Source organism: Halomonas campaniensis (assembly GCF_014193375.1).
GTDB classification, from domain to species: Bacteria; Pseudomonadota; Gammaproteobacteria; order Pseudomonadales; family Halomonadaceae; genus Halomonas; species Halomonas campaniensis.
This window is the reverse complement of record NZ_JACHZF010000017.1, coordinates 1-56,010: the sequence shown is the minus strand read 5'-3', so window position 1 is coordinate 56,010 and position 56,010 is coordinate 1. Positions and strand designations below refer to the sequence as shown.

Below are 56,010 nucleotides of genomic sequence, written 5' to 3'. Positions count from 1 at the left end.
GTCGCCGGTCAGGATCAGGGTCATCGCCGGCAGCGGCTTGCCGAAGCGCTCGAGCAGCGGCTCGGGCACCCGGGAGAGGCCATCGCGCTTGTCCACGTAGAGGTACATCTCCTCCTTGCGCGGGCTCTTGAACACCTGGCAGAGCAGCTTGTCGCCGCGCATCCGGTCGTCACTCATCGGGGCAGTTCCTCCAGGGCCTTCACCAGGCCCGCATTGAGCCGCTCGCCGCGCCAGCCCGAGGGCAGCGGCAGCGGTCGGGATTCCAGGTGGGCGGTGACCAGGGCCTCCAGATCGCGGCGGCGCAGCAGCACCTCGGGCGCCAGCCCCAGGGCCTCGGCCTCGGCGGCAACCACCCGCTTCAGCGCCTTGAAGCGCTGCTTGAACGCCGGCGCCATGGGCGACGGCATCGCCGGCGGCAGCTCGGCCTCGTCCAGGTGGCGCGCCTCGCCCACCAGCCGCAGCAGCTCGTCGCCGTCGCGCTTGATCAGGGTCGGCTTGACCCCCTCGACGCTGGCCAGCTCGAAGCGGTTCTCGGGCATCGTCTCGGCGATGGCGTAGAGCACCCGGTCGTGGACCAGCCAGCCCCGCGGCAGGTCGCGGCGCCGCGCCTCCCCCTCCCGCCAGGTGGTCAGCCGACGGTAGGCCTCGATCTGGCGCGGCGCCAGGCGCCACAGCTGGCGCTGGCGCAGGTACCACTGGCCGTCCGCCGCCTCGCTGCGCGCCGCCTGGGCCACCAGCTCGGCGCCGTCCGCCTCCAGCCAGGCCATGCGGCCCAGGCGCTCCAGCGCCTCGCGCTGGCGCTCCCAGACCTGCACCAGGTAGACCACGTCCAGCGCCGCATACTGCTTCTGGGTCTCGCTGAGCGGCCGCTTCAACCAGTCGGAGCGCGTCTCGTCCTTGGGCAGGGTCTCGCCGATCCAGTGCTCGACGAGCTTCTGGTAGCCCATGGAGGGGGTCTCGCCGATCAGCCCCTGGGCCAGCTGGGTATCCACCAGCGGCGCGGGGGGCACGTCGGCCCAGTGGGCGAAGACCTCGAGGTCCTCGCTGGACGCGTGCAGCAGCTTGAGCGGCCCCTCGCCGAGCAGGCGCCGGAAGGCCTCGGTGCAGGGAACCTCCAGGGGGTCGACCAGCCAGGCCGGCCCGCCGGCGGAGAACTGGATCAGCGCCGGCACCGGATGGAAGGTGTTCTCGCGAAAGAACTCGGTATCCAGCGCGATCACGTCGGCGCCGGCCACCTCGGCACAGGCCTCGTCCAGGGCGGCGGGAGTATCGATCCAGCGAATATCGGGGGTCAGGGGCATGGGGGTTCCGGCAGGTCGGGAATCGTCAGGGGGCTCATTCGCCCAGGAACGGCAGGCGGCCGTTGAAGGCGCGGCTCAGGGTGCCGCCGTCCACGTACTCGAGTTCGCCCCCCATGGGGACGCCATAGGCCAGCCGCGAGAGCCGCACCCTGTGGGGCGCGAGCTGGGCGGCGATGTAGTGGGCGGTGGCCTCGCCCTCCACCGTGGGGTTGGTGGCGAGGATCACCTCCTCCACGCCGCCCTCGGCTGCCTCCCCCCCGGCGACCAGGGCCTCGAGCTGCTCGAGCCCGATGTCCTCGGGGCCGATGCCGTCGAGCGGGGAGAGATGGCCGTGGAGCACGAAGTAGCGGCCGCGATAGCCGCCGGCGTCCTCGATGGCCAGCTGGTCGGCGGGTGACTCCACCACGCAGAGCAGGCGGTCGTCGCGGCGGGCACTGGCGCACAGCGCGCAGACCTCCTCCTCGGTGAGGGTCCGACAGCGCCGGCAGTAGCCGACCCGCTCCAGCGCCTCGTCCAGCACCTTCGCCAGGCGGCGGCCGCCGTCGCGGTCGCGCTCGAGAAGGTGCATGGCCATGCGCTGGGCCGTCTTGGGCCCGACGCCGGGCAGCACCCGCAGCGACTCCATCAGTTTCTCGACGAGGGGGGAAAAGCTCATCGTCAGAAAGGCATCTTGAAGCCCGGCGGCAAGTTCAGCCCGGCGGTCGCCTCTTCCATCTTGGCCCTGGAGCTGGCCTCGACCTTGCGCACGGCGTCGTTCACCGCGGCGGCGAGCAGGTCCTCGAGCAGCTCCTTGTCCTCTTCCATGACGCTGGGGTCGATGTCGACCTTGCTGACGTCATGGCGGCCATTCATGGTGACCTTGATCATGCCGGCACCGGCCTCGCCCTGGACCTCGGCCTTGGCGACCTCCTCCTGGATGCGCTGCATCTTCTCCTGCATCTCCTGGGCCTGCTTCATCAGGTTACCCATTCCACCCTTCATCATGGGAAGTCCTCTCTCTGCTGTGGTCGTGATGGTGTGATGTCTCTGACGTCGTCGGTGACCCGCCGTTCCGTGACGCACGGTCAGTGACGGGCGGCGGCGGGCTTCACCGTGGATTCGATCAGCCGGGCCCCGAAGGCCTGCTGGAGCTTCTGGATATGGGGGTCGCGGTGCAGCGCCGCCACCGCCTCGGCATGGCGCTGGGCGGCGAGGCGCTCAGCCTGCTGGCGGGGCGTCTCGACCGCCTCGGGCAGCGGCCCCTCCTCGACCACCAGCCGGCGGACCACGCCGTGCTCGGCCAGGGCCTGCTGCATGCGCTCGATATGGATATCGGCCTTCATCGCCGAGAGCGAAGGATCGAGGCGCAGCTGCAGGCGCGTGCCGTCGTCGTCCTCGACCACGCAGTTGGCGGCCAGGTTGCGGGTCAGCCCGCCGAGGCCCAGCGCCTCGAAGCCGGCCAGCCAGTCGGCGTGGCCAAAGACGCCCTCCGGGGCCCCAGCTCCCGCCGCCTCGTCGGGGCGCGCCGCGGGCGGGTCGGCCTCGGCCGGTGACGGGCCCGCCATGGCGGGCGCCGGCGCCTGCTCGGGCTGGGGCTCGGGCTCAGCCTCGGCTGTGCCCGCCGGTGACCCCGCCGCGGGGCCGGGCACGGATGCCGGAGCGTCGACGGGCGGTGCCACCGAGGGTTCCGGCTCCGGTTCCGGCGCCGGGGCCTGCTCGACCCAGGGCGGCGGCTCCTCATCGGCGGCGGGCCCCATCGCCGCGGGCGGCTCGGCGGATTCCGGCGCGACCGGCGCCGGCTGCTCGGGTTCCGCCCGGGCCGTCGCGGGGGCGACGGGCGACGCCGCGCCGGGATCTGGCGCAGGGACCTCCGGCGCGGCGTCAGGGCCCCGGGCGGGTGCCGCCGCTGCCGCGCCGGTATCGGCACCTGGGTCGCCCTGGCGCCCGGGGTCGCCACGCAGCGGCAGCGGCGTCTTCGCCGGCCGGGGCACGCCCTGGGGGCGGAAGGCCAGCATGCGCAGCAGGGTCATCTCCAGCGCGCTGCGCAGGTCCGGGGCGTGCTCCATGTCGCCCCGCCCCTGGATGCCGATCTGGTAGTAGAGCTGCACGTCCTCGGCGGTGAAGCGTGCGGCGAGCGCCAGCAGGGCGTCGCGGTCGCCGTGGCCGTTGTCCAGCGCCTCCGGCACCATCTGGGCGATGGCCAGGCGGTGGAGCACGGCAGTGACCTCGTCGAGCACCGAGGCGAAGTCGGGCGCGCGCTCCGCCAGCGCCGCCACCTCGGCCAGCAGGCGGGCGGCGTCCACCTCGGCCAGGGCCTCGACCAGCGCCAGCACGTGCCGCTGGTCCAGGGTGCCCAGCATGGCCGCCACGTCGGCATGCTCGACCCGCCCCTGCCCGAAGGCGATGGCCTGGTCGGTGAGGCTCATGGCATCGCGCATGGAGCCCTCGGCGGCACGCCCCAGCAGCCACAGGGCGCTCTCCTCGAAGGGCACGGCCTCGGCCTCGAGCACCCTGGCCAGGTGGTCGACGATGCGCTCCGGCGGCATGTGCTTGAGGGTGAACTGCAGGCAGCGCGACAGCACCGTGGCGGGCAGCTTCTGCGGGTCGGTGGTGGCCAGCAGGAACTTCACGTGGGGCGGCGGCTCTTCCAGGGTCTTTAGCAGCGCATTGAAGCTGCTGGTGGAGAGCATGTGCACCTCATCGATCAGGTACACCTTGTAGCGCCCCTGGGTCGGCGCGTACTGCACGTTGTCGAGCAGTTCGCGGGTGTCCTCGACCTTGGTGCGCGAGGCGGCGTCGACCTCGATCAGGTCGACGAAGCGCCCCTCGTCGATGGCCCGGCAGCTGTCGCACTCGCCGCAGGGCGTCGAGGTGATGCCCTCGTCGCCAACCCCCTTCGCCGTGCAGTTCAGGCACTTGGCCAATATTCGCGCCAGGGTGGTCTTGCCCACCCCGCGGGTACCGGTGAACAGGTAGGCGTGGTGCAGCCGGCCCTGGTCCAGGGCATTGACCAGCGCGCGCTGGACATGCTCCTGGCCGACCAGTTCATGGAAGGTACGCGGTCGCCACTTGCGGGCCAGAACCTGATAGCTCATGCAGCGCGGAATCCTTGCGGTTAGGCGAACGGCGGGGTGAGACGGTGGCCGGGCGCGATGCCCGACCCCGACGCCCGACGGGGATCGCTCATTCTAGCGACTGGGGCCGGCCGCGGAAAGCAAGGCCGACGCCCGGGTCCATCGCCGCGCGAAGGCCTCGGCCGCCAGCGGCTCGCCCAGCAGCTCGCCCTGGTAGTAGCGACAGCCGAGGCGCTGCAGGAAGGCGAGCTGCTCGGGACGCTCCACCCCCTCGGCAACTACCTCGAGTTCCAGCTTCTCGGCCAGCGAGTGGATCGCCGCCACCAGGGTCTCGCCCGCCGGGTCGCCGGGGACATCGTCGAGGAAGGAGCGGTCGACCTTCAGGGTCTGCACCGGCAGCCGCTTGAGGTAGGCCAGCGAGGAGTAGCCGGTGCCGAAGTCGTCCACCGACAGCGCTACGCCCAACCGGTGGAGGTCATGCAGCCGGGCGAGCCCCTCGTCGGCATGGCCGATCATGAATCCCTCGGTGATCTCCAGCTCCAGCCGCGACGGCGACAGCCCGCTCTCGTGGAGGGCGGCGCGCACGTCGGCGACGATATCCCCCTGCGCCACCTGCAGCCCCGAGAGGTTGACCGCCACCCGCAGCGGCAGGCCCGCAAGCTCCCACTCGCGGGCCTGGCGACACGCCTCGCCGAGCACCCAGCGACCGATGGCGTGGATCAGCCCGGCCTCCTCGGCCAGGGCGATGAAGCGCCCGGGCCCCACCACCTCGCCCTCACGGGTCGTCCAGCGCACCAGCGCCTCGGCGCCGAACAACCGGCCGCTCGCCACCTCCGCCTGGGGCTGGTAGTGGAGCACCAGCTCGTCATGCTCCAGGGCACGGCGCAGCCCCACGTCCATGGCGAAACGCTCGCGGCTCGCCTCGCCCAGCGCCGGGGTGAAGAACTGCCAGGTATTGCGCTTGAGGGCCTTGGCGCCATACATCGCGGTGTCGGCGCGCTGGATCAGGGTCTCGGCGCTGCGGCCGTCCTGGGGGTAGAGGCTGATGCCCACCGAGGCGCCGATGAAGATCTCGTGGCCCTCCAGGTCGAAGGGCTGCAGCAGGGCATCGATCAGCTTGCCGGCCACCCGGCTGGCGTCCGTCGGGTCGTGCAGCTCCTCCAGCACCAGCAGGAACTCGTCGCCGCCCAGGCGCCCGAGGGCATCCTCGTCGCGCAGCACGCCGGCCACGCGGCGCGCCACCGACTGCAGCAGCCGGTCGCCCAGGGCGTGCCCCAGGCTGTCGTTGATGCCCTTGAAGTGGTCCAGGTCGAGGAACAGCACCGCCAGCTGGCCTCGCTCCTCCCGGGCTCGCGCCAGTGCCCGGTCCAGGCGCCGGCTCAGGTGGGAGCGGTTGGGCAGGCCGGTGAGCGCATCGTAGTCGGCCGAGAGGCGCAGGCGGCCGGCCTGCTCGTTGATGTGGGACATCAGCGGGGAGAGGGTGCGCAGCGTGGCCAGCGCCCCGAGCGCCATCAGCAGCAGCACCGTGACCGCCGGCCAGGTCAGCTCGCGCAGCACCGAGCCGTAGAAGCCCGCGGCGGGAATCTCCACCAGCAGCCCCCAGCCGGGGGTCGCCAGGGGGGCATGCACCAGCAGCCGTCCCTCTCGCCAGCCCCCCTCTCGCAGCAGGCCCGCATGCCCCGCCGCCAGGTCATCCCGCTGCGTCGCCCCCGGCGGGGGACGCTCGCCGTCGCGGACCAGCCGCCCGGCGGCCCCGCGGGTCAGCAGCGTCTCGCCGGGCGGCCCCAGCAGCCACTGGCGGGCATCGCCGCCGAAGCGTCCACCCTCGTCGAGCAGCGCCGCGAACCCGTCCAGGCGGAAGAAGACCCGGTCGGTGCCGATGCGCTGGCCGCCGGCGGCGTAGATGGGCGACACCACTTCCAGCAGCGGCTCGTCGTCCCGCATGACCAGCCGCTCGGTGACCGACAGCGCCGACACGTCGCCCGCCACGATCCCGTCCGGCGCCTGGCCGATGGCCAGCAGCGGCTCGTCGCCGGGCCCCAGCCGGAGCAGGCCGACCATCTCCCCGGACTGGTGCATGGCATCCTCCAGCCGGGGGCGGGTGTACTCGGCCAGCGCCTCGCCCTCAAGCTCGCCGCCGGCATAGCGGGCCAGCCGCCGGCGGATCTCGGTGCGGCTGGCCAGCTGGCGGGAGACGTCGCGATAGCGGGCCAGCAGGTGCTCGAGGGACTCGGCTTGGGCCGTGGCACTGACCACCGTCGTGGCCTCCAGGCTCTGCCGATGGGCCTGGAAGAGCGGCCAGGCAGTGGCCAGCGCCACCAGGCTCCCGGTGACCAGGATGCCCAGCATCGCCAGCAGCACGATGCGCCGCTGCGACCGCTTCATGGCCGTCGCCCCGCCCGACCTGCCTGGCACGGGTCGCTACCGGCCATGCTCGAACCCTCGCCTGATTGCCATACCCCTCGCTTCCTCTGGCCGGCCGCTGTCGCTACCAGTGTGGTCCGCTCCCCGCAATCCTCCAAGCCCATTCGTCGCCGACCGCCGACGCTCCCGCTGCCATGCGAACGGCGCAGGGTTCCCCGCCGGCGGGCTGTGCTAGTCTGGGGCCGCAAGGCCCAGAGAACGGCACGCCATCACGCAGGGAAGACATGAGCCGAGAGCATCCCGACACCGGCCCCACGGCCGGCATGACCCAGGAGCAGGTGGCCGCCGCCGCCGAGAACCTGATCAACCGCGGCGCGGAGCCGACCCTGCAGCGGGTCTGCGAGCACCTGGGCGGCGGTTCGCCCCACCGCATCCAGCGCCACCTGACAACCTGGCGCGACACGCGCCCGACCCCGCCGCGGGCGGCACCGGTGCCGCCCGACGACCTGGTCGACGCCCTCACCCGGGAGATCGCGCGCCAGGTGGCGGCCGCCCGGGCCGAGGGGGAGCAGGCGGCGGAGGAAGCGCGCGCCGATGCCGCCACCCTGGCCGAGAGCGGCGAGGCCCTGGAGCGGCGCGTGGCCGAGCTGGAGGGCCACCTGCAGCGCTCGGAGGCGGAGCGGGACGAGGCCCGGGAGCGCCGGGAGGCGCTGAAGGCCGAGGCGGAGCACCTCAGCGGCGAACTGGAGAGCGAGCGTCGCGCGGCGCGGGAGGCACAGGAGGCCCTGATCCAGTCGCGCCAGCAGGTGGCGATGCTCAAGGAGCAGCTCGAGGCCGCCCAGCAGGAGCGGCTGGCCGCCGAGCGCCGCGTGCGCGGCGCCGAGGGGGAGCGCGTCCAGGCCGAGCGCTGCCAGGCGGTGGCCGAGACCCAGCGCGACGCCGCCCTGTCCCAGGCCGGCGAGAAGACCGAACAGCTGGCCGGCGTGCAGAAGGAGCTCCAGGCCGAGCGCACCCGCCACCGCCAGGAGGTGGCCGAGCTGCGCGCCGAGCACAAGGAGCGGCTGGATGCCGTGGAGCGCACCCGCCAGGACGCCCTGAAGCAGGCGCAGGAGGCCGGCCAGCGCGCCACCAAGGCGGAGATCCGCGCCGAGGCGCTGCAGGCCACCCAGGCCGCCCTGAAGAGCCGCATGGATGCGCTGCAGGTGCAGCAGCGCCAGCGCGGCCAGAAGGGCTGAGCCCCTCGCTCACCGCCAGGCCCCGAGGGCCGCGCCTCAGCCGCGGCCCTCGAACCCCGCCAGCACGTTGACCACGTTCACCCCGATCTCCTCCACCGCGTAGCCGCCCTCGAGCAGGAACACCGTCGGCAGCCCGAGCCGCGCCAGGCGCCGCCCCACCTCGAGGAAGTCGTCGCTGGCCAGCCGGAAGGCGCTGATCGGGTCGCCCTCGAAGGTATCCACCCCCAGCGACACCACGAGCAGCTCGCAGCCCGCCTCGCGGATGCGGGCCAGCGCATCCTCCAGGGCCTCGGCCCAGGCCGCGAAGCCGGTGCCCGGCGGCAGCGGGTAGTTGACGTTGAAGCCCTCGCCTGCGCCCTCGCCGGTCTCCTCGGCATGGCCCAGGAAGTGGGGGAAGCAGTGCAGCGGATCGCCGTGCAGCGACAGGAACAGCACGTCGTCGCGGGCGTAGAAGATCTGCTGGGTGCCGTTGCCGTGGTGGAAGTCGATATCCAGCACCGCCACCCGGGCGTGGCCGGCGTCCAGGGCTCGCTGGGCGGCGATGGCCGCATTGTTGAAGAAGCAGTAGCCGCCGAACTGGTCGGTGGCGGCATGGTGTCCCGGCGGACGGCACAGCCCGAAGGCCGGCTCGCCGGTGGCCAGCAGGTGGTCCACCGCGGCCAGCGCCACGTCCTTGCTGGCCATGGCGGCCTCGAAGGTGCCCTCGCAGATGGAGGTATCGGCGCCCAGGGCGTAATGGCCCAGTCGGCCGTCGATGTGCACCGGGATGCGTCGCCCGGGCATGGTCCGGGTCGGCCAGACCCAGGCAATGGCCTCGCCCTGGCGGCCGGCCGCCTGCCAGGCCTCCCAGCAGCCGGCCAGGAAGTCGACGTAGTCGCGGTCGTGGATCGCCAGGACCGGCGCCAGGCCGTAGTCGCCGGGGGCACGCACCTCGCCCAGGCCCGATGCCTGGATCCGCGCCAGCACCAGGTCGACGCGCTCGGGGCACTAGTAGGGCGCCACCAGCCGCCCGCCATCCAGTTCGGTGCGCGCCCGGCGCGCCTTGGTGGTCTCGCTGTGAAAGGTGATCATCCTGCCATCCTGAAGGGTCATGCCGTGACCATGCCATGCGCCGCCTGGGCGCGCCATCCCCGCCGGGTCGCGGCGGTGCCCTGCCGTGCCCGGCGACCTACCCCGGGGTGGCGGTGTAGCGCGCCACCAGCCCCCGGCCCCGCTCGCGCAGGAAGTCCAGGGCCCGGGCACGCTTCCACTCGCCGCGATAGACCAGGCCGAAGCCGAACGCCATGGCCGGGTGGAACGGCCGCACCACCACCGGGTCCCCGGACGAGAGCTGGTCCCGGGCGGTCACCGGGTTCATCACCGTGACCCCCACGCCGTTGGCCACCAGCGCCGTGATGGTGCCGATATTGGCCTCGGTCTTGCCGGCGATGCGGATGCCGTGACGGGCGACCAGCTCGAGCAGCGGGTTGGTGCTGATGCTTGGCTGGTTACTGATCACCAGGTGCTGGTCGCGCAGGTCCTCGATGCCGATCCGCGCCTGGTCCGCCAGGGGGTGGGCCGCCGGCAGCAGGCAGACCGCCTCGGTGGTGAACCAGGGCTCCACCTCCAGCACCCGCGAGGCCACCGGCAGGGTGACGAAGCCGATATCGGCATGGCTCGACTCCACGGCCAGCTGTACCTCGTGGCTGGACATCATGTCGAGGCTGACGCTGAAGCGGCGATTCTCCTCCAGCAGCGCCGCCACCAGGCTCGGCACGAAACCGAAGGAGAGGCCGGGGATCGAGGCGATCCGCAGCCGCGAGGTGCCGAACTCCTTGAGCGCCAGCACGCTGTGGCGCAGCTCCTCGATGTTGCCCATCAGCCGCAGGATCTCGTCGTAGAGCTCGCCGGCCTCGGGGGTGGCCACCAGGCGGTTCTTCTCGCGCAGGAACAGCTGGATCCCGAGGTTCTCCTCGAGCTGGGCCAGCGAGCGGCTGACCCCGGACTGGGTGATGCCCAGGGTCCGCGCCGCCTGGGAGGCGCTGCCCGCCTCGTAGAGCGTCTTGAAGACCGCCAGCGCCTTGAGGGAGTGGATGGTCACGTCCGCCATGACTCAAACTCATCGAATTCGGTAAAAACATCATATATTGAAATATTCTGACGCGGCTACCTAGACTGCATCGAGCCTCCTCACATCACCATAACGACAAACGGAAGCCTCGATGACCGACTCTCCGCTGTTCTACCAGGCCGGCCCCGCCCTGCCGGAAGTCAGCCACGCCGACGGCGTCACCCTCTGGGACACCCAGGGCAAGGAATACCTGGACGGCTGCTCCGGCGCCATCTCCTGCAACCTCGGCCACGGTCGCCAGGACATCCGCGACGCCATGCTGGCCCAGCTCGACCGCGTCGCCTTCACCTACCGCACCCAGTTCGAGAGCGCCCCTGCCCTGGCCCTGGGCCATGCCCTGGTGGAACTCACCGGCGGCGCCCTGGAGAAGGTGTTCTTCGTCTCCAGCGGCTCGGAAGCGGTGGAGTCGGCCCTCAAGCTGGCCCGGCAGTATTTCGTCGCCATCGGCGAACCTCGGCGGCGGCGCTTCGTCTCGCTGCGCCCCTCCTACCACGGCAGCACCCTGGGCGCGCTGGGCGTCACCGGCTACCGGCCCCTGGAGGCCCCCTTCACCGATCTCATCCACGCCTCGCTCAAGGTGCCGGGACCGGACTTCTACCGCCACCGGGACGCCGACGACGACGCCCATGTGGACCGGGTGCTGGCCGAGACCCGCGCGGCCATGGAGGCCGCCGGCCCCGAGTCGATCATCGCCTTCGTGCTGGAGCCGGTGGGCGGCGCCAGCACCGGCGCCCGGCTGCTGGGCGAGCGCTACCTCAAGGGCATCCGCGCGCTGTGCGACGAGGCCGGCTGCCTGCTGATCCTCGACGAGGTGCTCACCGGCGTGGGCCGCACCGGCGCCTGGTTCGCCTGGCAGCACTACGGCGTCGTCCCCGACCTGCTGGCCACCGCCAAGGGACTGGGGGCGGGCTACTACCCGGTGGGGGCACTGCTGACTCGCAGCGACATCGTCGCCGAGGTCATGGCGAGAGGAGGCTTCCAGCACGGCCATACCTACGCCGGTAACCCGCTGGCCTGCGCCACCGGCCTCGCCGTCATCGAGGCGATCCGCCGCGAGGGGCTGCTGGCCAACACTCGGGCGCGCGGCGAGCAGCTCGGGGCCGGTCTGCGGGCGCTGGCCGGGCGCTATCCCTGGGTCGGCCAGGTGCGCGGCCTCGGCCTGCTGTGGGGCGTGGAGCTGGTGGCCGACCCGACGACCCGCGAGCCCTTCCCCGCCGAGCAGAACCGCTTCGCCCAGATCACCGCCCTGGCCCGGGAAGCGGGGCTTCTGATCTACCCCCGCCGCCCCCTGGACGGCGTGGCCGGCGACCACTTCCTGGTCACCCCGCCGCTGACCATCACCGCCGCGGAGGTGGAGACCCTGCTCGAGCGCCTGGCGCGGGCCATGGCGCGCTTCGACCGGGCGCTGGCCGACGAGGCCGCTGCCCCCACCGCCCGGCCGACGGAGGTCCGCCCGTCATGACGCTGCTCACCGAGAAGGTCCGCGACATCCAGGCGGCCGTGGCCGCCATCCCCGAGGGGGCGACGATCATGGTCGGCGGGTTCGGCTCGCCCGGCACCCCCTTCGCACTGCTCGACGCCCTGCTGGAATCCGGCCAGGGCGGGCTCACCCTGATCAAGAACGACGCCAACGAGCCCGGCATCGGCATCGGCAGGCTGATCGAGGCCGGCCGCGTCAGGCGGCTGATCACCTCCCACCTGGGGCTCAACCGCACCGCCATCGAGGCGATGAATGCCGGGCGACTTGAGGTGAGCTTCCACCCCCAGGGCCTGCTCGCCGAGAAGATCCGCTGCGCCGGCGCCGGCCACGGGGGCTTTCTCACCGACATCGGCCTGGGCACCGAGATCGCCGCGGGTCGCCGGGAGATCGAGCTCGACGGCCGCTGCTGGGGCATCGAGCCCGCCCTGCACGCCGATGTCGCCCTGGTGCACGCCGAGCGGGCCGACCGCTACGGCAACCTGATCTACCGCGCCACCGCCAGCAACTTCAACCCGCTGATGGCCATGGCCGCCGAGCAGGTGATCGCCCAGGCCTACCGCCTCGACGCGCCGGGCGAGCTGCCCATCGATGCCATCCACACCCCCTGCGCCTTCGTCAGCCAGGTGGTGCAGGTCGACCGTGCCACCAGCGAACAGGGAGTGCGCCCCCATGGCCTCTGACACCCAGCGCATCCTGGCCCGGGCCGCCCGGGAGGTGATCCCCGGCCAGATCGTCAACCTCGGCATCGGCCTGCCGACCCGCCTCTTCCACTACCTGCCCGACGAGATGGAGGTGCTGGTGCACTCGGAGAACGGCGTGCTGGGCTGCCGGCCGCGCCGCGACGGCGAGGCGCCGGACCACGACATGATCGACTCCGGCGGGGCCTACATCACCACCCGCCCCGGGGCCAGCGTCTTCGACAGCGCCACCTCCTTCGCCATGATCCGGCGCAGCCGGGTCGACCTTACCTTCATGGGCGCCTTCGAGGTCGACGCGGCCGGCAACCTGGCCAACTGGAAGATCCCCGGCAAGTTCTCGCCGGGGATCGGCGGCGCCATGGAGCTGGCCCAGAAGGTCAGGCGGCTGGTGGTGCTCTGCTCCCACAATGACAAGCACGGCAACCCCAAGATACTGGCGCGCTGCCGCCTGCCGCTCACCGCCAGCGGCTGCGTGTCGCGCATCATCACCGACAAGGCGGTGATGGACGTCACCCCGGCGGGGCTTGCCGTGGTGGACATCGCCGAGGGGCTCGACCCTGCCGACCTGCAGGCGGCCACCGAGGCACCGCTGCTCATCGATGAATCACGGCTGGGGAGGTTCTGATGCTGGATGCCACCGAGACGCGCATCGTCGCGGCCTGCGAAGCGCTGATGGACGACACCCTGGCGCTGACCCGCGACCTGGTGCGCGGCTACAGCGTGCTGGGCCGGGAGCAGGGCGCGCTGGAGACCATGGAGGCCTGGCTCGCGCGGCTGGACCTGCCGGTGACCCGGGTGCCCCTGGACGCCCCGGGCCTTGCCGAGCACCCCCACCGGGTGCCCACCGAATGGTCGAGCGAGGGGCGCTACAATCTGGTCAGCCGGCTCAATCCCCAGAGCGACAAGCCCCACCTGGTGTTCAACGGCCACCTGGACGTGGTGCCCGCCGAGCCCACCGACATGTGGACCCGGCCGCCCTGGGAGCCCTGGGAGAAGGACGGCTGGCTCTACGGCCGCGGTGCCGGCGACATGAAGGCCGGCATCGCCGCCATGGTGATGGCGGTGGAAGCGGTACGCCGGGCCGGGGTGGCCATCGACTTCCCGCTGACCCTGCAGACGGTGATCGAGGAGGAGTGCACCGGCAACGGCGCCCTGGCCTGCCTCCACCAGGGCTACGGCGGCGACTTCGTGCTGATCCCCGAGCCCTTCGGCGCCCGGATACTGAGCGGCCAGGTGGGCGTGCTGTGGTTCCGCATGCGCCTCGACGGGGTGCCCGCCCACGTGCTGGACACCGCCGCCGGCCGCAATGCCATCGAGACCCTGCAGCAGTACCTGCCCGCCCTCAAGGCCCTGGAAGCGGAGATCAACGCCCTGCCCCGCCCGGCGCCCTACGAAGGCCACCCCCACCCCTTCAACCTCAGCGTCGGGCGGGTGGAGGGCGGCAACTGGGCCTCCAGCGTGCCGGCCCACGCCATCCTCGAGGGGCGCGTCGGCTTCCCGCCGGGCATGACGCCCGAGGCGGCCATGCGCCGGGTGCGCGAGGCCATCATGGCCCGCCATGCCGAGCTCGACGACGCCACGCCCCCGCCCCGGGTCAGCTTCCACGGCTTCCGCTCCGAGGGCCACCTGGTCGACCTGGACACTCCCGGCATCCGGCTGCTCTCGGCCTGCCACGAAGCGCTGCTGGGGGAACTGCCGGCCCACTACCTCGCCACCTGCACCACCGACCTGCGCGCCTTCCACGTCGCCGGGGGGATCAACGGCACCTGCTACGGCCCGGTGGCCGAGCGCATCCACGGCGTGGACGAGTGCGTGGAGATCGACTCCATCCGCCACGTGCTGACCACCTACGCGCTGTTCCTCCACCGCTGGGGACAGCAGGCCACCCCACAGGAGCCGAGCGCATGAGAGACGCCTATCTCGTCGACTACGCCCGCAGCGCCTTCACCCGCGCCCACCCCCGCAAGCCGGAGGTGGACGCCTGGGCCGATACCCGCAGCGATGCCCTGCTGGCCGCCGTGATCGACGCCCTGCTGGAACGCCGCGACCTCGACGGCGCCGCCGTGGAGGAGCTGAGCGTCGGCTGCGCCCTGCCGGTCAAGGAGCAGTGGAGCTTCGGCGGCCGCTACCCGCTGTGGCTCGCCGGGCGCCTCGGCGAGCGGGGCCGCGCCTGTGCCAGCCGCCAGATCGACCAGCAGTGCGGTTCGGGGCTCGCTGCCCTGCGCAGCACCGCCCGGGAGATCCAGGCCGGCGCCATCGAGGTGGGCATCGCCGGCGGCGTCGAGAACATGACCCGGGTCCCCATGGGCCCGGCGCTCTTCCAGGAGGGGGTGCTGACCCGCCCCGCCGCGCTGCGCCAGGCCCCGTGGCTGGAGCTCGACGTGGCCCTGAACATGGGCCTGACCGCCGAGCGCCTGGCCGAGGCCGCCGGCATCGATCGCGAGGCCATGGACGCCTTCGCCCTGGCCTCACACCAGAGAGCCGCCGCGGCCGAGGCCGCGGGACGCTTCGACGGCGAGCGCCTGGCCCTGGCCAACGCCGGGGGCGACCCGGTCGCCCGGGACGCCAATATCCGTGCCGACACCAGCGCCGAGCGGCTGGCCGGCCTCGACCCGGTGTTCCTGGCGGGCGGCCGGGTGACCGCCGGCAACAGCTCGCCGCTCACCTCCGGGGCCGCCGCCGCCCTGCTGATGTCCGGGGAGGGGCTGGCGCGCCATGGCGCCACGCCGCTGGCCCGGGTGGTGGGCGTCGCCGACTGCGGGGTCGAACCCGAGCGGATGGGCGCCGGGGCGGCGGCCGCCATCCACCGCGTGCTGGCCCGGACGGGCCTCGCCGTGGCCGATATCGACGCCTGGGAGATCAACGAGGCCTTCGCCGCCGTGCCGCTGCACGCCATGGGTGAGCTGGCACTGGACCCCGAGCGGGTCAACGTCTGGGGCGGCGCCCTGGCGCTCGGCCACCCGCTCGGCGCCACCGGCGTCCGCCTGGCCGGCACCCTGGCCCGCATCCTGCAAGCCGAGGGCAAGCGCTACGGCTGTGCGGCCGCCTGCATCGGCGGCGGCCAGGGCATCGCCGTGATCCTCGAGCGTGCATGACGGGTGACGACGGCAACCGACCAGTTTCGAAACTCCCGCCTCACGGGCGGGAAAGGAGGGTCCCACCAACCGTCAGCGATTCGCTTCGGAACGCACCGGCGTCATGGACGCCAGATGGCTCCCCGAGCCGCTTTTCACCAACGACAACACGCAGGTATCGACATGAAAAAGCACAACAAGCCCTTTCTTCGCCCCCTGATGGGCACCCTGGCGCTGCTGGGCGCCACCACCCTGGCCATCCTGCCGGCCCAGGCCCGGGACCTTCCGGAGATCCGGGAGGACGTCTTCCAGGTCGCCAACTCCGGCGCCTACCCGCCCTTCAGCTTCGTGGACACGGCCGGCAACCTCATCGGCTTCGACGTGGACATCGCCGAGGCCCTGGCCGACAGGATGGGCGTCGAGGTGAACATCCAGACCTCACCCTGGAACGGCATCGTCGCGGCCCTGGCCGGCGGACGCTTCGATGCCTGCATCTGCAGCATGAGCGCCACCGAGGAGCGCCAGAAGGCCGTCGACTTCACCGACGCCTACTACAGCTCGGGCCTCTCGATCTGGGTGCGGGAGGAGACCGACGACGTCGCCAGCATCGATGACTTCGCCGGCAAGCGGGTCGGCTCGACCCTCGGCGAGACGGGCAACCAGTGGGCCACCGAGCAGGCCGAGGGGCGGTGGCGCAACCAGACCTTCCAGGGGCTGCCGGACATGCTCAATGCCCTCACCACCGGGCGGATCGACGTGATGGTGGCCGACGACATCCCCGTCTATGTCGCGCTCAACGAGAATGACCTCCCCATCAGGCAGGTCGACGTGGGCGAGCTGCCGCGCTTCCCGGCCGCCATCGCCGTGCAGAAGGGCTCTCCGGAACTCCGCGAGGCGCTCAACACCGCGCTGGCCGAGATCCGGGAGGACGGCACCTACCAGGCGATCGTCGACACCTGGATCGGCGAAGGCGTCGACTTCAACTGACGCCTCGCCTCGGCACGGCAGGGCGAAAGCCCTGCCGGTGCCTGCCCGCCTGACCTCATCATGACAATCACAACGACAGGGTCACGACGACCATGGACATCAACCTGATGATCGACATCACGCCGCTGCTGGTAAAGGCGGCCTGGGTCACCCTGGACATCTCGGCCCGCGCCCTGTTCTTCGGCTTCTTCATCGCCACGGCGCTGGTGGCCCTCAGGACCGCGCGCCTGCCACCGCTGCGCTGGCTGGCCCGCGCCTATATCAGCGTGGTGCGTGGCACCCCCTACTTCGTGCAGCTGCTGCTGGTCTTCTACGGCGGCCCGGCGATCGGCCTGCGCCTCGACCCCTTCACCTGCGGGGTGGTGGTGGGTGCCTTCAACATCGGGGCCTACATGAGCGAGGCCATGCGCGGCGCCATCGAATCGGTGGACAGCGGCCAGAACGAGGCATCGCGCTCGCTGGGCTTCGGCCGCCTGGCCACGCTGCAGCACATCATCCTGCCCCAGGCGGCCGGCCTGATGATCCGCTCGGTCGGGGTGCTGGCGATCATCCTGGTCAAGAACTCCTCGCTGGTCTCGATCATCTCGGTGGTCGAGCTGACCTACCAGGCCCAGCGGCTGATCGGCTCCACCTACAAGCCCCTGGAGGTCTTCACCCTCAGTGCGCTGATGTACATCGTCATCATCTATGCGGTCATGGGCCTCGTGGAGTTCCTCTACCGCCGAGCCACGCGCTACACCTTCCTGTAACGCCTGCCGGGCCACAACCACCAGGACAGCCCCATGGAATTCGACTTCAGTCCCGTCATCACCTACTTCCCCACGCTGCTGAAGGGCGTGGGCGTCACCCTGCTGATCGGCCTGGCCGTGGCCGCGATGTCGATCCTCGGCGGCCAGATCGTGGCGGTCATCTCGCTGTATACCCGCAAGGTGGTCAGCTGGCCGCTGCGCTTCTTCATCTGGCTGTTCATGACCACCCCGCTGCTGCTGCAGCTCTACTTCCTCTACTTCGGCCTCGGCGAGCTGATCCTGATACCGGCCATCGTGGTGGGGATCCTGGGCCTGGGCTTCCACTACATGGCCTACAACGCCGACATCTTCATCGCCACCATCCGCTCGGTGTCGAGCGGCCAGTACGAGGCGTCGCGGTCACTGGGCTTCGGCCACCTGAGGACGCTGCTCTACATCATCCTGCCTCAGGCCTTCTATCGCGCCCTGCCCCAGCTCAGCAACAACATGATCATCATGGTGAAGGATATCTCGGTGCTCTCGGCCATCGGCATCGGCGAGATGGTCTATGTCTCCCAGTACGCCATCAGCGTGACCTTCCGGCCCTTCGAGTTCTACATCACCATCGCGGTCATCTACTACCTGATCAACCTGATGATGGAAGCCGGCCAGACGTGGATCGAGCGCCGTGCCGCCTATCGCCGCTAACCCGCCCCGTTCCAGAGGTTCTCGCATGACACAGACGACAGACACCCCGATGGTCGAGCTCAAGGGGATCAAGAAACGCTTCGGTGACCTTGAGGTGCTGAAGGGCATCGACCTGAGGGTCGACCGCGGCAGGATCATCTCCATCATCGGCCCCTCCGGGTCGGGCAAGAGCACGCTGCTGCGCTCCATCAACAACCTGGAGGTGATCGACGAGGGGCAGATCCTGCTGGACGGCGTGCAGGTGAACCGGCCCGACCTCAAGGGGCTGGCCTTCGAGCGGCACATCAACCATATCCGCCAGAACATGGGCATGGTGTTCCAGCACTTCAACCTGTTTCCCCACCTCTCGACCCTGGAGAACGTGACGCTGGCGCCCAGGAAGCTCAAGGGCATGAATGCCGGGGCCGCCCGGGAGCTGGGCATGGAGCTGCTCGAGCGCGTGGGACTGGCGGACAAGGCACGGGCCTACCCGAGCTCCCTCTCCGGGGGCCAGAAGCAGCGGGTGGCCATCGCCCGCGCCCTGGCCATGCAGCCCAAGGTGATGCTGTTCGACGAGGCCACCTCGGCGCTGGACCCGGAGCTGGTGGAGGAGGTGAACCGGGTGATGAAGGGCCTGGCCGAGGAGCACATGACCATGCTGATCGTCACCCACGAGATGGCCTTCGCCCGCGACGTCTCCGACTGGGCGATGTTCATGGATGGCGGCGTGGTGGTGGAGGCCGACACGCCCGACAAGCTCTTCTCGAATCCGGACCAGGAGCGCACCCGCCACTTCCTGCGCAAGCATCTGGGGCAGGCCTCGCCCGGCGCAGCGGCCGCTGGCTGACCGGGGTGACTGACCTGGTGTAGGCTGCCATCGTGAGCCATCGCAGGAGCGGCCGAACGTGACGGGAGACTGGGTCGATACGGGCCACTGGCTGGTGGCGGGCACCACCTTCGCCGTGGTGGTGGCCTGCGTGCTGCTGCACTACGAGGTCGCCATCGCGCTGAGCCGGCTGATGGAGAAGGCGTCCGGCACCCAGCGGCGGCGCTTCCTGGTGCTGATCTTCGGCCTGCTGGGCGCGCATATCGCCGAGATCTGGCTGTTCGGCCTGGCCGCCTGGCTACTGCTCGACCACCCCCTGGCGGGCAGCCTCGCCGGCTTCGAGTCGCTCACCTTCCTCGACCATGTCTATCTCTCGGCCGTGACCTATACCACCCTCGGCTACGGCGACCTGGTGCCCCAGGGCCATATCCGCTTTCTCATGGGCACCGAGGCGCTCACCGGCTTCATGCTGATCACCTGGTCGGCCTCGCTGACCTTCATCGAGATGCAGAAGCACTGGGAGGGGGGCAGGTAAACGTCGCACCGCAAGAGGCGTCGATCGACGGCTCGGTGGACGAGAGGCAGGCGCGCGGGAGAGGAAAAAATCGAAAAGGCCGGAGCCCGAAAAGGAGGCGGCCCCGACAGCCACATCCCGGCACACGCGTCCACCACTACCGTTGCTCCCTTCCGGGCCTGGCGGGGTTTGCGGTCTAGCGTTGCGGGAGGACCGACGGGGCCACCACGACATGACACGCTGGGTGTCAAACCCGGCGAGCGATCAATGACTTGCCGAGTGCGACGGCACTATACCAGCGCGCCTGCCGGGCGGCAAGGGCAAGGGGAGTCGCGATGGCGCGCTGCGCTGCAAGGGTGTGAGTCGCCTTCCAGTGCTGTATGGTGAAGGGCATCCCCTGCCTCTCGAGCCGACTCCATACCCGGGAGGCTTCACCCATTGCCGACATCTGGAGGCGCCCCATGAAGAAGGATCCGAACAAGGGCTACATCGCCCTGCTGGGCTGGAGCCTGAACGCCATCGAAGCCGCCGAGAACTTCGACCGACGCTACGTGGTGGTCGCCCCGGACTGGGCGGAAGAGTACTGCCAGAAGCACGACATCCCCTACGTGCCCTGGAACTTCGAACGCTTGAACGACCGCTCGATGGAGATCGCCCACACCCTGCAGGAGATGGGCGTCGACGTGGCCATCCCGCTGTTCGAGGAGACCGTGGAGTGGGCCGGCGCCATCAACTCGGTGCTGCTCGACAGCCCACGAATCTACGGCCAGTCGCTGCTGCTGCGCGACAAGGCGCTGATGAAGCGCCGCGCCCAGCTGGGCGGCATCCGCGTGGGCATCTTCGAGGAGGCCCACGACAAGGAGGACGTCGTGCGCTTCCTCAAGCGGGTCAACCAGACGCTGCTCAAGCTCGACGGCGACCCCAACGACCCCATCCACCTCAAGGCCTTCGACAAGGCCGGCTGCCTGGGCCATCGGGTGATCCGCACGCCGGACGAGGTCGATACCATCCCCGACGAGGAGTTCCCGGTGCTGATGGAGTCGCACCTGGACGGCTGGGAGTTTGCCGTGGAGGCCTGGATCCACAACGGCAAGATCGCCTTCCTCAATATCTCCGAGTACGTGACCCTGGGCTACTCGGTATTCGTGCCGGCCTCGCCGGAACTCGAGAGTTACCGCCCGCAGATCACGGCGCAGATCGAGAAGCTGATCAAGGCCTTCGACATCGAGTTCGGCCTGATCCACCCCGAGTACTTCGTCACCAGCGACGGCGAGATGTACTTCGGCGAGGTGGCCTATCGGCCGCCGGGCTTCAAGGTGTTCGAGCTGCTCGAGCGGGTCTATGGCTTCAACGCCTACCAGGCCTCCATGCTGGTCTTCGACCCCAAGAGCACCCCGGAGGAGGTCGCCGCCTTCTTCCCGAAGGAGGTGGTGGATGCCGACGGCTTCGCCGGCTGCTTCGGGGTCTATCCGCGCCGCCGCGTGGTCAGCAAGCTGGAGATTCCCGAGGAGGTCGAGGACGACCCCTACTTCGAGTCCCACGAGCTGACCCCGCCGATGGAGGAGACCGTCACCAAGCGCACCGCCTTCGGTACCCACTGGGGCCTGGTCTACTTCAAGGGCGACGAGGCGGCGCGCATGAAGGAACTGCTCAAGCATATGGAAGAGCTTGATTTCTATGTCTGATACAGGCGTCATGGAAAAAATGACAGCCTGACGACAAGGAGTCGGCGTGACCACGCACCGACAGACGCAAGACACCAGTGCAACGACAGAGGCCAGCGACAGGCTCGCCGGCCTCTGCCAGAAACTGGACGAGGCGATCGCCCTGCTGGCGAGCGCACGGGAGTTCGCCAAGCCCGGCAAGCTCCCCCGCGTCCTGGATACCGCCCGCCGGGTGCTCCTCCAGGAGGGCGGCGCCGCCGCCATCGAGGAACGTGCCAGGGCCTTCGAGGAGGCCGGGGTGTTCCTCGGCTCCGACTGGGAGACGCCCCAGTACCTGGTGCCCTCGCTGACCACCCATGCGCTCAAGAGCCCCGACCCCAACACCGTGGTGATCGAGGCGCTGAGCGAACTGCGGCTGCTGGCCGTGGCCAAGGGGGAGTACCTGCACCCCATGGTCTCGGCCGAGCAGGCGCACCACTACCTGACCCAGGTGATGGCGATCAACCTGTGGCTGCTGTTCGGCGCGCCCAGCGAGGCCGAGCGGGAGACCCAGGGGCGCCTGGCGCAGATCCCCCGTCACCTGTTCCGCCACCTGGCCGAGCGCATCGGCTACGAGCACATCATCGACCGCCTAATCGACGAGATCTGGCGCATCCTCCAGCAGCGCCCCATCCAGGTGGAGCCGGTCAAGGCGATGATCACCCAGATCGCGATCTGCCAGGCCAACCCGGAGATCGACCTGGGGGCCAGCGGCCAGGGGGCCGACCGCCTGGTCAGCTCGCTGTTCGGCCCGACCCGGGCCTGCCGCGAGGACCCCGGCATCGAGCCCTACCGCGAGCGGCTCTCCAGCATGGACGCCGCCGCCCTGCAGGGCGAGGCCACCGGCTTCGCCCGGGCGATGCACGACACCGGCCTGGTCTCGCCCTATCACCCGGTGCTGCTGCGCCACCTGCTCGACCACGGCGACCACCTGCTGGCCGAGGCGCTGGGCCTCTCCTCCACCGGCCGCGACTGCCTGCTCTGCTACCGCGAGCTGGTCTCGGCGCTGATCCGCGGCGGCGTGCATCCGGCCACTCCCCAGGCCGTCTACGGCCTGGCGCTGATGCTGGAGCGCGGCATCCTCTACCAGCCCCCGGTGGCACCGGCCATGTGGCGCCAACTGGGGCTGACGCTCTCCGAGTGGTCCCAGGCGCGGTTGAACCTGGCCTTCGGCGAGGCGATCTCGCCGCGGGCCCGCCTGCTGGAGGGGGTACTGTGCATGCTCGGCCAGCCGCTGGGCGTGGGCCAGGGCAACAACCCCACCTGCCAGTCGGCCCGGGCGCTCTCCATGTGGGCCTACAACGACCCGGACTACCTGCTGCAGATGGTGGCCTGGGCGGCCCGTGACGACGAGATCATCATGCACTTCGAGGGCCAGCCGATCTCCTCCATGGCCAGCCTCTCGGGGGTGGCCCAGAGCCTGCCCATGGACCTCGACCCGGTATCGCTGATCGTGGTGCCCCATCTGGACCGCATCTACGCCGAGATGGGGCGGCGCTGCATCGGCCGCGAGGGGGACCCCCACCGCTGGGTCAACCCGGAGTTCCACGGCTGGTGGTCCGGGCGCGGCTTTCGCATCAACGTCGACGTGGCCAGCGGCCAGCTCCATGAGCTGGATACCTTCCTGCGCCACTTCTATGCCAGCTACCACCCCTACTACAACGGCAACCAGCCGCTGATCCATCCCCAGCCGGCGGGTATCGCCGTCACCGACAGCGCCGCACGCTTCATCGGCTGGCACGCCATCACCGTGCTGCGGGTCTCCCTGGACCCCTCCGACGTGATGCGGGTCTACTTCTTCAACCCCAACAACGACAGCGGCCAGGACTGGGGCGACGGGATCAAGGTGAGCACCGCCGGCCACGGCGAGCGCTTCGGCGAGGCCTCGCTGCCCTTCGAGCAGTTCGCCTCGCGCCTCTACATCTTCCACTACGACCCGCTGGAGCGCGGCGAGCTGGCCGAGATCACCCAGGAGGAGCTCGACCGGGTGATCGGCCATATCCACCGCAGCTGGGGTGCCGACCGCATCCCGCCCACCGACCTGCAGGCCGACGAGGGACCCTAGGGGAAGATGCCGCGTCTCGACCAGCTGCTGGTGACCCTGGGCCTGGCCCGCTCCCGCACCCGCGCCCAGCGGCTGATTCGTCATGGGCGAGTTACCCTGGCCGAGGGCGGCCGGGTACTGACCAAGCCCGGCGAGAAGCTGGCCGACGATACGCGGCTGACGGTGGAAGCGGACCCCGAGGAGCGCTATGTCTCCCGCGCGGGGCTCAAGCTGGAGGCGCTGATTGCGGCCCTGGGGCTCGACCTGGCGGGTCGGCTGGTGCTCGACGTGGGTCAGTCCACCGGCGGCTTCACCGACTGTGCCCTGGCCCACGGGGCGCGCCACGTGATCGGCGTGGAGGTGGGCCACGACCAGCTGGACCCGGGGCTGCGCGAGGATCCCCGGGTGACCTGCCTGGAGGGGCTCAACGCCCGGGCCATGGCCGGCGATCCCCGCCTGGGGGCGGCCTTCGCGGCCCAGGGCGCCACGGGGCCGGAGCTGGTGGTGATGGACGTCTCCTTCATCTCGCAGACGCTGATCCTGCCGGAGATCGCCGCCCTGCTGCCCGCAGGAGGTGAGCTTGCCAGCCTGGTCAAGCCGCAGTTCGAGGTCGGCCCGGGCGGCGTCAACGACCGCGGCCTGGTGACCGATCCCGCCCGCTACCGGGAGGTGGAAGCGAAGATCCGCGACGGCTGCGCCGCAGTAGGCCTCGCCATCCGCCACTGGCAGGAGAGCCCGCTGCTCGGCGGCGACGGCAACCACGAATTCCTGCTCCACGCCGTGCGCGAGCCGTCGCCGGCCTGACGGGACTCAGCGTCCGCCGTCTCCTCCGCCACCGCCGTCTCCCCCGCCGTCAAGATCGACCTCCCCCGGGTCGCCGTGGGCGCCGGGAGGCGGGTGGGCCGGCGCGGGCTCGCCGGCGGGGAGCACCTGCTGGACCCGCTGTGACGCCCCGCCGGCGCGATGCAGCCAGACGTCGAGCTGGTTGAAGGCGATATCGACCCCGTGGTCGGCGAACAGCTCGCCGACCCGGCAGTTGACCTCGTCGGTGGCGAAGAGCCGATCCCCCAGCGAGTTGACGAAGATGCGCAGCTCGAAGTTGAGCGTGCTCTCGCCGTAGTCCATGAAGAACACCTGGGGCTCGGGGTCGGCCAGCACCCGCTCGTTCTCGTCGGCGGCCTGGCGCAGCAGGCGGTGCACCAGGCGGTGGTCCGACCCGTAGGCGACGCCGTAGGTCAGCACCACCCGGGTGACGGTGTCCGACAGCGACCAGTTGATCAGCTGGTCGGTAATGAAGGTCTGGTTGGGGATGATGATCTCCTTGCGATCGAAGTCGGTCACCGTGGTGGCGCGGATGCGGATCTTGCTCACCGTGCCGGTCAGGTTGCCCAGCGTGACCGTATCGCCGATCCGCACCGGCCGCTCGAAGAGGATGATCAGCCCCGAGACGAAGTTGGCGAAGATCGCCTGCAGGCCGAAGCCGAGGCCCACGCCCAGCGCGGCCACCAGCCACTGCAGCTTGTCCCAGGAGACGCCGAGGGTGCCCAGCGAGGCGACCAGGCCGGTACCGATGATGGTGTAGGAGAGCAGCGAGGTGATGGCGTAGGCGCTGCCCTGCTTGAGCTCCAGGCGCGACAGCACCATCACCTCGAGCAGCCCCGGCAGGTTGCGCGCCATCATCAGTGTCAGCCCGACGATCAGCAGCGCGGTGAAGATGTCGGCCACCGACAGGGTGCCGCCGACCAGGTCGGCGCCCTCGGCCTCGTCGGTCTCCCAGATCGCCACCTGCTCCAGGTAGCCCAGCACCGTCAGCAGGTCGGCCCACACCAGGTAGAGCAGGAACACGAAGCCGATCAGCAGGATCAGCTTGGAGAGGCGCAGCGACTGCTGGTTGATCTTCTCCATGTCCAGCGGCGGCTCCTCGACCACTTCCAGCCCCCCGTCGGCCCCCTCCTGGGCATGGGCCCGGCGCCGCGCCAGTGCCCGCTTGAAGGCCAGGCGGCGTGCCGCCACCGCCAGGCCCCGCACCACGGCGGCCTCCACAAGGATCCACAGCCCCAGCAGGTACAGGGTGATCGCAAAGCGCCCCACCAGACTCAGCGCCGTGTACTCGTAGCCGGCGACGATCAGGCCGATCAGCACCAGCGGCACCGCGGCCATGGCCAGCCCCAGCACCAGCCGCAACAGCTTCACCCCGAAGAAGGGGGCATGGGCCAGGATCAGCCGGGCGAGCAGGAAGCTCATGGTCAGCAGCCCCGACACCAGCAGCCCCAGGGCCAACGGACGGTGGTTGAGGCCGAAGTCGGTGTCCCGTGCCAGGGTAGCGATCAGCAGCACCGGCACCAGGGCCATCCCCAGCCAGCCGAGCAGCCAGCGCAGCCGGGCGGCGTAGCCCGCCGGCCAGTAGAAGTGCTTGGTGGCCACGCCGTCCGACACCAGCAGGCGACGCCCCCAGGCGACCACCACCCAGGCCAGCGAGAGCTGCAGGGCGGCCAGCCCCAGGCCATGGGCGATGCCCTCGCCGCCGGCCAGCAGGGCACTACCGATGGCCGCCAGGGCCAGGGGCCCGGGCAGCGCCAGCAGGGCGTTGAACAGCACCGCCCGGGGCGTGTGCAGCTGGGTATCGCTGCGCAGCCGGCCGATCTGCTCGTGCAGCTCCGCCAGGCGCGCCTTGATGCGCCGCCGGCTCCACAGCAGCACGGCCGCCGCCAGCAGCAGCGGCACCCCGACCAGGGCGCCGGCGGTGGGCGGACGCCAGTGCACCGGCAGCACCTGCCGCCACTCGCCCTCCTGCCACTCGAGCACCAGGTTGGCGGGCAGCTGGCGCATCCAGGCCAGGTCCAGCGGGCGGGTGTTAGCGACCCAGAAGAGCTGCTCGTCGATGGTGGCACGCAGCTCCCGGGAGGTCTCGAGCAGCTGCTGCTGGTTGAGCTGCAGCTCGATGGCCGAGCTCAGCAGGCTGCCGTAGGTCTGCTCCAGGCGGTCCACCAGCTCGCGGCGGGACTGGTAGAGGCGCTGCAGGGAGTCGACCAGCGCCTCGCTCACCTCGACCCCGGCCTCCTCCAGGCGCTGGCTGGCCAGGCGTTCGCCCTGGCGCAGCTGATCGCGCTGGCGCACCAGGTCGAACTGGCGCAGGCGCAGGTCGGCAATCTCGTCCTGCAGGTCGCGGCGCGGGGCCACCTGGGGCAGCGAGCGGCGCTGCTCGCGCAGGATCCGCGACAGCAGGATGCTGCCGCGAATCGCCTCGATCTGCTCGTTGAGGCTGCGCTGCAGCTGGCGAACGTGGTCGAGCTGGCTGCGCACCGTGAGGCTCTCGCGCACCAGGGCGTTGCTGCGGTCGTTGGCCCGCAGCAGCTCCAGGCTGAGGTCGCGGTTGATCTGCTGGGCGCGCTCGAGGACCGGGTGCCCCGCCTCGAGCAGCGGGTCGTCCCGGGCGGCATCGGCGATGGCCTGCTCCGAGGCCACGCGGCGCTTGCGCTCGATGACGTTCTGCAGCAGCGAGAGTTCCGACTCCTGGCGGGTGATCTGCTGGGTCATCAGGTCGCGACGCTGCTGGTCCAGCTCGCGCAGGCGCGTGTTGGTGCTCAGTTCCCGCTGGTGAAACAGCAGGGTCACCTCGGCCAGGCGCCGCTCGACGCGACGCTGCCAGAGCCGCGGGGCATCCTCGGCGAGCCCGCTGCCGTCCAGCTCGTCCAGCTGTCGCCGGGAGCGCTCCACGGCCTGCATCGCCTCGGAGATGGCCTGCTGGGCCCGCTCGGGCAGGGTCTGGGCGGAGAGCAGCTGGGCATTGACCTCGGCCAGGCGATCCTGCAGCCGCTGCAGCTCGATCACCGACTCCTGCTGGCGCTGCTCGAGCTCGTCCAGCGGCAGGTCATCCAGGTCGGTGGCCGACAGGTCCATGGCCGCCTCCTCCTCGGCCAGCAGCTCCCGCTCCAGGCGCAGCAGCTCCGCAGGCGCCTGCTCGACGCGTGCCTCCAGCGCCTCCAGGCGCTCCTCGACCCGGTCCAGCTCATCCAGCCCCGCCAGGGTGGCTTCCAGGGCCTCGATGTCACGCTGCCGGTCACGCCCGGGGCTCTCGCCCTCCTCCGGCTGGAGGTCGGCGAGCCGCTCCTCCACCGCCGGACGCTCGGGCAGCTCAGCCTGGGCCCAGGCGGTGCCGGCCAGCGCCACCATCAGCACCAGCATTACCAGCAGCCCCGGGGCCACCCTCCCCCTTGCCGCGCCCGCCGCCCGACGTCCCGGCGCCATCGCCTTCGACATGCTCTTCACTGGCGTCCTCGATCTCCTGGGAACCTTGTCCACCCTGCCGATTCTCGGCGTCCCGCGCCGGCAAGGCAATTGCGGCAAGCCAGTATCGTCAACGGGAGTTGACTTGCCCCACCGGCGTGGTAGAACGGCGGACTCCATCCATGCATTCCCCGGGACACCGCCATGACCTCGTCGATTCGAACCTTCGCCCTCGCCGGGGCCGCCCTGGCCCTGCTGAGCCACGGCGCCTCGGCGCAGGCCGACGAGGCGGCCGCGGCCGAGCGGGCGGCCCTGGAGGCGCGCATGCAGGCCCTCAACGCGGAGCTCGAGGCGCTGCAGCGTCAACTCGACACCCTGCCCGAGGGCGAGGCACCGGCCGGCTCGGGCGAGCTGCCCCCGGACGAGGTCGCCGCCATCGAGGCCGTGGAGCGCCGCCAGCTGGAGCGGGAGTCCGATCGAAATCCCTTCGCCATCACCACCTACCGGCGCAACTACCTCTTCCCGGCCAGCTACACGGCGAGCCCCAACCGGGAGGCCTTCCGGGACATCTCGGCAGAAAAGGGACCCGACGACGTCGAGGTGAAGTTCCAGTTCAGCGCCAAGGTCAACCTGGCCGAGGGGCTGTTCGGCGACACCGGGGACCTCTACTTCGCCTACACCCAGCGCAGCTGGTGGCAGGCCTACAACAGCGACTCCTCGTCGCCCTTCCGCGAGACCAACTACGAGCCGGAGATCTTCCTCAGCTTCGACAACGCCTGGCGCGTGCTGGGCTGGACCAACATCCGCAACCGCCTGGCGGTGAACCATCTCTCCAACGGCCGCTCGGACCCGCTGTCGCGCAGCTGGAACCGCGTCTACCTGGAGAGCATCTTCCAGCGCGGCGACTGGGCCTTCAGCCTGGCCCCCCACTGGCGGATCCCGGAATCGGAGAGCGAGGACGACAACCCCGACATCGAGCGCTACATGGGCTACGGCGACGTCACCCTGGCGCGGCGCTTCGGCGACAACGAGCTGAGCCTGCTGTGGCGCGGCAACCCCAGCGCCGGCAACATGGGCACCCAGGTCGACTACTCCTGGCCGATCTTCGACAGCAATATCCGCGCCCACGTGCAGTACTACTACGGCTATGGCGAGAGCATGATCGACTACGACCACCGCAACCATCGCCTGAGCCTGGGGTTCAGCCTCAACCCGCTGTTCTCGGGCGGCCGCATGACCCGCTGACGCCCTGACCGGGATCAAGCCCCCGGCGGCGGGTCGGTGTCCCCGCTGCCAAGGGTGGCCCCGGCTGCTATGCTGAGGCTGTCATTCACCGTCAGAGGAAGACCCCGATGGCAAACCGTGCCCCGCATACCCACGAATCCACCCAGCAGCTCAAGGAAGACCTGCACCACCTGACCCAGACCATCGAGGAGCTGGTCAACGCCACCGCGGACGACTCCCGCAGCAACATCAAGGAGCTGCGCGACCGCGCCGAGAAGCGCCTCAAGGAGACCCGCGACCGCCTGGAATCCCGCGGTGAGCGCCTCTATGGCGAGGCCCGCGACTCCGTCGAACACCAGGTCGATGCCTGCGACCGCTACGTGCACGACAACCCCTGGACCAGCATCGGCATCGGCGCCGCCGTGGGGGTCGTCGTCGGCATGCTGATCGGGCGTCGCTGATGTCGGAAGGCCAGGGACCGGCACAACGGCTGTTCGAGGCGGCCAAGCGGCTGCTCGCCAGCCTGCTCGCCACCGGCGAGACGCGCCTGCGTCTCGCCGTGCTCGAGCTCGAGGAGGAACGCGCCCGGCTGATCGGGCTGCTGCTGCTGGCCGGGCTCAGCCTGATCCTGCTGCTGCTGGGGATCGGCGTCCTCACCACCCTGATCATCGTCGCCTTCTGGGACAGCTACCGCCTCACCGCCATCGCGGTCAGCGCCGCGCTGCTGCTGGGCGGCGGGGCGGGGCTCGCCCTGCGGGTGATGCAGCTGGCCCGCCGGCGCACCCTGCTCGCCAGTACCCTCAAGCACCTGGCCACCGACCGGGACCTGGTGGAGCGCGACCGCGAGGCGACGCGCCACGGAGAGCGGTCATGAGCGCCCGACTGCCCGCCCGCCGCGACGAGGCTCCACGGCCCCGGGCCGAGCAGAAGGCCCGCCTGGAGGCCCGGATCGAGCAGCAGCGCGTGGATATCCTGGTCGAGGCCAGCCGCTTCCAGGAGGCCGGCCGCCCCCTCGACGACGGCTGGCAGACGCTGAGGCGCTTCAAGGCGCCGCTCTACGCGCTGGGCGGGGTGCTGCTGCTGAGGAGTGCCCGCCACCCGAACTCGGTGCTGCGGGTGGCCAGGCGGCTGGTGGCCGGCGGCCTGCTGCTGCGCCGTGCAAGGCGCCTGCTGCGCTGACGCCCTCCCCTATCGTCGGAAGGAACCTCCCATGTCCCTCGCCATCACCCTGCATGTGCTCGCCGCCGTCCTCTGGGTGGGCGGCATGTTCTTCGCCTGGATGATCCTGCGCCCGGTGGCCGCCGGGCAGCTGGAACCCCCGCAGCGGCTGACGCTGTGGAGCGGTGTCTTCGACCGCTTCTTCCCGTGGGTGTGGGCGTCCGTCGCGGTGCTGCTGGTCACCGGGCTGTGGATGCTCTTCGCGGTCTTCGGCGGCATGGCCGGCGCGCGCTGGCACATCCACCTGATGCTGCTGCTGGGCCTGGCGATGATGGCGATCTACCTGCACGTCTGGTTTGCCCCCTACCGCCGCCTGAGGCGCGCCGTGGGCGAGGCCGACTGGCCCGAGGGCGGCCGCCAGCTCGGCCAGATCCGCCGGCTGATCGGCCTGAACCTGATCCTGGGGCTTTTGACCGTCGCCATCGCCTCGGGCGGCCGCTATCTCTGAGGCGACGCCTGGTGGGCCCGGTCACCGCCCGGCCCGCCGGGCACCCGGTTCATCCAGCGGGCGCCGTGGGCCAGGCGCCGCTCGAGGAAGCGCCGGGTACGCGCCTGGCCCTCGCTGGTGTCTCGGGCCCAGACCGCCAGGGTCGCCAGGAAGAGCCCGGTGAGCGCCAGCTCCTCGACCTGGGCGCGCCGGGTGCCGTAGGGCGCCGGCAGACGCGCCGCCTCGCGCCACCACTGCACGATACGCGACAGGTCGAACACCATCGGCACCCAGGTGTGCAGGTGCGGCAGGTGGGCCTTGGTATGCAGCATCGCCACCGTGACGCGACGATGGACCGCCAGGGCGTCACACCAGGCCAGCAGGCAGTGCTCGAGGCGCTGCGCCTCGGGCCAGTGGGCGAAGCCGTCGGGCGTGTCGGCGAGCATGGCGTCCAGGCCCCGGGCGAACCAGGCGTTGGCCACCGCGTCGAGGTCGCGGAACTCGGCCAGCACCGGCGCCATGGGCAGCGCCAGGCGGGCGGCCACCTCGGTGAGGCGCACCGCTTCCCAGCCGTGGCTCTCGGCCTGGCGCAGGGCCTCGTCGACGACGCGGTCGCGCAGCGCCGTCTCGTCGGCGCCGGGATCGTGGTGAACGGCGATCAGGGTCATGGGCACCTCCGGGGCAGGCTGGGCGATCGGGCACTCCCTGCCAGGAGAATAGACCCCGGAACGGCGACGCCGCGACCGTCATGAAACTGTCATCGGGTGAGCGGGCCGAGCTGGTATGGTACGGCGTCGCCGCAGGGCGACGCATTGACGGCGCGATGCGACACGGCAAGGCGCACACCGGGGAGAAGGGAGGCACGCCATGCGCATGCTGGCGCTCTACAGCATCAAGGGCGGGGTCGGCAAGACCGCCTCGGCGGTGAACCTGGCGGCCGAGGCGGCGGCCGCGGGGTGGCGGGTACTGCTCTGGGACCTCGACCCCCAGGCCGCCACCACCTTCTACCTGCGCGCCAAGCCCAAGGTGCGTGGCGGCGTCGCCCGGCTGGTGAAGGGCAAGGCCGCCTTCGACAAGGTGATCCGGGCCACCGAGATCGAGGGCCTCGACCTGCTCCCCGCCGCGCTGGCCTCCCGGGAGCTCGACCACCTGCTGGCCGACCGGCATGACAACCAGCTGCGCCGCATCCTCAAGCCGGTCCGCGACGACTACGACCTGGTCCTCCTCGACTGTCCGCCCAGCCTCTCGACCCTCTCCGAGAGCGTCTTCGCCAGCGTCGATGCCCTGCTGGTGCCCATCGTCCCAACGGTGCTCTCGGTACGCACCCTGGAGCAGCTGCGCGACTTCCTCGACGAACGCGACATCCCCTGCCAGGTGTGGCCCTTCGTGACCCTGGCGGACCGCCGCCGCACCCTGCACCGCGAGACCATCGCCGCGCTACCGGAGCGCTGGCCGCTGCGCCTCTCCACGACCATCCCCGGCGCCAGCGTGGTGGAGCGCATGGGCCTGGAGCGCGCCCCGCTGCGCCACTTCGCCCCCGCCACCCCCGCGGCCCGAGCCTACCGGGCGCTGTGGGAGGAGATCGCCCAGCGCCTGGCGTAGGAGCCTGACGAGGGCCTCAGAGGGCGTTGCCGCAGGCCACCCCGCTGGCCCAGGCCCACTGGAAGTTATGCCCGCCCAGCTCGCCGGTGACATCGAGCACCTCGCCGATGAAGCGCAGCTGGGGCAGCCCCTCCACCGCGAAGGTCTTCGACGACACCGCCCGGGTATCGACGCCGCCCAGGGTCACCTCGGCGGTGCGCCACCCCTCGGTGCCGGCCGGCTTGATCCGCCAGTCGCCGAGATGGGCCGCCCAGGCGGAAAGCTCGGCGTTGCTGCGCTCGGCCAGCACGCCGTCGCCGCCGTGCCACTCCACCAGCGCCTGGGCCAGGCGCCGGGGCAGCCGCTCGGCCAGCCAGCTGGAGAGCTGGCGCCTGGGCGTCTCCCGGCGCGCGGTGCACAGCGCCTCGAAGGCCGCCACGCCCGGCAGCAGGTCGATGGCCAGCTCGTCGCCGGGCTCCCAGTAGCTGGAGATCTGCAGCATCGCCGGGCCCGAGAGGCCACGGTGGGTGAAGAGCAGCGGCTCGCGGTAGTGGCCCCGGGGCTCACCGGCCCGCAGGGAGCGCACGGCCACCTCGCAGGATACCCCGGCGAGCGACTCGGCCCGCGCCTTCCACTGCGAGGTCAGGGTGAAGGGCACCAGTGCCGGGCGGGTCTCGGTGACGGCGAGCCCGAACTGGCGGGCGATCTCATAGCCGAAGCCGGTGGCGCCCATGGTGGGAATGGAGAGCCCGCCGGTGGCCACCACCACCGCGCCGCAGTCGATGGTGCCCGCCGAGGTCACCAGCCGCATGCCCTCGCCGTGGCGCGTGATGCCCTCCACGGCGGTCCTGAGGCGCACCTCCACCCCGGCCCACTCGCATTCGGTGAGCAGTACCCGGACGATCTCCCTGGCGGAGTCGGCGCAGAACAGCTGGCCCGGCGCCTTCTCCACGTAGTCGACCCCGTGGCGCTCCACCAGCTCGACGAAGTGCTCCGGGCGGTAGCGCTTCAGCGCCGAGATGCAGAAGCGCGGATTGGCGCCGAAGAAGTTGGCCGGCGTGGAGGCCAGGTTGGTGAAGTTGCAGCGTCCGCCACCGGACATCAGGATCTTCTTTCCCGCCTTGTTGGCGTGGTCGATCACCAGCACGCGCCGCCCGGCGTAGCCCGCCGTCAGCGCGCACATCAGGCCGGCGGCGCCCGCGCCGATGATCACCGTATCGAAGGTCATGCCCGCTCTCCTGCCCGCCGTCTCGAAGGACGCGCATTCTAGCAGGCCGGCGATGCCCTGTTGATGGGCCCGCCCTTGAGGCCGCCATTTAGCTGGACGCGCATTGAACCAATGTACAAACCTTGTACACTAAAAAGGGTTGATCCGAGCGTTTGTGAATTGTTGTCACAGTCTGTGCGACGATCATGGCTAGCCTGTTAATGATCCGCTGCCGGCAGGATGCCCTTGCGACTCATGGACCCCGACGCTCGCGACCCGCCTCATGCCATCCAACCAAGAGCCCCCATGACCCCCTCATCGCCCCTCTTCCGCTTCCTGCCGAGCCGGCTGCTGCCGGCGCTGCTTGTACTGGCCCTCCTGCTGCCCCTGCCGCTCGCCGCCCAGGAATCCACCCCGGTGATCGGCGCCCGGGTGCTGCAGGAGGCCTGGTCCGATCCGCTGGAGGCGCTGGGGACCCTGCGCGCCGACGAAAGCGTCACCCTCTCCGCCACCGTCACCGACACCGTCGTCGAGGTGAACTTCCGCGACGGCCAGGTGGTAGAGGCCGGCGAGCTGCTGGTGCGCCTGCAGGATGCCGAGCAGCAGGCCCAGCTGCGCGTGGCCCAGGCCCTGCGCGACGAGCGGCGCGCCGCCGTCGAGCGCCTCGCCCAGCTGCAGAGCCGCAACCTGGCCCCACGCGCCGATGTGGAGGATGCTCGGGCGCGGCTGCGCCAGGTGGAGGCGGAGATCCAGGGGCTCGAAGCTCGGCTTACCAACTACCGGGTACGCGCCCCCTTCGACGGCGTGGTGGGCTTCCGCAACATCAGCGTGGGCAGCCTGGTCACCCCCGGTACCGAGCTGGTGACCCTGGACAAGGTCGACGTGATGAAGCTCGACTTCAGCGTGCCGGAAGTGTTCCTGGCGATCCTCGCTCCCGGCCTGCCGCTCACGGCACACAGCGTGGCCTTCCCCGACGAGCGCTTCGATGGCGTGGTGGAGAGCGTCGGCAGCCGCGTCGACCCGGTCAGCCGCAGCGTGACGGTGCGGGCCGAGCTCGATAACCCCGAGCTGCGCCTGCGCCCCGGCATGCTCATGGAGGTCGTCGTCCAGCGCAGCCCCCGCGAGGCCGTGGTGGTGCCGGAGAGCGTGCTGATCCCCAGCGGCGACCGCCAGTTCGTGCTGGTGATCGACGAGGCCGACGACAACCGCGTGGAGCGCCGGGAGGTCAAGGTCGGCGAGCGCCGCACCGGCCAGGCGGAGATCGTCGAGGGGCTTTCGGGGGGCGAGCTGCTGGTGGCCCACGGCGTGCAGCGCGTTCGCGAGGGTGACCAGGTGCAGCTGCTGGGCATCGCCGACGACACCACCTCGGTGAGCGAGATCCTCGCCGCCGCCCGCGAGGAGCGTGGCTGATGCGCCTCTCCGACCTCTCCGTCCAGCGGCCGGTCCTGGCCACGGTGCTGGCGCTGCTGATCGTCGCCTTCGGCCTGCTGGCCATGCAGCGCCTGCCGCTGCAGGAGTACCCCGCCATCGACCCGCCGGTGGTGAGCATCGACACCCGCTATCCCGGCGCCTCGGCCAGCGTGGTGGAGACCCGCATCACCCAGACCCTGGAGGATCGCATCGCCGGGGTCGAGGGCATCGAGCTGATCACCTCCTCCAGCGAGGACGGCCGCTCGCGGATCAACATCGAGTTCCGCCTGGACATGGACATCGATGCCGCCGCCAACGACATCCGCGACCGCATCTCCGGGGCACTGCGCAACCTGCCCGACGAGGCCGACCCGCCCGAGGTGCAGAAGGCCGACTCCAGCGAGGAAGTGGTGGTGTGGCTTGCGCTGTCCGGCGACGGCTATACCGTTCCCGAATTGACCGACTACGCCGACCGGTTCCTGGTCGACGGCTTCTCGGTGCAGCCCGGGGTGGCCCGGGTGCGCATCGGCGGCGGGCGCGAGTACGCCATGCGGGTGTGGATCGACCGCAACGCCCTGGCCGCCCGCAACCTCACGGTGAGCGACGTGGAGGGCGCCCTGCGCGCCGAGAACGTCGAGCTGCCGGCCGGCTCGCTCCAGTCCCGCGACCGGCAGTTCATCGTGCGCCTGCCGCGCAGCTTCAATGAACCCGACGACTTCGCGCGCCTGGCCCTCACCCAGGGCAGCGACGGCTACCTGGTGCGGCTGGGCGACGTGGCCCGGGTCGAGATCGGCTCGGTGGAGGACCGCTCGGTGTTCCGCGCCAACGGCGTGCCCATGGTCGGCCTGGGGATCCTCAAGCAGTCCACCGCCAACGTGCTGGAGGTCTCCCGGGGTGTCCAGGCGGAGCTCGAGCGTGTCCAGGGCAGCCTGCCGGAGGGCATGACGCTGTCGCTCAACTACGACGCCTCGGTGTTCGTGGCCGGCGCCATCCAGCAGGTGGTGCTGACGCTGTTCATCGCCATGGGCCTGGTGGTGGTGGTGATCTTCATGTTCCTCGGCAACGTGCGCACCACCCTGATCCCGGCGGTCACGGTGCCGGTAGCGATCATCGGTGCCTTCATGGCCCTGGCCCTGATGGGCTTCTCGATCAACCTGCTGACCCTGCTAGCGCTGGTGCTGGCCATCGGCCTGATCGTCGACGACGCCATCGTGGTGCTGGAGAACATCCATCGGCGCATGCACGACTACGGCGAGACGCCGCTGGTGGCGGCCTTCAAGGGTACCCGCCAGATCGCCTTCGCGGTGATCGCCACCACCCTGGTGCTGGTGGCGGTGTTCGTGCCGCTGGCCTTCCTGCAGGGCAACGTCGGCCGGCTGTTCTCGGAGTTCGCCCTGACCATGGCCGCCGCGGTGGCCATCTCCAGCGTGCTGGCCCTGTCGCTGACGCCGATGATGGCTTCCAAGATCCTCAAGCCGGCCCAGGATGACAGCCGTGTCGCCCGCGCCGTGCAGTGGCTGCTGGAGCTCTCCCAGCGCATCTATCGCACGCTGCTGGGCTGGATGCTCAAGGCGAGGCTGGCGGTGCTGGCGGTATTCGTGGCGCTGATCGCCGCCACCGTGTGGCTGGCCAGCCTGCTGCCCAGCGAATACACCCCCCAGGAGGACCGCGGCAGCTTCATCATCCTGGTCAACGGCCCGGAGGGCGCCACCTTCGACTACATCATGGACTACATGAACGAGATCGAGGCGCGCCTGCAGCCCATGGTGGAGAGCGGTGAGATGGAGCGCGTGCTGATCCGCGCGCCCCGCGGCTTCGGCAACATCGAGAACTTCAACGGCGGCTTCGCGATCATCGGCCTGGCCGACTGGGGGCAGCGCCGCGACGCCTGGTCGATCATGGACGACGTGCGTCGCGAACTGGCCGGGCTGCCCGGGGTGCAGGCCTTCCCGGTGATGCGCCAGGGCTTCGGCCAACGCATCGCCAAGCCGGTGGAGTTCGTGCTGGGCGGCGGCACCTACGAGGAGCTCGCCGAATGGCGCGACACCCTGATGGCCCACATCCGCGAGGACAACCCGCGGCTGATCGGCCTGGACAGCAACTACCGCGAGACCCAGCCCCAGCTGCGGGTGGACATCGACTACGAGCGGGCCGCCTCGCTCGGGGTCACCGTCACCGAGATCGGCCGCACCCTGGAGGTGCTGCTCGGCGGGCGCAACGTCACCCGCTACCTGGACAACGGCCAGGAGTATGACGTCATCGTCGAGGGCGACCGCGCCAGCCAGGCCAGCCCGCGCGCGCTGGACAACATCCAGGTGCGCTCCGCGCGCACCGGCGAGCTGATCCCCCTGGCCAGCCTGGTGACCCTCACCGACTTCGCCGGTGCCAGCACCCTCAACCGCTTCAACCGCATCCGCTCGATCACCCTCGAGGCCAACCTGGCCGACGGCTACTCGCTGGGCGAGGCGCTGGAGTACCTGGAGGCCGCCGCCGCCGAGGTGCTGCCCCCCCAGGCCCAGACCGACGTCAGCGGCGCCTCCCGGGACTTCCAGCAGGCCAGCGGCGCCACGACCTTCCTGCTGATCCTCGGCGCCCTGGTGGTGTTCCTGGTGCTGGCCGCCCAGTTCGAGAGCTTCGTGCACCCCTTCGTGATCATGCTCACCGTGCCGCTGGCCATGAGCGGGGCCATGCTGGGGCTCTACGTCACCGGCCAGTCGCTGAACATCTACAGCCAGGTGGGGCTCGTCATGCTGATCGGCCTGGCGGCCAAGAACGGCATCCTGATCGTGGAGTTCGCCAACCAGCTACGTGACCAGGGGCTGGCCTTCCGCGACGCCCTGGTGGATGCGGCAGTGACCCGCCTGCGGCCGATCCTGATGACCGCGGTGACCACCATGGCGGGCTCCATCCCGCTGATCGTCTCCACCGGGGCCGGCGCCGAGTCGCGCATGGTGATCGGCACGGTGATCCTCTCCGGGGTCGCCGCCGCCACCCTGTTCACGCTGTTCGTGGTGCCGGTGGCCTACGACCTGCTGGCGCGCCACACCGGCTCGCCCGGCGAGGTCAAGCGACGCCTGGAGGAGGAGATGGAGGCCAGCACGCCAGGGCGGTGACCACGATGCCCATGCAAACAGGGCCACCCCATGGGGTGGCCCTGTTCGTGTCGCGATGCCGGCGTGGTTCAGCAGTCGCCGATGCGCGCACCCTCGACCACGGTGTTCATCAGCATCTCGCCCATGGGCGACTGGACCGTGACGTCGACGTTGCCCTCGACGCGCTCGCCGAGGAAGTCCATGCGGCCATCGATGTTCGCCTCGCCGCCCTCGGCGTAGCAGACCATGCGGTAGTCGACGCCCTCGGCGGAGACGTTGTGCTCGAGCAGCTCGCAGCCCTCCTCGACCTCGAGGAACTGGAAGTCGGCGTCATCCAGGTCGCCCTGGGCGATGCACTCCTGGTGGGTGTCGGTCTGGTCGGGAATCGGCACCTCGCCGGTCACCGAGGTGGTGCTGGTGAACTCCCACATCCCCGGCACGATGTTGGGCGTATCGGCCACGGCGGCCAGCGGCAGGGCCAGCACGACGGCGGCCAGCAGGGAACGTAACGGCATGGGGTGTCTCCCGGTCGGTAAATGGCATGCCTCTCCTTCGGCATGGAGGCAGCTTACCCCGATCGGCTCGCCGCGCCCAGGCCGGTCGGCGCCGGTGGCGGGATTGACAAACGCCGCGTCGCCCGGCTAGTGTCAATCAAGCGCCGATTTGAATTCCAGCTTGCGGGCGCTCTACAAATGCCGCTAAAGCGACCGTCAGAGGCCCGCTTCAGCGCATGCAAAGCGGGTTTCTTGTTGTTCGGCCCTCGGGCCACCGCCGATTTAAGCACCAACTTGCGGGCGGGATAGAAATGCAGCTAAAGCGGCGTGCGACTCCACTCCCCTGGGTCGGCGCTGGCCGAACCACGCTCGCAAGCCCATCGGCGCGAGCCTCGTCAGGGGAATTGGAGACGACCATGACCTACCCGATCGACACCCCTCGCCCTCCCGCCCGGGCCGCCGACGCCTACCGCCACGCCCCGGCGTCACGATATCCCGGCCTGATCGCCCTGCTCGACCGCGACGACATCGTGCGCCCGGAGCTGCGAAACGACGCCATCCTGGCCGCTCTCCCCGGCCAGGCGGCTCCACAACGACACCGGGCGGCATCCGCCACCCCACCGGCAGGGAGGTGATCGCCATGAACCTGATTCAGGAACTGCACCTGCGCACCCGCCACCTGACCCCGCAGGAGGTGCTGCGCGACCTCGGCTACGGGCAGCCCGACGCCGACACCCTTGCGCACTACCAGGCCGTGATCGGCGGCCGCTACCTGGGCCTGGAGCGCCAGCATTGCGCCCCCCTCCATGGCGAGACGGGCTTTATCGAGGCGCTCTGTCGCTGCGTGGGCATTGCCGAGTCCGACTACCGGCCCGGCATCGCCGCCGTGGCCGAACGCCTCGCCGAGGATCGCGCCGCCTTTCGCCACTGGCTGTTCGCCGATACCGACTATGTGCGCGCCCCCGGCACGCCGATCTTCGCCATGGCCTTCACCGAGCGCTTCCGCCGGCTGCCGTTTCCCATCGACTTCTGGCGCCTGCCCTGGGAGGAGCGCCTGGAAGCCGCCTGCCAGAAGGCCCGCGAGCACAGGCAGGAGAGCAGCGGCACGCTGGTCATCTGGGGCGAGATCCAGCGCTACCACTACTGCTTTGCCGAGAAGCGAAGCATCGTCATCTCGACCACGGGCGAGGTAATCGGCGAGTGCCACGACTTCGACCCGCCCAAGGCCACCATGAGCCTGGCAGGCAGCGACGAGAACCTGCCGGACCAGTTCGCTCCCGACGAGGAGTAGGCCCCCCCCGGGCCGCGATGCAGCGGGTCGAGGCAGTCGGGAGAATCTCGATGCACCGATCGGCGAGGATCAGGGCCGTCATGGCGGCATCCCCGGAAACCGGATATCGGTGACATCCACGAGGAAGAACGGAAAATAATCCTCGCTCCCGAACATGTTGCCCGCCTCGACCCGGAACGGCAGGCGGTAGCCGCCCACCTCGCGAAAATCGGACAGGTATCCGCCGAAGGGCTGCAGCCGATGCACCTTGTCGGGGTTGGCGTTGCTCCAGCGCTGGAAGGAGACCTCGACGGGCCGCCCCGCTGCATCGACGGTGACATCCACCGCCTGTTCCAGCTCACCGTGCCGGACGGTGACGCGGGCCGTATTCTCGGCCACGGGTTGCCAGGTGACGCCCGGCCCCGGCAACAGTGCTGCGGGTGCCCAGAAGAGCGACTCGGCCACGTATCGCCCGAAGGCCGAGCGGGTGTGATCGGGATCGCCGCCGGGCCTTGCGACCGGGATCAGCCCGAAGATCCGGAATCGTGTCCATCCGCCGGAGTCCGATCCCGATAAGGGCATCCCGCCACGCGTGCGCATGGCCCAGACGAAGCCATTCGGAGCGGCCAGGATCTGGCGCGCCTCCATCGGCCGGTAGTTCGGTTGCTGCTTGGTGCCGAGACTGAACTGGCCGCGCATGTCGATCTCGGCTACCGGCAGAATCGGCGTGCCGGGACGCATCGTATAGCCGAAATATCGGCGCGCCGGCTCGGGCAGGTCGGCGATCATCTCGGGCTCGAAGCGCTTCGCCACGCCGGGCTGGAGCGCCGCAAGCCTCCGCCACTCCACGCGGTCCGCATGCCGGTCCAGAAACCGCATCAGGACCAGGGCACCGAGGACAACACCGACCAGAATTGCGACAACAAGCGTCATTGCGGATGCCTTCTCCCCCGATGCCGGGCTCGCCGCGTCACGCCCAACAACGAAGCTCGACAACCTTTGTCAAAACAGTCTGTTAGGAACTTCCTAACAGCATACTACATCGGACGGCGAGCGAGGTGATCGGCGACGGGAGTGGACTTCGCCCCGCGCCGCCTTCGGGCTGGAGGGAAGCGACGGGAACCTGCCGGACCCATTGATCCCGGATGACGAGTTAGCCATTTTGTGATGTGACTACTGAGTTAACGGATTGTCATACTTTCATCCAAGTGCCTTCGGCATGTGAGAGCTCGATGGCATCGATCATGCGATTGACCCGCCAAGCCTCATGGAAGTCCGGATAAAGAGGTTTATTACCCACAATACCCTCCACCAGGTCGCGGATCTCGATGATCTTCTGGTCGTTGTAGCCCAGGCCATGGCCGGGGGCGGGGCTGAAGGCAGCGTAATCGGGATGTTCCGGGCCGACCAACAGCATGCTGAAGCCGCGGCGCCCCTCAGGCCCTTCTTGCTTGTAGAGCTGCAGCTCACTCATGCGCTCCTGGTCGAATATGATCGAGCCCTTGGTGCCGGTAATGGTGTAGGCCAGCCCCATCTTGCGGCCGGTGGCTACCCGTGAGGTCTCGATATTCCCGATCAGACCACCGTCGAAGCGCAGCAACGCCTGGGCCTGGTCATCGTTTTCGACCTCTCCCATGCCACCACTGCCATCGGGTAAAGGTCGCCTGGGTATCACCGTCTGCAGTTGGCCGAATACCTCGCTGATTCTCTGGCCGGTAAGGTATTCCGCCATGTTCAGAATATGCGAGCCCACGTCCCCCAGGGCCCCGGCCCCCGCAGTGACTCGCTGGGTATGCCAGTCCAGAGGTCTGGCGGGGTCGCTCATATAGTCTTCGTTATGGCGACCGCGGAAGTGGATCAGCTCACCAATCTCGCCACTGGCGATAATTTCCCTGGCCAGTTGGGTGGCCGAGTTACGGATATAGTTGAAGCCCACCAGGGTCTTGACCCCGGCCCTTTCCGCGGCCTCCACCATCTCCTGAGCGTCGGCGGAGGAAAGCGCCAAGGGCTTCTCGGCATAGACGTGCTTGTCCGCCGCGATGGCGGCTAGGGCCATCTCCTTATGCAGAAAGTTGGGGGCACAGATATCGACCACGTCCACCTGTGGATCCGTGACCAGCGCCTTCCAGTCGCCGGTGGCGCGGGCAAAGCCAAGCTCCCGCGCCTTGCGCGCGGCCAGGTCGTCATCGACCTCGGCGAGCAAATCGCAGACCGGCATCGCGGGCAGATTGAAAACGGTGGGGGCGGCCTTGAGGGCGATGGCGTGGGCCTTGCCCATGAAGCCGGTGCCGATCAGGCCGATATTGAGCGGCTGCATGCTGTGTATCCTTAGACCTTCAGCTGCGCCGGCCCTGAAGACCGGCGCCCTGGCGTAACTGCCATTGAGGGAAGTTAAAGCGTCGGCATGGTGAAGTGGTTGGTCTCCTCGCGGATGCCGCTGGGCCAGCGCTGGGTGATAGTCTTCATGCGGGTGTAGAAGCGCACGCCGTCAGGACCATGCATGTGCAGCGGACCAAACAGAGAGCGCTTCCAGCCACCGAAGCTGTGGAAAGCCATGGGCACCGGGATCGGCACGTTGACGCCCACCATCCCCACCTGGATCTGTTCGCAGAACTGGCGGGCGGCGTCGCCGTCGCGGGTGAAGATGGCGGTGCCGTTGCCGTACTCGTGGTCGTTGATCATCGCCACGGCCTCGTCGAAGCTGGCCGCCCGGGCGATGGCCAGCACCGGGCCAAAGATCTCCTCGGTGTGAATGCGCATCCCTGGCGTGACGTGGTCGAACAGCGATCCACCCAGGAAGTAGCCATCACCAGCGGCCTCGATGCGTGTCTTGCGGCCGTCCATCACCAGCTCGGCGCCCTCATCCACTCCCGTCTGGATATAGCTACGAACCTTCTCCAGGTGCTCGCGGGTGACCAACGGGCCCATGTCGTTGTCGGGGCCATCCACCAGCCCGGGGCCCACGCGCAGCTTTTCGAGCTCAGCCACCAGCTTCTCGCGCAGACGCTCGGCGGTCTCCTCGCCTACCGGCACGGCCACGGAGATAGCCATGCAGCGCTCGCCGGCCGAGCCATAGGCGGCGCCCATCAGCGCCCCAACGGCCTGGTCGAGGTCGGCATCGGGCATGATCACCATATGGTTCTTGGCGCCGCCCAGGGCCTGGACTCGCTTGCCATGGGCCGAGGCGGTGGCATAGATGTACTCGGCGATCGGCGTGGAGCCAACGAAGCTCACCGCCTGGACCCGCTCGTCGGTGAGCAGCACATCCACGCTCTCCTTGTCACCGTTGACCACGTTGAAGACGCCGCCCGGCAGACCGGCCTCCTGGAGCAGCTCGGCCAGGCGCATCGGCGTGGAGGGGTCCTTCTCGGAGGGCTTCATGACGAAGGTGTTGCCGCAGGCCAGTGCGATGGGGAACATCCACATCGGTACCATGGCCGGGAAGTTGAACGGCGAGATGCCGGCGCAGACGCCCAGTGGCTGCATCATGGAGTAGCTGTCCACCCCGGTGCCGACGTTCATGGAGTGTTCGCCCTTCTGCAGGTGCGGAATGCCACAGGCGAACTCGACCACCTCGAGGCCGCGGGTCACCTCGCCCTTGGCGTCGGAGAACACCTTGCCGTGCTCGCTGGCGATCAGCCGCGCCAGCTCATCGGCGTGTTCCTCCACCAATGCCTTGAACCGGAACAAGATGCGCGCGCGCTTGAGCGGCGAGACCCTGGACCAGGTGGCGAAAGCCTCGTGGGCGACACGCACCGCCTCGCGGGTCTCGTCGGCAGAGGCCAGCGCGACTTGGGCGCTCTGCTCGCCGGTGGCGGGATTGTAGACGGGAGCGAAACGGCCGCTCTCGCCTTGGAAAACGTGGCCATCGAGGTAATGGTGAATCTGGTTCATGGAAAGCTGCTCTCAAAAGTCGGTGATCAGGAAAATCAGTCGGCAACGCTGAAGCCGGCCTGTTCGGCCAGTGCACGCAGATTGCGATAGCCCATTCGGGCATAGGTCAGAGGATGGGCAACCTCGGGATCCTGCTCTGCCTCCACCACCAGCCAGCCTCGGTAGCCGGCCTCACGCAGATGGATCAAGGCCGGCAGGAAGTCCACATCGCCATCGCCCGGCACGGTAAAGAGGCCATCGAGCACCCCATCCAGGAAGCTCTTGTCGCGGTTGCGAAGCTCCTGCAGGACCGGAAAACGCAGGTCCTTGCAATGCACATGCTTGACCCGGGCGGCATAGCGCCGGGCCACTGCCAGGGGATCGCCGCCTGCACCGCGCAGGTGACCAAAGTCGAGCAACAGGCCGACGGAGTCGCGGGTCCCGTCGAGCATCCGCTCCACATCCTCCTGGCTCTCCACCACGGTGCCCAGGTGGTGGTGATAGACCAACTGCACGCCCTGCTCCTTGAGATAGTCCCCAACCACGTTGAGCCCCTCGGTCAGTCGCTTCCAGTCGGCATCGCTGAGGTGAGGGCGACGGGACAGCGGGACCGCCTGGTTGCCGTGGATGCAGCGACTCACTTCGCAGAACACCATCACCTTGGCGCCACAGGCCTTGAGCAGGTGGAGATGGTCCTGAACAGCGGCGATCTCTTCCTCGGGGCTGCGCTCCAGCAGCCGGGCGGAGTACCAGCCGGAAACCAGATCCAGGTCATAGTTGCCCAGCACCCTGGAAAGCGCCTCTGGGGTGCGGGGAAACTTGTTGCCTAGTTCGAAGCCAACGAAGCCAGCCTCGCGCCCCTCTTCCAGGCAGACCTCCAGCGGAGTGTCGACCCCCAGGCTCGGCAAATCGTCGTTGGTCCAGGTCAGAGGATTGATCCCCAAGCGTACGGTAGACATGACGTGCTCCTTTGGAGCGGGTCATCCGGCCCGCTCCATGAGATGAGTGAACGCGAGAGTCGATGAGCGCTGTCGCAGCTCAGCGATGCTGACGCCGTTTAGCCTCGCGATAGGCCTCATAGGCCTCGCGTACTTGGTCGCGCTCAGAGACCTCGGGTACCGCCACCTCCCACCAGGAACCGCCCTCAGCGGTGCTGGGCAGCGGGTCAGTGTCCAGGGCGATGATGTAGGTCGTGCTGGCCTGGCGAGCGCGGACCAGCGCCAGCTCCAGTTCGGTGATGCCACGCACGCTCTCAGCCTGGCAGCCCAGGGAACGGGCGTGAGCAGCGAAATCCATCCTGGGAGCGCCTTCCGGCACCGTGCGACAGTCCTCGAGGAGGTTATTGAAGCCGGCGCCGCCAGTCGCCTGCTGCAGGCGGTTGATGCAGCCGAAGCCGCGGTTGTCGAGCACCACCACGACCAGCTTGTGGCCGAGCATCACCGAGGTGGCGAGCTCCGAGTTGTGCATCAGGTAGGAGCCGTCGCCCACCATCACGAACACCTCGCGCTCGGGGTGGGCCATCTTGACGCCCAGCCCCCCGGCAATTTCATAGCCCATGCAGGAAAAACCGTACTCCACGTGGTAGCTGCCCGGACCGGAGGCCTGCCAGAGCTTGTGCAGCTCACCCGGAAGCCCGCCGGCTGCACAGACCACGGTGCTGTCCTCCCCTGCCTGACGGTTGACCGCACCGATCACCTGGGCGTCGGTGGGCAGCTCACGCCCGTCATCGGCGGTGACACGCGCCACGGCCTCGGCCCATTCGCGCTTGAGGCTACCCACCTGCTCACGCCAGGCATCGGAGGCCCGCCACCCGACCAGGCCGGCATCCAGCGCGGCCAGGCCATCGAGAGCGTCACCTGTCAGCGGCAGGGCGTGGTGCTTCTGACTGTCGAAGCGTCCCACGTTGAGGGCCACCAGGGAGAGATCATCGCGTTCGAAGAGCGCCCGGGAGCCGGTGGTGAAGTCCTGCAGTCGAGTGCCCACCGCGAGAATGACATCCGCCTGCTCGGCGAGCCGGTTGGCAGCAGCGCTGCCAGTGACCCCGATGGCTCCCACCGCACCGGGATGGGCATCCGCGAGTGCCCCCTTGCCGGCCTGGGTCTCGGCGACCGGCACACCGTGCGTCCGGGCAAACTCACCGAGGCGCTCACAGGCATCGGCATAGTGCACACCGCCTCCGGCGATGATCAACGGCCGCTCGGCGCTGGCCAGAGCGGCAATGGCCTCCTCCAGCTCGCGAGGATCCGGCTGGGGACGGCGGATGCGGTGCACACGGGGTGTGAAGAATCCCTCTGGGTAGTCGTAGGCGAAGGTCTGGACGTCCTGGGGCAGCGCCAGTGTCGCGGGGCCACAGTGCTCGGGGTCGAGCAAGGTGGCAATAGCCTGGGGCAGACTGGTCAACAGCTGCTCCGGACGGGTGATGCGATCGAAGAAGCGAGACACCGGCCGGAAGCAGTCATTGACCGTGATGCTGGGATCGCCGAAGTGTTCTACCTGCTGCAGCACCGGGTCGGGCTCGCGGGTAGCGAAGGTATCCCCGGGCAGTAGTAGGATCGGCAGGCGGTTGGCATGGGCCAGGGCCGCAGCAGTGACCATGTTGGTCGCACCCGGCCCGATCGAGCTGGTGGCCGCCATCAGCCGACGCCGGCCATTGGCCTTGGCAAAGGCGATGGCGGCATGGGCCATGGTCTGCTCATTATGCGCACGCAGGGTAGGCAGAACATCCTGTGCGTGATAGAGCGCCTCGCCCAGTCCAGCCACGTTGCCGTGACCGAAGATGGCGAACACCCCCTCGAACAGCGGGAGCTCACGCCCCTGATATTCGATGCGCTGGGCCGCCAGGTACTTGACCAGGGCCTGGGCCATGGTGAGACGGATGGTTCGCATATCAGGCTTCCTCCAGTTGGAGGGCGGTACTGCGCAGACGCCGCCACTCCTGGATCAATTCGGCATAGTTGTCGGCAACGCGGCTCACCAGGGTGGCATCGTCGATGCGCCCCCCCAGCCATTCGCGGCTTGCCGCAGCGAAAAGGGTACGGCCCACGGTGAAGCCCTTGCAGTGCGACTGCCGGGCGGCGGGAGCGAAGCCGCGCTTCATCTCTTCCATGGGCGCGTCGAGGCCCAGCAGCACCACGCCACGACAGTACGGATCCTGGGTATCGATGATCCGCCCCACTGCCTGCCAGGCGGCATCGGACATGGCCGGCAACTTCCACCAGTCGGGGCGAATGCCCAGGTTATAGAGACGCTGCAGGCTGCGCGGCAGAGTGGTGTCATCCTGCGGCATGCCGGCCGGGGGGATGACCTCCACCAGCAGCTCAAGACCGTTATCACAGGCAGAGTGATAGAGCTGGCGCAGGCGCGCTTCTTGTTCCAGGCGCAGCGCCAGCGCGTCATCCGGGTGATAGAACACCAGGCACTTGATGATGTGCTCGGCAGGCCAGTGGCGTAGCCGGCTGCCCAAGTCGTCGCCGTGCTGGAAACGCAACGGGCGCGAACTCGGAAGCTCCACCGGGCGTCCTATCCACCAACCGCGACCGCTGGCCTCGTTCAGGGCATCCTGGCCGAGTACGTCGTCCACCAGGATCGCCGGACTGGCCAGCTCGCAGCGCCGGGCGCCTTCCTCGGCGGCCCGCACTAGCAGCCGTTTCAATGTCGGCAAGCATTCGGGGTCGGCATGCTCCTCGCGAGCCATATCGGTGAGCTGGCGGCGGTGATCGAAGGCCAGACCGCACACCTCGGGCCATTCGACCGGCGTGCGCGTGGTGACCCGATGCAAGTGATTGAGGCGCTCGTCCTTGTCGGGGCGTGGCACCTGATCCCGGCGCGCCAGGTAGTCGAATAGCTCCTCCTCGGAGGGCATGGCCGGCGCGCAACCGTGGCGTGAGACCACCAGGGCGCCACAGGCGTTGGCGTAGGCAGCACTAGTAGCCCACGCCTGGTCGCGCAACCACCCTCGCAAGAGTCCGCTCATGAAGGCATCGCCGGCACCCAGCACATTGAGCACCTCGACCTTGACGCCCCGAACCAGGACGCCGTCCTCGAGCCGTTCGGGAATCTCATCTTCGATCACCACGCAACCCAAGGGCCCGAGCTTGCATACCAGAGTGGCATCACTGACCCGGCGCACCGCACGCAGCGCCTCCAGGGTATCGGTGCTGCCGCCGGCGATATGGAACTCCTCCTCGGTGCCGACAATCAGGTCGAAATCAACAAGCCACTGCTGCAGATCGGTAGTGACCGTTTCATCGGCGATAAAGCGGGTCTCACCGTCGCCCGGCGTGGTCAGGCCCCAGAGCACCGGCCGGTAATCGATGTCGAGCACCCGCTTGACGCCGTACTCTGCGGCCGCGCCCAGCGCCTTGCGGCAGGCACGGCGCGTCGTCTCCGTAGAGAGGTGAGTGCCGGTGATGGCCAACGCACGGGCCCGGCCAATGAAGGCCGGGTCAATGGCATCGGCATCGATGGCCATGTCGGCACAGTCGCGCCGATAGAAGAGCAGCGGGAAGCTGTCGCGATCCTTGAGCGCCAGCAGCACCAGTCCAGTATGACGCTCCGGATCGGTCTGCAGGGCCGAGGTATCAACACCGGCCCGCTGCAGTTCGTCTCGCACAAAGTGACCCATCTGCTCGTTGCCGACCCGCGACAGCATGGCGGACTTGAGCCCCAGGCGCGCGGTGCCGTAGGCCATGTTGCCGGAGCTGCCGCCCAGATATTTGGCGAAACTGGCCACATCTTCCAGGTGGCTGCCGATCTGCTCCGCATAGAGGTCGACGGCGACGCGACCCAGGCAGATCAGGTCCAGGGGTCGGTCGTCGGTGTTTATATCTTGCATAGTCTCTCTCCGCGTCGCATGTCGTATTGCACCTGATCGGTGGCCAGCAGCCTGGCTGACCTCCATGTGGGAACCACGACGCAAGTCATTCAAAGGGTAAAGGCGTCTCTGAAGCGCTGCAGGGCCAGCTCGCCATCACCTGAAGCCCAGGCCTCCAGGCCAACGGTGCCGCTATAGCCGATCTCGACAAGCGCTCGAGCGATGGCCGGGTAATGAATCTCGCCAGTGCCGGGTTCGCAACGGCCGGGAACATCAGCCACCTGGACCTCGCCGATATACGGCGCGCAGCGTCGTACCAGCTCGACCAGGTTTCCCTCGCCGATCTGGGCGTGGTAGAGGTCGAGCATGATGCGCACCTCCGGACGATCCACACTGGCCACCAGCGCCAGCACGTCCTCGGCACGTGCGAAGGGCACCCTAGGGTGGTCGACGGCGGCATTCAGATTCTCGAGCACGAAGGTGACCCCATGCTGCTGCCCTAGATCGGCCAGACGCCTCAGGGTGTCCGCCGCCTGAATCCACATGGGCCCGGTCATCTCGGCTCCCGGCTTCACCGGAAGTCCCTGCCCATCCAGACCCGTGCCATGCAGGTTGAGCCGCGGAATCCCGAGCGACGTGGCCACGGCAATCGATTCCCGCGCCGTCTCAACCAGCCGTTCGGCGCCCTCCGGGTCGGCCAGGGTGCCGTCGATGTACCCGGTCATGGAGGAAAAGGTCGCACCGGTGTCTGCCAGGGCCCGGATGTCATGCTTCGTCCAGTCCCAGATCTCCACCTGGAAGCCCAGGGCATCGATCCGCCTGACCCGCTCGATGATCGGCAGGTCGCGGAAAACCATCTCGGCGCAGACCGCCAGGGTGAAGGGGGAAGACCCTGATCGTTGATTCATTGCCAGAACTCCGTGAAAGGGTTTCGTCATCCGCCTGCGCAAACCGGGCTCGGTCTTTCTCGCCCGCTGGTATGAGGCGCCACGTTTGCTTAAATCATTTGCCCGAGGCGCTCGATGTTTCCTTCCGAGACACGGCGCTTTCACGGCTGGCCTTCCTCTCCGTGTCGCTGCGCTGGAACTCGGCCAGCTCGGCGTCGAGACTCTCCAGCTCAGCGCCACCGGCCATCATGTTCAGCACCTCTTCACGGGTGATGTCTGCCTTGCGGAAGGTACCGAGACTCCCGCCACGCGACAGCAGGGTGAAGGCATCGGCCACTGGGTAGGCGTGATGGACGTTGTGAGTAATGAAGATAACTGCCAGGCCGTCGGCCTTCGCCTTGGCGATATAGCGCAGCACCACCGAAGCCTGCTTGACGCCTAGCGCCGAGGTGGGCTCATCCAGAATCAACACCTTGGCACCGAAATAGACCGCACGGGCGATGGCCACGCACTGGCGCTCGCCACCCGAAAGGGTGCCCACCGCCTGGCTGGGGTCGCGCACATCGATACCGATCTTGGCCATCTCTTCCTTGGCAACCCGATCGGCATACTTCCAGTCGATACGCTTGAAGGGGCCCCAGCCCACGGTGGGCTCACGACCCATGAAGAAGTTACGGGTAATGGACATCAGCGGTATCATCGCCAGATCCTGAAACACAGTGGCGATACCGGCGTCCAGTGCATAGGCAGGGGACTTGAAGTGGACGGGCTTGCCATCAAGGTACATCTCGCCTTGGGACGGACTATGCACACCCGACAGGGTCTTGATCAGGGTCGACTTGCCGGCACCGTTGTCACCCAGCAGGCACATGACCTCGCCGGAACACACTTTCATCGAGATGTCGCTAAGGGCGATGACGCTGCCGAAGTGCTTGCTGACGCTACGCATCTCGATCATGGGAGTACGTTCGCTCATATCACTTGGCCTCCATCGCCTTCTTGCGCATGAAATTGTTGAAGAGCACGGCAACCAGAAGCATTACGCCGAGGAAGACCTGGAACCAGTCAGTGTTGACGCCGGTATAGAAGATGCCCATCTGTACCATGCCGAAGATCAGGGCACCGAGCGCTGCACCGATAGCGGAGCCATAGCCCCCGGTGAGCAGTGCCCCCCCGATGACCACCGCAATAATCGCTTCCAGCTCCTTGAGCAGGCCGCGGATGGTGTCCGCCGAGCCGGTATCCATCACCTGGATGCAGGCAAAGATGGTTGCGGAGAAGGCAGTGAAGATGAACAGCGAGATCTTGACCCGGTGGACCGGGACGCCGGAGTTGCGGGCAGCATTCTTGTCGCCACCACTGGCGAAAATCCAGTTGCCGTAGGGGGTGCAGAGCAGAACCCAGGTCGCCACAGCCGTGAGGCCGAGCCACCAGACAATAGAGACCGGGATGCCAGTCACCACCGGATTACCGGCAAAGTTGGTGGCAATCCAACCCTGCGACGCCATCCAGGCGAACAGCCCCGTGGCCACCTCGCCGGAGAACAGGGCCGCGAACCAGTCACCAGGGACATGCTCATGTACGCCGCCAACCTGTGTACGCCCGGTCAGCAGGCGGCTGATTCCAATGGCCAGGCCGCGCAGGATGAACAGGAATCCCAGGGTGACGATAAAGGAGGGCAAGCCCGTCTTGTTAACCAGATTGCCATTGATCCAACCCACCAAGGCTGCACAGGAGAAGGCCAACAGGATGGCGGCCCACAGCGGCCAGCCGTACTCCACCGCCGGGATGGCGATCAGGATGCCGGCCAGGCCGATCATGGAACCAATGGAGAGGTCGAACTCGCCGCCGATCATCAGCAATGCCGCAGCGGTAGCAATGATGCCCAGCTGGGCGGCCACCTGGAGGACGTTGATGATACCCGCCGGCGAGAACATACCGGTGCCACTGGCGGCGACGATAAAGAAGGAGAGGACCAGCACAGCGCCGGCCAAGGCCCCAAGCTCTGGCCGGCTGAGGGCCTTCTTCCAAAGTGGTATCGCCTGCAAGCGCTCGTCCTGAGCCTCCGGTGCAGCAGCTGGGGTGGGTTCTTGATTAGGCTTCATAATGCGGCTCCAGGGCCCGGCGATGCCGGGCCATTGTTATAGGCAGACGATCAGCGGATGCCTTGTTTGCTCAACTCGATGACCTGGGCGGCATTGTCTTGGGTCACGAACCCAGGGCCCGTCGCCACATCTCCCGCCGGGAGCAGGCCATGGCGAGCGTACTGATCGAGGAACATCACCGGCAGATAGCCCTGCAGGTACTGTTGCTGGTCGATGGCGAAGTCCAACTCCCCCGCCTCGACGGCCTGCAAAATGCTCGGGGAGAGGTCGAAGGTGCCGATAGTGAACATGTCGAGAGCACCCTGATCGCGAATGGCCCGCACCACCGGATCGGCAGACAACGCGCCCAGGGCAAGGACGCCTCGAACATCGCTGTTCTGGTTCAGATAAGCGATGAGGGCGCTACGGATGCCCGTCGGATCATATGTCGTTGCCAGCTGACTGGCGTTGCCGTCGAAGCCATCGACGAAGCCATCACAGCGCTGGTCGAGCCCCTGGTTGCCCTGCTCGTGGTTAATGCATACCCCCTTCTCGACACCCATCTCCTGCATACGCTCAGCGGCGAGCCTCCCTGCTTCGTATTCACTTTGGCCGATATGCAGGCGGGCCCCGTAATTACCGGAAACATCCCCACCGGAGTTGATGGTGATGACCGGGATGCCATTGTCGGTCGCACGTTGCACAACGCTGCCCAGGGCATCTTCATCGGTAAAAGAGAGGATCAGCCCATCGGGGCTGGACGCGATGGCCGCATCCACCAACTGCTGCATGCGAGCCATGTCGAAGGTGGAGGGAGCACGATACTCCAGGCGCGCCCCCACCTGCTCTGCGGCCTCATCGGCGCCATTCTTGACCACTGACCAGAAAGGGTCGGAGGGAACGCCGTGGGTCACCATAATGAAGCGGTTGGGCTCTTGAGCCTGGGCGGATCCGGCCATCATGGCGGCGGCGGCCGTGGAAGCGAGTAGCCATTGAGATAGACGAGCCATGGCGATGTCCTCTTTGGTTGTCATTGTGTGGTGCTGATTGCATGAAGCGCAGCGACGAATGAAATATAGATTCCATACACCCTAAAAATCAAACCGTATGTTCTATACTTTGGTATTGATGGAATTTTTATTCCAAACGGACTAGACTGCCTCCACGTACTCGATCCAGAGTCAACGCCAAGCATGGCGATGACAGGGAAGAACGACAGATGAACACGACGCCCCAGGACTTCAACGAGCTTGAAAGGCTCATCGCGGCGGAGTACCCGTCACTGAGTCGACGTCTGCAGCAGACCGCCAGGTTCATGCTCGATCACCCTCAGGAGGTCGCCTTCGCCACCGTGGCCAAGCTGGCCGAGCAGGCCGGGGTGACACCCTCTACCCTGATCCGCTTTGCCAACAGCTTCGGCTTCAAGGGCTTCTCGGAGATGCAGCAGCTGTTCCGCTCTCGGCTGGTGGACGAGCTGCCCAACTACACCGAACGGATTCGCGCCGTGCGTAGCGCCACCGGCGAAACCCCCGACAGCACTCAGCTGCTGTGGGAGTTCGCCGATGCCAATCGTGAGGTACTCGAGCAGCTGCCGGGCCGCATCGACCCGCGCCATCTGGAGCAGGCACTGGATATCTTCGAGCGGTCCCAGGCAGTGCACGTGATGGGCGCCCGGCGCAGTTTCGTGGTGGCAAGCTACATGACCTATGCGCTGCACCACATCGACAAACGCGCCTTCCTGGTCAACGGCCTGGGGGGGATGTATGGCGAGCAAGTGCGGGCTATCAGCGACGACGATGCGCTGTTGGTTGTCAGTTTCTCCCCCTATGCCGAGGAGAGTCGCCAGGTGGCTGAGGCCGCCAGGCAGCGCGAGCTACCCCTGGTGGTGATCACTGACTCCAGCCTGAGCCCGCTCGCCCGGCTGGCCGATGTGGTGCTCGTCGTTCATGAAGCCGAAGTCAAAAGCTTCCGAGGGCTTACCGCCTCGCTGTGCCTTGCCCAGACCCTGGCCATTGCACTGGGCGTGCGCCAGGACAAGGCAAAAGACCGCAAGGCGCAAGATCCGGATACGGAGCACGGCTGACGCCTTCACCAACAACAAACAAGAGGAGTTCACATGAAAATCGCCCTAATCGGCGCCGGACGCATCGGCCAGGTGCATGCCCAGGCCATCGCCAGCCACCCTGAAGCGAGCTTGGCCGCCATCACCGACTACCACGCTTCGGCCGCCGAAGCACTGGCCACCCAATATGGCAGCCAGGCCCTGAGTGCCGAGGCCATCTTCGCGGATGACACCATAGACGCCGTACTGATCGCCTCCAGCACCCCGACGCACGCCGACTACCTGGAACAAGCCGCTCGAGCAGGCAAAGCGATCCTTTGCGAGAAGCCCATCGCCCTGGACCTGGCGCGCACCCGCGACGCCCTCCAGGTGCTGGCTGCCCACCCGGTGACCTGTGCACTGGGTTTCAACCGCCGCCACGACCCCCAGTTCGCCGCCCTAAAACAGGCTCTGGTGGAAGGCCGCATCGGCGATCTCGAGACGTTGACCATCATCAGCCGTGACCCGACACCGCCCCCGGCGGAGTATGTCGGCGCATCCGGAGGCCTGTTCCGCGACATGACGATCCACGACTTCGATATGGCCCGCTGGCTGCTTGACGAGCCGATCACCCATGTCCAGGCCGCAGGCAGCTGCCTGATCGATCCCGCCATCGGCAAGGCCGGCGACGTGGACACCGCTATGGTGATCCTCACTACCGCCAGCGGCCGGCTTTGCCATATCGGCAACTCCCGCCGGGCCTGCTACGGCTACGATCAGCGCATCGAGGCCTTCGGCAGCAAGGGCATGCTGCAGGCCCAGAACGAGAGCGAGACTCGCCTGCGCTTCACCGGCGAGCCGGGCCAGGTGGAGGAAAAGCCCAAGTGGTTCTTCCTGGAACGCTACGCTGAGGCCTATAGCCGAGAGATAGGTGACTTCGTCGAGGCCTGGCAGGCACAGCGAGCTCCGTTGGCGGGCGCCAGTGACGGCCTGGAGGCTCTTCGCCTGGCCGAGGCCGCCGAGCGCTCGCTTAAGGAAGGCCGCCGCATCTCCCTTGACCACATTCACTGAACGCCACAGGAGACCCCATGACCTCACTACTGGTTCGACCCCACGAACCCGATGCCCAAGGCAAGGTACTGGAAGTCACCCCCGAGTCCGCAGGCTGGGAGCATGTCGGCTTCCGCGTCCATAAGCTGGCGAAGGGACAGCGCCTCGAGGACAACACCGAGGGTCGCGAGCACTGCCTGGTACTGCTCACCGGTCGCGCCACCGTGACCAGCGGCGCTCACCGCTGGGAAGACATCGGTGAGCGCCAGGACATCTTCGAGAAGATCCCGCCCTATGCCGTCTATCTGCCGAATGGCGTGACCTACAGCGTCGAGGCCACTACCGACATGGAACTGGCGGTGTGCAGCGCTCCCGGCCACGGCAATCATGCGCCACGCCTGATCACCCCGGACCAGGTCAAGCGCAGCACCCGCGGCAGTGGCACCAATACCCGCCACATCCAGGACATCCTCCCGGAGACCGAGCCGGCGGACAGCCTCTTGGTGGTGGAGGTCTACACTCCGGCCGGCAACTGGTCCAGCTACCCGCCTCACAAGCACGACGTGGACAACCTGCCCGAGGAGTCGATCCTCGAGGAGACCTACTACCACCGCATGAACCCTTCCCAGGGTTTCGCCTTCCAGCGGGTCTACACCGATGACCGTTCCCTGGACGAGACCATGGCGGTGGAGAACGGCTGCTGCGTGATGGTACCCCGCGGCTACCATCCAGTGGGTGCCGCCCACGGCTACGACCTCTACTACCTCAATGTGATGGCCGGCCCCAAGCGTGCCTGGAAGTTTCAGAACGACCCGGCCCACGAATGGATCGCCAAGCAGTGAGCGGGTGACACCCGCAACGTCAGCCTCAGTCTCTCCGACCTGACGTCTCTTCGCCCCGCTTCGGCGGGGTTTTTTCCGTCAACCCACCGCGTTTACTGATCTTGCCCGGCAGCAGTGGACACCCCGTTCAGGTATTGCACTTAACGAGGTGACCCTCAGCAAAGCCAGGCGGGGGATGCTGGCCAGGCTTCTATCCGGGTTGGCTTGGAGAGCGGGCGTGTTCGGGCTGCATAGACAGCCGTTGGCGCCGTGCACGCCAGTTCCTGCAGATCGATAAGGAGGCCAGAAGGAGGCCAGATAGTAGCTCGACTGAACAACAGGCGCGCCCCACCCTGGCCGAGCGGATTGCCGTCTGCGACGTGAGGACGTGGGACGTGGGACGTGGGACGTGGGACGTGGGACGTGGGACGTGGGACGTGAGGATAATCAGTGGCTATGGGGGGACTGGATGAAACGCTCCCCAGTGCAAAATCATTTGGGGGACCAGTTGGGGGACTGCCATTTTCCAGGCAAAGAAAAAGCCGCTGAAATCAGCGGCTTCTTCGATATTCGTGGCGGAGGGGGAGTCCCCGGTGTTAGCGTCTTATTCCATCGCGGAACGTAGCGGAAAGCCAAGTAACATCAATACCTTGCTGGCATCTACCGTCTAGCGTCGTCTTACGAGATCGTCTAAGATAGTAAAATTTTAGGCGGGTAAGAAGGCGGGTATATCATGCCACGAGTAGCGAAGGAACTCACAGACCTTGCGGTGAAGCGACTGGGGCCGAAGCCCGGCCAGCGCCTCCCCGTGAGCTATCCGGTCGGGGGCGTCTCCGGCCTCAGTCTCCAAGTCACCCCGGCGGGCGGCAAGTCATGGCTGCTGCGATACACCGTCCCAGGGCCACCTGGAAGCAAGCAGAAGCGCCGTGAGGTCGGCTTGGGCGGGTATCCGACGGTGACGCTGAAGCTGGCCCGAGAGAAGGCCCGAGAGATACGCGACCAACTTACCCAAGGCATCGATCCGGTTGAACACCGCAAGGCCCAGCGAAGCGCCCTGGCCGCTGAGCAGGCCCGATCAATCACCTTCGAGGAAGCCGCCACCCAGTACATCGCGGCGAAAGAAAGCGAGTGGAAGAACGCAAAGCATCGCCAGCAGTGGGAGAACACGCTCAAGACATACGCTTCCCCCAAGCTGGGAGAAGTCCGCCTCAGCGACATCGACACGCCGCACATTTTGGCCGTCCTCGAACCGATCTGGACCACCAAGACCGAAACCGCGACCCGGGTGCGTCAGCGGATGGAGGTCATTCTGGATTGGGCGACCGCAAGGAAGTACCGCGAGGGAGAGAACCCGGCCCGCTGGAAAGGCCACCTTGATACGATGTTGGCGAAGCTGTCAATGGCCATCAGAACTGACCCACCAGCGGTCAACAAAATTGACCCACCCGTGATCGTCAGCTGAGCGTCTTCTGCTTCAGCCGGTAGCT

The 56,010-nt window shown here is 68.5% G+C and carries 49 protein-coding genes, 1 other RNA gene and 1 pseudogene (1 of these 51 only partly in view); 28 read left to right on the top strand and 23 right to left on the bottom strand.

The features are described 5' to 3' along the window. The 6 genes from BDK63_RS12420 to BDK63_RS12395 all read right to left on the bottom strand — a co-directional run. A protein-coding gene (locus tag BDK63_RS12420; protein ID WP_183332416.1) for a YcgL domain-containing protein crosses the window boundary here: on the bottom strand, positions 1–177 show its 5' portion. Its footprint begins 135 nt before the window's first position; 177 of the gene's 312 nt are visible here — the first part of the coding sequence; the start codon lies at positions 175–177; the stop codon falls past the left edge of the window. Then, positions 174–1,301 carry a ribonuclease D gene (rnd, locus tag BDK63_RS12415; protein ID WP_183332414.1) on the bottom strand — a complete coding sequence of 376 codons (1,128 nt, stop codon included), beginning with the start codon at positions 1,299–1,301 and terminating at the stop codon, positions 174–176. The genes BDK63_RS12420 and rnd overlap by 4 nt, the downstream gene beginning before the upstream one ends. Before the next feature lie 34 nt (positions 1,302–1,335). Continuing rightward, the gene (gene recR / locus BDK63_RS12410; RefSeq protein ID WP_183332412.1) at positions 1,336–1,956 is read right to left on the bottom strand and encodes a recombination mediator RecR; all 621 of its coding nucleotides are present in this window, start codon (positions 1,954–1,956) and stop codon (positions 1,336–1,338) included. Positions 1,957–1,958: 2 nt separating this feature from the next. Further along, the gene (locus BDK63_RS12405; protein ID WP_183332410.1) at positions 1,959–2,285 is read right to left on the bottom strand and encodes a YbaB/EbfC family nucleoid-associated protein; all 327 of its coding nucleotides are present in this window, start codon (positions 2,283–2,285) and stop codon (positions 1,959–1,961) included. 80 nt (positions 2,286–2,365) lie between these two features. Beyond that, complete coding sequence (gene dnaX, locus BDK63_RS12400) at positions 2,366–4,375, bottom strand: DNA polymerase III subunit gamma/tau (protein WP_183332408.1); 2,010 nt, start codon at positions 4,373–4,375, stop codon at positions 2,366–2,368. 93 nt (positions 4,376–4,468) lie between these two features. After that, a complete protein-coding gene (locus BDK63_RS12395; protein WP_183332406.1) occupies positions 4,469–6,739 on the bottom strand; it encodes a putative bifunctional diguanylate cyclase/phosphodiesterase in 2,271 nt (756 codons plus the stop codon). A gap of 263 nt (positions 6,740–7,002) precedes the next feature. Here BDK63_RS12395 and BDK63_RS12390 point away from each other — a divergent pair, with 263 nt between their 5' ends. Further along, complete coding sequence (locus tag BDK63_RS12390; protein WP_183332404.1) at positions 7,003–7,953, top strand: DNA-binding protein; 951 nt, start codon at positions 7,003–7,005, stop codon at positions 7,951–7,953. A gap of 36 nt (positions 7,954–7,989) precedes the next feature. On the opposite strand, the pseudogene BDK63_RS12385 reads toward BDK63_RS12390, so the two are convergent. Together BDK63_RS12385 and BDK63_RS12380 are read right to left on the bottom strand one after the other, a co-directional pair. Next, a pseudogene (locus tag BDK63_RS12385) lies at positions 7,990–9,024 on the bottom strand (histone deacetylase family protein). A gap of 97 nt (positions 9,025–9,121) precedes the next feature. Continuing rightward, a complete protein-coding gene (locus BDK63_RS12380; RefSeq protein WP_183332402.1) occupies positions 9,122–10,042 on the bottom strand; it encodes a LysR family transcriptional regulator in 921 nt (306 codons plus the stop codon). A gap of 112 nt (positions 10,043–10,154) precedes the next feature. Between BDK63_RS12380 and BDK63_RS12375 the strand changes: the two genes are divergently transcribed. The 10 genes from BDK63_RS12375 to BDK63_RS12330 all read left to right on the top strand — a co-directional run bounded on the left by BDK63_RS12375 (position 10,155) and on the right by BDK63_RS12330 (position 19,078). Beyond that, entirely contained in the window at positions 10,155–11,525 is a 1,371-nt protein-coding gene (locus BDK63_RS12375; RefSeq protein WP_183332400.1) for an aminotransferase family protein, read from the top strand. Then, on the top strand, positions 11,522–12,223 hold the full coding sequence (locus BDK63_RS12370; protein WP_183332398.1) for a CoA transferase subunit A: 702 nt from the start codon (positions 11,522–11,524) through the stop codon (positions 12,221–12,223). Before BDK63_RS12375 ends, BDK63_RS12370 begins: the two co-directional genes overlap by 4 nt. Further along, positions 12,213–12,866 carry a 3-oxoacid CoA-transferase subunit B gene (locus tag BDK63_RS12365; protein ID WP_183332396.1) on the top strand — a complete coding sequence of 218 codons (654 nt, stop codon included), beginning with the start codon at positions 12,213–12,215 and terminating at the stop codon, positions 12,864–12,866. The genes BDK63_RS12370 and BDK63_RS12365 overlap by 11 nt, the downstream gene beginning before the upstream one ends. Continuing rightward, positions 12,866–14,149 (top strand): ArgE/DapE family deacylase, encoded by a 1,284-nt coding sequence (locus tag BDK63_RS12360; RefSeq protein ID WP_183332393.1) that lies wholly within the window; start codon positions 12,866–12,868, stop codon positions 14,147–14,149. The genes BDK63_RS12365 and BDK63_RS12360 overlap by 1 nt, the downstream gene beginning before the upstream one ends. After that, a complete protein-coding gene (locus tag BDK63_RS12355; protein WP_183332391.1) occupies positions 14,146–15,336 on the top strand; it encodes an acetyl-CoA C-acyltransferase in 1,191 nt (396 codons plus the stop codon). The genes BDK63_RS12360 and BDK63_RS12355 overlap by 4 nt, the downstream gene beginning before the upstream one ends. 162 nt (positions 15,337–15,498) lie before the next feature. Beyond that, positions 15,499–16,302 carry a transporter substrate-binding domain-containing protein gene (locus BDK63_RS12350; protein WP_246386076.1) on the top strand — a complete coding sequence of 268 codons (804 nt, stop codon included), beginning with the start codon at positions 15,499–15,501 and terminating at the stop codon, positions 16,300–16,302. Positions 16,303–16,394: 92 nt separating this feature from the next. Continuing rightward, complete coding sequence (locus BDK63_RS12345; protein WP_183332389.1) at positions 16,395–17,051, top strand: amino acid ABC transporter permease; 657 nt, start codon at positions 16,395–16,397, stop codon at positions 17,049–17,051. A 33-nt stretch (positions 17,052–17,084) separates the two neighbouring features. After that, positions 17,085–17,738: an amino acid ABC transporter permease gene (locus tag BDK63_RS12340; protein ID WP_183332387.1), complete on the top strand. Its 654-nt coding sequence runs from the start codon at positions 17,085–17,087 to the stop codon at positions 17,736–17,738. A gap of 25 nt (positions 17,739–17,763) precedes the next feature. Next, positions 17,764–18,564 carry an amino acid ABC transporter ATP-binding protein gene (locus BDK63_RS12335; protein WP_425485958.1) on the top strand — a complete coding sequence of 267 codons (801 nt, stop codon included), beginning with the start codon at positions 17,764–17,766 and terminating at the stop codon, positions 18,562–18,564. 58 nt (positions 18,565–18,622) lie between these two features. Continuing rightward, complete coding sequence (locus BDK63_RS12330; protein ID WP_183332385.1) at positions 18,623–19,078, top strand: ion channel; 456 nt, start codon at positions 18,623–18,625, stop codon at positions 19,076–19,078. Positions 19,079–19,179: 101 nt separating this feature from the next. Here BDK63_RS12330 and ffs read toward each other — a convergent pair. After that, an RNA gene (gene ffs / locus BDK63_RS12325) (signal recognition particle sRNA small type) lies at positions 19,180–19,276 on the bottom strand. 242 nt (positions 19,277–19,518) lie between these two features. Here ffs and BDK63_RS12320 point away from each other — a divergent pair. From BDK63_RS12320 to BDK63_RS12310, 3 genes are read left to right on the top strand one after another with little or no spacing between them, the layout of a single operon-like run. Then, on the top strand, positions 19,519–20,742 hold the full coding sequence (locus BDK63_RS12320; protein WP_183332383.1) for an ATP-grasp domain-containing protein: 1,224 nt from the start codon (positions 19,519–19,521) through the stop codon (positions 20,740–20,742). Positions 20,743–20,788: 46 nt separating this feature from the next. After that, positions 20,789–22,825: a transporter permease gene (locus BDK63_RS12315; protein ID WP_183332381.1), complete on the top strand. Its 2,037-nt coding sequence runs from the start codon at positions 20,789–20,791 to the stop codon at positions 22,823–22,825. Between the two features lie 6 nt (positions 22,826–22,831). Beyond that, entirely contained in the window at positions 22,832–23,608 is a 777-nt protein-coding gene (locus tag BDK63_RS12310) for a TlyA family RNA methyltransferase (protein ID WP_183332379.1), read from the top strand. A gap of 6 nt (positions 23,609–23,614) precedes the next feature. Here the strand turns inward: BDK63_RS12310 and mscK are convergent, their stop codons facing one another. Then, positions 23,615–26,989: a mechanosensitive channel MscK gene (gene mscK, locus BDK63_RS12305; RefSeq protein WP_183332502.1), complete on the bottom strand. Its 3,375-nt coding sequence runs from the start codon at positions 26,987–26,989 to the stop codon at positions 23,615–23,617. A gap of 246 nt (positions 26,990–27,235) precedes the next feature. On the opposite strand from mscK, the gene BDK63_RS12300 reads away from it, so the two are divergent. The 5 genes from BDK63_RS12300 (at position 27,236) to BDK63_RS12280 (ending at position 29,921) form a co-directional block, all read left to right on the top strand. Next, positions 27,236–28,276: a phospholipase A gene (locus BDK63_RS12300; RefSeq protein ID WP_183332377.1), complete on the top strand. Its 1,041-nt coding sequence runs from the start codon at positions 27,236–27,238 to the stop codon at positions 28,274–28,276. Positions 28,277–28,383: 107 nt separating this feature from the next. Continuing rightward, positions 28,384–28,716 carry an ElaB/YgaM/YqjD family protein gene (locus BDK63_RS12295; RefSeq protein ID WP_183332375.1) on the top strand — a complete coding sequence of 111 codons (333 nt, stop codon included), beginning with the start codon at positions 28,384–28,386 and terminating at the stop codon, positions 28,714–28,716. Then, a complete protein-coding gene (locus BDK63_RS12290; protein WP_183332372.1) occupies positions 28,716–29,129 on the top strand; it encodes a phage holin family protein in 414 nt (137 codons plus the stop codon). Before BDK63_RS12295 ends, BDK63_RS12290 begins: the two co-directional genes overlap by 1 nt. Beyond that, on the top strand, positions 29,126–29,434 hold the full coding sequence (locus BDK63_RS12285; protein ID WP_183332370.1) for a YqjK-like family protein: 309 nt from the start codon (positions 29,126–29,128) through the stop codon (positions 29,432–29,434). The genes BDK63_RS12290 and BDK63_RS12285 overlap by 4 nt, the downstream gene beginning before the upstream one ends. 31 nt (positions 29,435–29,465) lie before the next feature. Beyond that, entirely contained in the window at positions 29,466–29,921 is a 456-nt protein-coding gene (locus tag BDK63_RS12280; RefSeq protein WP_183332368.1) for a DUF4149 domain-containing protein, read from the top strand. Here the strand turns inward: BDK63_RS12280 and BDK63_RS12275 are convergent. Continuing rightward, a complete protein-coding gene (locus tag BDK63_RS12275; RefSeq protein ID WP_183332366.1) occupies positions 29,912–30,568 on the bottom strand; it encodes a ubiquinone biosynthesis protein COQ9 in 657 nt (218 codons plus the stop codon). The two genes, BDK63_RS12280 and BDK63_RS12275, sit on opposite strands and share 10 nt — an antisense overlap. Positions 30,569–30,767: 199 nt before the next feature. Here BDK63_RS12275 and BDK63_RS12270 point away from each other — a divergent pair, with 199 nt between their 5' ends. Beyond that, positions 30,768–31,502 (top strand): ParA family protein, encoded by a 735-nt coding sequence (locus BDK63_RS12270; RefSeq protein WP_183332363.1) that lies wholly within the window; start codon positions 30,768–30,770, stop codon positions 31,500–31,502. 16 nt (positions 31,503–31,518) lie between these two features. Here the strand turns inward: BDK63_RS12270 and BDK63_RS12265 are convergent, their stop codons facing one another. Continuing rightward, positions 31,519–32,709, bottom strand: coding sequence for a BaiN/RdsA family NAD(P)/FAD-dependent oxidoreductase (locus tag BDK63_RS12265; RefSeq protein ID WP_183332361.1), 1,191 nt, complete (start codon positions 32,707–32,709; stop codon positions 31,519–31,521). Positions 32,710–32,994: 285 nt separating this feature from the next. On the opposite strand from BDK63_RS12265, the gene BDK63_RS12260 reads away from it, so the two are divergent. Then, a complete protein-coding gene (locus BDK63_RS12260; RefSeq protein WP_183332359.1) occupies positions 32,995–34,098 on the top strand; it encodes an efflux RND transporter periplasmic adaptor subunit in 1,104 nt (367 codons plus the stop codon). Next, positions 34,098–37,211 (top strand): efflux RND transporter permease subunit, encoded by a 3,114-nt coding sequence (locus BDK63_RS12255; protein WP_183332357.1) that lies wholly within the window; start codon positions 34,098–34,100, stop codon positions 37,209–37,211. The genes BDK63_RS12260 and BDK63_RS12255 overlap by 1 nt, the downstream gene beginning before the upstream one ends. Positions 37,212–37,279: 68 nt before the next feature. Here BDK63_RS12255 and BDK63_RS12250 read toward each other — a convergent pair whose 3' ends face one another. After that, positions 37,280–37,705: a DUF3617 domain-containing protein gene (locus tag BDK63_RS12250; protein ID WP_183332355.1), complete on the bottom strand. Its 426-nt coding sequence runs from the start codon at positions 37,703–37,705 to the stop codon at positions 37,280–37,282. A gap of 395 nt (positions 37,706–38,100) precedes the next feature. On the opposite strand from BDK63_RS12250, the gene BDK63_RS12245 reads away from it, so the two are divergent. Then, positions 38,101–38,319, top strand: a complete 219-nt coding sequence (locus tag BDK63_RS12245) for a hypothetical protein (protein WP_183332353.1) — start codon at positions 38,101–38,103, stop codon at positions 38,317–38,319. A 5-nt stretch (positions 38,320–38,324) separates the two neighbouring features. Continuing rightward, positions 38,325–38,975: a hypothetical protein gene (locus BDK63_RS12240; protein ID WP_183332351.1), complete on the top strand. Its 651-nt coding sequence runs from the start codon at positions 38,325–38,327 to the stop codon at positions 38,973–38,975. 78 nt (positions 38,976–39,053) lie between these two features. On the opposite strand, the gene BDK63_RS12235 is transcribed toward BDK63_RS12240, so the two are convergent. The 10 genes from BDK63_RS12235 to BDK63_RS12190 form a co-directional block, all read right to left on the bottom strand. Further along, entirely contained in the window at positions 39,054–39,887 is an 834-nt protein-coding gene (locus tag BDK63_RS12235) for a DUF6544 family protein (protein WP_183332349.1), read from the bottom strand. A 259-nt stretch (positions 39,888–40,146) separates the two neighbouring features. Then, positions 40,147–41,271: a Gfo/Idh/MocA family protein gene (locus tag BDK63_RS12230; protein WP_183332347.1), complete on the bottom strand. Its 1,125-nt coding sequence runs from the start codon at positions 41,269–41,271 to the stop codon at positions 40,147–40,149. A 74-nt stretch (positions 41,272–41,345) separates the two neighbouring features. Next, a complete protein-coding gene (locus BDK63_RS12225; RefSeq protein ID WP_183332345.1) occupies positions 41,346–42,848 on the bottom strand; it encodes a CoA-acylating methylmalonate-semialdehyde dehydrogenase in 1,503 nt (500 codons plus the stop codon). 35 nt (positions 42,849–42,883) lie between these two features. Then, positions 42,884–43,786: a myo-inosose-2 dehydratase gene (iolE, locus tag BDK63_RS12220; protein ID WP_183332343.1), complete on the bottom strand. Its 903-nt coding sequence runs from the start codon at positions 43,784–43,786 to the stop codon at positions 42,884–42,886. Between the two features lie 79 nt (positions 43,787–43,865). Next, a complete protein-coding gene (gene iolD / locus BDK63_RS12215) occupies positions 43,866–45,713 on the bottom strand; it encodes a 3D-(3,5/4)-trihydroxycyclohexane-1,2-dione acylhydrolase (decyclizing) (RefSeq protein WP_183332341.1) in 1,848 nt (615 codons plus the stop codon). Between the two features lies 1 nt (position 45,714). Further along, positions 45,715–47,661 (bottom strand): bifunctional 5-dehydro-2-deoxygluconokinase/5-dehydro-2-deoxyphosphogluconate aldolase, encoded by a 1,947-nt coding sequence (locus BDK63_RS12210; RefSeq protein ID WP_183332338.1) that lies wholly within the window; start codon positions 47,659–47,661, stop codon positions 45,715–45,717. An 89-nt stretch (positions 47,662–47,750) separates the two neighbouring features. Next, complete coding sequence (locus tag BDK63_RS12205) at positions 47,751–48,578, bottom strand: TIM barrel protein (RefSeq protein WP_246386074.1); 828 nt, start codon at positions 48,576–48,578, stop codon at positions 47,751–47,753. A 64-nt stretch (positions 48,579–48,642) separates the two neighbouring features. Then, a complete protein-coding gene (locus BDK63_RS12200) occupies positions 48,643–49,503 on the bottom strand; it encodes an ATP-binding cassette domain-containing protein (protein ID WP_183332336.1) in 861 nt (286 codons plus the stop codon). Between the two features lies 1 nt (position 49,504). Further along, the gene (locus tag BDK63_RS12195; RefSeq protein WP_183332334.1) at positions 49,505–50,632 is read right to left on the bottom strand and encodes an ABC transporter permease; all 1,128 of its coding nucleotides are present in this window, start codon (positions 50,630–50,632) and stop codon (positions 49,505–49,507) included. A gap of 50 nt (positions 50,633–50,682) precedes the next feature. Further along, a complete protein-coding gene (locus BDK63_RS12190) occupies positions 50,683–51,645 on the bottom strand; it encodes a sugar ABC transporter substrate-binding protein (protein ID WP_246386071.1) in 963 nt (320 codons plus the stop codon). A 185-nt stretch (positions 51,646–51,830) separates the two neighbouring features. On the opposite strand from BDK63_RS12190, the gene BDK63_RS12185 reads away from it, so the two are divergent. The 4 genes from BDK63_RS12185 to BDK63_RS12170 all read left to right on the top strand — a co-directional run bounded on the left by BDK63_RS12185 (position 51,831) and on the right by BDK63_RS12170 (position 55,985). Beyond that, on the top strand, positions 51,831–52,694 hold the full coding sequence (locus tag BDK63_RS12185; protein WP_183332332.1) for a MurR/RpiR family transcriptional regulator: 864 nt from the start codon (positions 51,831–51,833) through the stop codon (positions 52,692–52,694). A gap of 33 nt (positions 52,695–52,727) precedes the next feature. Further along, positions 52,728–53,723: an inositol 2-dehydrogenase gene (iolG, locus tag BDK63_RS12180; protein WP_183332330.1), complete on the top strand. Its 996-nt coding sequence runs from the start codon at positions 52,728–52,730 to the stop codon at positions 53,721–53,723. Between the two features lie 17 nt (positions 53,724–53,740). Beyond that, positions 53,741–54,544, top strand: coding sequence for a 5-deoxy-glucuronate isomerase (gene iolB / locus BDK63_RS12175; protein WP_183332328.1), 804 nt, complete (start codon positions 53,741–53,743; stop codon positions 54,542–54,544). Between the two features lie 712 nt (positions 54,545–55,256). Beyond that, entirely contained in the window at positions 55,257–55,985 is a 729-nt protein-coding gene (locus tag BDK63_RS12170) for a tyrosine-type recombinase/integrase (RefSeq protein WP_221202604.1), read from the top strand. The last annotated feature ends 25 nt before the right edge of the window (positions 55,986–56,010 follow it).

What these genes read in the sequence shown, in the direction of transcription:
- rnd (WP_183332414.1), bottom strand. Translation starts at nt 1,301, where the DNA reads ATGCCCCTGACCCCCGATATTCGCTGGATCGATACTCCCGCCGCCCTG.
- recR (WP_183332412.1), bottom strand. Translation starts at nt 1,956, where the DNA reads ATGAGCTTTTCCCCCCTCGTCGAGAAACTGATGGAGTCGCTGCGGGTG.
- BDK63_RS12405 (WP_183332410.1), bottom strand. Translation starts at nt 2,285, where the DNA reads ATGATGAAGGGTGGAATGGGTAACCTGATGAAGCAGGCCCAGGAGATG.
- dnaX (WP_183332408.1), bottom strand. Translation starts at nt 4,375, where the DNA reads ATGAGCTATCAGGTTCTGGCCCGCAAGTGGCGACCGCGTACCTTCCAT.
- BDK63_RS12395 (WP_183332406.1), bottom strand. Translation starts at nt 6,739, where the DNA reads ATGAAGCGGTCGCAGCGGCGCATCGTGCTGCTGGCGATGCTGGGCATC.
- BDK63_RS12390 (WP_183332404.1), top strand. Translation starts at nt 7,003, where the DNA reads ATGAGCCGAGAGCATCCCGACACCGGCCCCACGGCCGGCATGACCCAG.
- BDK63_RS12380 (WP_183332402.1), bottom strand. Translation starts at nt 10,042, where the DNA reads ATGGCGGACGTGACCATCCACTCCCTCAAGGCGCTGGCGGTCTTCAAG.
- BDK63_RS12375 (WP_183332400.1), top strand. Translation starts at nt 10,155, where the DNA reads ATGACCGACTCTCCGCTGTTCTACCAGGCCGGCCCCGCCCTGCCGGAA.
- BDK63_RS12370 (WP_183332398.1), top strand. Translation starts at nt 11,522, where the DNA reads ATGACGCTGCTCACCGAGAAGGTCCGCGACATCCAGGCGGCCGTGGCC.
- BDK63_RS12365 (WP_183332396.1), top strand. Translation starts at nt 12,213, where the DNA reads ATGGCCTCTGACACCCAGCGCATCCTGGCCCGGGCCGCCCGGGAGGTG.
- BDK63_RS12360 (WP_183332393.1), top strand. Translation starts at nt 12,866, where the DNA reads ATGCTGGATGCCACCGAGACGCGCATCGTCGCGGCCTGCGAAGCGCTG.
- BDK63_RS12355 (WP_183332391.1), top strand. Translation starts at nt 14,146, where the DNA reads ATGAGAGACGCCTATCTCGTCGACTACGCCCGCAGCGCCTTCACCCGC.
- BDK63_RS12350 (WP_246386076.1), top strand. Translation starts at nt 15,499, where the DNA reads ATGAAAAAGCACAACAAGCCCTTTCTTCGCCCCCTGATGGGCACCCTG.
- BDK63_RS12345 (WP_183332389.1), top strand. Translation starts at nt 16,395, where the DNA reads ATGGACATCAACCTGATGATCGACATCACGCCGCTGCTGGTAAAGGCG.
- BDK63_RS12340 (WP_183332387.1), top strand. Translation starts at nt 17,085, where the DNA reads ATGGAATTCGACTTCAGTCCCGTCATCACCTACTTCCCCACGCTGCTG.
- BDK63_RS12335 (WP_425485958.1), top strand. Translation starts at nt 17,764, where the DNA reads ATGACACAGACGACAGACACCCCGATGGTCGAGCTCAAGGGGATCAAG.
- BDK63_RS12320 (WP_183332383.1), top strand. Translation starts at nt 19,519, where the DNA reads ATGAAGAAGGATCCGAACAAGGGCTACATCGCCCTGCTGGGCTGGAGC.
- BDK63_RS12310 (WP_183332379.1), top strand. Translation starts at nt 22,832, where the DNA reads ATGCCGCGTCTCGACCAGCTGCTGGTGACCCTGGGCCTGGCCCGCTCC.
- mscK (WP_183332502.1), bottom strand. Translation starts at nt 26,989, where the DNA reads ATGCTGGTGCTGATGGTGGCGCTGGCCGGCACCGCCTGGGCCCAGGCT.
- BDK63_RS12300 (WP_183332377.1), top strand. Translation starts at nt 27,236, where the DNA reads ATGACCTCGTCGATTCGAACCTTCGCCCTCGCCGGGGCCGCCCTGGCC.
- BDK63_RS12295 (WP_183332375.1), top strand. Translation starts at nt 28,384, where the DNA reads ATGGCAAACCGTGCCCCGCATACCCACGAATCCACCCAGCAGCTCAAG.
- BDK63_RS12290 (WP_183332372.1), top strand. Translation starts at nt 28,716, where the DNA reads ATGTCGGAAGGCCAGGGACCGGCACAACGGCTGTTCGAGGCGGCCAAG.
- BDK63_RS12285 (WP_183332370.1), top strand. Translation starts at nt 29,126, where the DNA reads ATGAGCGCCCGACTGCCCGCCCGCCGCGACGAGGCTCCACGGCCCCGG.
- BDK63_RS12280 (WP_183332368.1), top strand. Translation starts at nt 29,466, where the DNA reads ATGTCCCTCGCCATCACCCTGCATGTGCTCGCCGCCGTCCTCTGGGTG.
- BDK63_RS12275 (WP_183332366.1), bottom strand. Translation starts at nt 30,568, where the DNA reads ATGACCCTGATCGCCGTTCACCACGATCCCGGCGCCGACGAGACGGCG.
- BDK63_RS12270 (WP_183332363.1), top strand. Translation starts at nt 30,768, where the DNA reads ATGCGCATGCTGGCGCTCTACAGCATCAAGGGCGGGGTCGGCAAGACC.
- BDK63_RS12265 (WP_183332361.1), bottom strand. Translation starts at nt 32,709, where the DNA reads ATGACCTTCGATACGGTGATCATCGGCGCGGGCGCCGCCGGCCTGATG.
- BDK63_RS12260 (WP_183332359.1), top strand. Translation starts at nt 32,995, where the DNA reads ATGACCCCCTCATCGCCCCTCTTCCGCTTCCTGCCGAGCCGGCTGCTG.
- BDK63_RS12255 (WP_183332357.1), top strand. Translation starts at nt 34,098, where the DNA reads ATGCGCCTCTCCGACCTCTCCGTCCAGCGGCCGGTCCTGGCCACGGTG.
- BDK63_RS12250 (WP_183332355.1), bottom strand. Translation starts at nt 37,705, where the DNA reads ATGCCGTTACGTTCCCTGCTGGCCGCCGTCGTGCTGGCCCTGCCGCTG.
- BDK63_RS12245 (WP_183332353.1), top strand. Translation starts at nt 38,101, where the DNA reads ATGACCTACCCGATCGACACCCCTCGCCCTCCCGCCCGGGCCGCCGAC.
- BDK63_RS12240 (WP_183332351.1), top strand. Translation starts at nt 38,325, where the DNA reads ATGAACCTGATTCAGGAACTGCACCTGCGCACCCGCCACCTGACCCCG.
- BDK63_RS12235 (WP_183332349.1), bottom strand. Translation starts at nt 39,887, where the DNA reads ATGACGCTTGTTGTCGCAATTCTGGTCGGTGTTGTCCTCGGTGCCCTG.
- BDK63_RS12230 (WP_183332347.1), bottom strand. Translation starts at nt 41,271, where the DNA reads ATGCAGCCGCTCAATATCGGCCTGATCGGCACCGGCTTCATGGGCAAG.
- BDK63_RS12225 (WP_183332345.1), bottom strand. Translation starts at nt 42,848, where the DNA reads ATGAACCAGATTCACCATTACCTCGATGGCCACGTTTTCCAAGGCGAG.
- iolE (WP_183332343.1), bottom strand. Translation starts at nt 43,786, where the DNA reads ATGTCTACCGTACGCTTGGGGATCAATCCTCTGACCTGGACCAACGAC.
- iolD (WP_183332341.1), bottom strand. Translation starts at nt 45,713, where the DNA reads ATGCGAACCATCCGTCTCACCATGGCCCAGGCCCTGGTCAAGTACCTG.
- BDK63_RS12210 (WP_183332338.1), bottom strand. Translation starts at nt 47,661, where the DNA reads ATGCAAGATATAAACACCGACGACCGACCCCTGGACCTGATCTGCCTG.
- BDK63_RS12205 (WP_246386074.1), bottom strand. Translation starts at nt 48,578, where the DNA reads ATGACGAAACCCTTTCACGGAGTTCTGGCAATGAATCAACGATCAGGG.
- BDK63_RS12200 (WP_183332336.1), bottom strand. Translation starts at nt 49,503, where the DNA reads ATGAGCGAACGTACTCCCATGATCGAGATGCGTAGCGTCAGCAAGCAC.
- BDK63_RS12195 (WP_183332334.1), bottom strand. Translation starts at nt 50,632, where the DNA reads ATGAAGCCTAATCAAGAACCCACCCCAGCTGCTGCACCGGAGGCTCAG.
- BDK63_RS12190 (WP_246386071.1), bottom strand. Translation starts at nt 51,645, where the DNA reads ATGACAACCAAAGAGGACATCGCCATGGCTCGTCTATCTCAATGGCTA.
- BDK63_RS12185 (WP_183332332.1), top strand. Translation starts at nt 51,831, where the DNA reads ATGAACACGACGCCCCAGGACTTCAACGAGCTTGAAAGGCTCATCGCG.
- iolG (WP_183332330.1), top strand. Translation starts at nt 52,728, where the DNA reads ATGAAAATCGCCCTAATCGGCGCCGGACGCATCGGCCAGGTGCATGCC.
- iolB (WP_183332328.1), top strand. Translation starts at nt 53,741, where the DNA reads ATGACCTCACTACTGGTTCGACCCCACGAACCCGATGCCCAAGGCAAG.
- BDK63_RS12170 (WP_221202604.1), top strand. Translation starts at nt 55,257, where the DNA reads ATGCCACGAGTAGCGAAGGAACTCACAGACCTTGCGGTGAAGCGACTG.